The organism is Streptomyces sp. NPDC043746 (assembly GCF_056436485.1).
Map to the genome: position 1 here is coordinate 42,878 of NZ_JBWKCM010000022.1, position 51,012 is coordinate 93,889.

Consider the following 51,012-nt stretch of genomic DNA (forward strand, 5'->3'; position numbering starts at 1 on the left):
CCAGACGCTCGCGGCCGGCGGCAACATCCTATTCACCCACCACTCCAACCCCCCCCCCCCCCCCCCCCCCCCCCCCCCCCCCCCCCCCCCCCCCCCCCCCCCGGCGATCGGGAGTGGCGCGGAGTGCGCCGTGCGGCGGCGCGGGAGGTCAGCTCTTGTCGGCGGCTTCGGGAGCGGAGTCCTTCTTCCGCAGCGGGTCGCCGTCGTCGGCGCGGGCCTGCGGCGTGTCCTTCTTCAGCGGGTCCCCGTCCGTGGCGTCAGGGGTGTCCGCTTCCTCGGCGCCGTCCTTCTTCTCGACGGACTCGGCAGCGCTCTCCGGCCTCTCCGGTTCGACGATCTCCTCGCGGCCCGGGCGGAGCCTGGCGGAGATCACGATGTAGGTGACGGCGAGGACGAAGACGATGATCGCGGTCCACACGTTCAGGCGCAGACCCAGGACGTGGTGGGCCTCGTCGACCCGCATGTACTCGATCCAGCCGCGACCGGCGCAGTAGGCCGCGACGTACAGGGCGAAGGCCCGTCCGTGGCCGAGCTTGAAGCGGCGGTCGGCCCAGACGACCAGGAGCGCGACGCCGATGCACCACAGCGACTCGTAGAGGAAGGTCGGGTGGTACGTCCCGGCGACCCGGTTCGGGCCCTCGCTGATCTCCAGAGCCCAGGGCAGGTCGGTCGGCCTGCCGTACAGCTCCTGGTTGAACCAGTTGCCCCAGCGGCCGATGGCCTGGGCGACGGCGATGCCGGGGGCCAGCGCGTCCGCCCAGGCGGGGAGCGGGATGCCACGGCGGCGGCAGCCGATCCAGGCGCCGACCGCGCCGAGCGCGATGGCGCCCCAGATGCCGAGGCCGCCTTCCCAGATCTTGAAGGCGTCGACCCAGTTCCGGCCTTCGCTGAAGTAGAGCTGGTAGTCGGTGATCACGTGGTAGAGCCGGCCGCCGACGAGGCCGAAGGGCACCGCCCAGACGGCGATGTCGGCGACGGTGCCGGCTTTGCCGCCACGGGCGACCCAGCGCTTGTTGCCGATCCAGACGGCGACGAAGACACCGATGATGATGCAGAACGCGTAGCCGCGCAGCGGGATCGGGCCTAGCTCGATCACGCCGGTCGACGGGCTGGGAATGGAGGCAAGGTTCATGACGGGGTCGACGCTACCTTGCCGGGCGGTGGGTACGGCAAGCCGCCCGGCAACGTCCTGGTAACGAGGGCACCGGCACGGGCCCGCCCGCCCGGTGCCCCGGGCGGGCCCCCGTCAGACCCCGGCGGACCCTGCCGACACCGCCGGATCCCAAGGGGCCCCGCCGGCCCCGGCAGGCTCTTCGGCACTCAGGAGGCGGGAGCGGCGGACGGGGTGGCGGTGCCGGGCTTCTTGCCCTTGTTGGCCTCCATGACCCACTTCTTCAGGTTCTCCACGGAGATCTGCTCGTCGCCCTTCTTCGGGAAGATCGACTCGCCGTTGAGGAGCGCGGTCGGGGTGCCCTGGAAGCCGCCCTCACGGAACGCGGTGTCGGACTTCTGGACCCAGCTGTCGTGGGTGCCCTCCTCCACGCAGCTGCGGAACTCCGGCGTGTCGAGCCCCTTCACCTCACCGGCCAGCTCGATCAGCCGGCTGTTCTTGGCGAAGGCGTCGTCGGGCTCGGGGGGCTGGTTGCGGAAGAGCACGTCGTGGTACGGGGCGAACTTGCCGACGTCCTGGGCGCAGGCGGCGGCGTTGGCGGCGCGCAGCGAGCCCTTGCCGCCCAGGTTGCCGTCGATGATCGTGGCCAGGTGGTAGTCCACCTTGAGCCGGCCCGCCTCGACCAGCTCCGTGATGGTGTCCCGGAAGGCGTTCTCGAACTGGGCGCAGACCGGGCAGCGGAAGTCCTCCCAGATCGTGAGCGTGGACGGGGCGTCGGGGGCACCGACGGGGAGGGTCAGGGAGGCCTCGCCGGTGGCTCCCGACGGGGTGATGGCGGGGCCGGAGGCGGTGTCGTCGCCGTCCTTGCCGACGTTGGCCGCGATCAGGCCGATCACGGCGGTCAGCGCCAGCACGCCGACCACGGCGGAGGAGACGATCAGCGTACGGCGGCGCTTCTCGCGGCCCTTGTCCCGCTCGCGCTGCTGGGCCAGGCGCTCACGCGCACTTCGGTTTCCCTCAGGAATCTTGTCGCTCACACCCGCAGCAACGAACCGGGGAGGCACCTGCGCGCCTCCCCGGTCCACAATCCACCCGTTCGGGTGATCCAGCGGCTCAGCGCTTTCGAACGCCTTCGGCCAGCTCGCCCGCGAGCGAGCGGACGGCGTCGAGACCGGCGGTCCCGTCGGGGGCGTCCAGGATGGCCTTGACGAAGGCCGAGCCGACGATCACGCCGTCCGCGAAGCCGGCGACCTCGGCGGCCTGCTCGGCGTTGGAGACCCCGAGGCCGACGCAGACCGGCAGATCGGTGGTGGCGCGGGTGCGCCCCACCAGCTCCTGGGCCTGGGCGCCGACGGAGGCGCGGGTTCCGGTGACGCCCATCAGGGAGGCGGCGTAGACGAAGCCGCTGCCGACCGCCGTGATGGCGGCGAGGCGGGCGTCCTGGCTGCTGGGGGCGACGACGAACACGGTGGCGAGGCCGTGCTTGTCGGCGTGCTCGCGCCACAGCGCGGACTCCTGGACCGGCAGGTCGGGCAGGATGCACCCGGCACCGCCCGCCTCGGCCAGCTCGGCGGTGAAGCGCTCGACTCCGTACCGGTCGATGGGGTTCCAGTACGTCATGACTAGGATCGGGACGCCGGTGGCCTCGTACGCCTCGCGGACCGTCCGCATCACGTCCGCGATCCGGACCCCGCCGCGCAGGGCGATGTCGTCGGCGGTCTGGATGACCGGCCCGTCGAGGACCGGGTCGCTGTGCGGAAGTCCGACCTCCACGACATCCGCGCCGCCCGCGACGACGGCCTTGACCGCCTCGATGCCTCCGTCCACGGTCGGGAAGCCGGCCGGGAGGTAGGCGATCAGCGCGGCCCGGCCCTCCGCCTTCGCGGCGGCCAGGGTGGTGCTCAACAGCTCGATGTTGCCGCTCACTTGGCGTCCCCCACGATCTCGGCGCGGTCGCTGTCCGCGTCCGCCTCCACGGCGGCGTCGGTGTCGTACAGCCCGAAGTAGCGGGCGGCGGTGTCCATGTCCTTGTCGCCCCGGCCGGACAGGTTGACCAGGATCAGCCCGTCCTTGCCCAGCTCCTTGCCGAGGTCCAGGGCTCCGGCGAGCGCGTGGGCGCTCTCGATGGCCGGGATGATCCCCTCGGTGCGCGAGAGCAGGCGCAGGGCCTGCATGGCGGCGTCGTCGGTGACCGCGCGGTACTCACCGCGCCCGATGTCCTTGAGGTAGGAGTGCTCCGGGCCGATGCCGGGGTAGTCCAGCCCGGCGGAGATGGAGTACGGCTCGGTGATCTGGCCCTCGTCGTCCTGGAGGACGTAGGAGCGCGATCCGTGCAGGATGCCCGGCTCCCCCGCCGTCAGGGTCGCCGCGTGCTCGCCGGTCTCCACACCGTGCCCGGCGGGCTCGCAGCCGACCAGGCGGACGTCGGCGTCCGGGATGAAGGCGTGGAAGAGGCCGATGGCGTTGGAGCCGCCGCCGACACAGGCGACCGCCGCGTCGGGGAGGCGGCCGGTGCGCTCCAGGAGCTGGCGGCGGGCCTCGACGCCGATGACCCGGTGGAAGTCGCGGACCATCGCCGGGAAGGGGTGCGGACCCGCGACCGTACCGAAGAGGTAGTGCGTGCGGTCCACGTTGGCGACCCAGTCGCGGAACGCCTCGTTGATGGCGTCCTTCAGCGTCCGCGAGCCGGACTTCACGGCGACGACCTCGGCGCCGAGCATCCGCATCCGGGCCACGTTCAGCGCCTGGCGCCGGGTGTCGATCTCGCCCATGTAGATGGTGCAGTCGAGGCCGAAGAGGGCGCAGGCGGTGGCGGTGGCGACCCCGTGCTGACCGGCCCCGGTCTCCGCGATGACCCGCGTCTTGCCCATGCGCTTGGTGAGGAGCGCCTGGCCCAGCACGTTGTTGATCTTGTGCGAGCCGGTGTGGTTCAGGTCCTCGCGCTTGAGGAAGACCCGGGCACCGCCCGCGTGCTCCGCGAAGCGCGGTACCTCGGTCAGCGCGCTGGGGCGCCCCGTGTAGTTGACCATCAGCTCGTTGAGCTCGGCGGCGAACTCCGGGTCGGACTTGGCCTTGTCGTACTCGACGGCGACCTCGTCCACGGCGGCGACGAGCGCCTCCGGGATGAACTTGCCGCCGTAGGCACCGAAATAGCCCTCGGCGCTGGGGGTCAGACCCTCGGGGTCCGGAACGAAGAACTCGGACGTCATGCGACGTACTCCTTGGCATGGCAACGGGTGGGTTCACCGTATGCGCGGAGCGGCGAGCGCCACCGGGACCGGCCTGCGGTCGCGGTGGTGCGGTCGTACGTACGAGTAAGTGGCGTGGTGCGGTACGTCGTCGGCCGGGGCTCGCCTACAGCGCGGACCCCGGGCGCCATCGCATCCCGTTGACCTGGCCGGGCTCGTCCCCGATCACGTACCGCACGCGCCGCCCGTGGACGCGCCGGGCAGGGGCGCGGCAGCCACGCGGCCTGCACCCGCGCGCCAGCGGGGCGTGCGGGTCCCGGGCCGGAGCCCCGGCGGGGCGCAGGCCCGGCCGGGTGCGGGGCACGGGACGGTCGGTCACGGCTCAGGGCCCCCGGTCAGCCGCGGCCGTGGCGGAGGGCCGGGTGGGCGCCCGCGGCGACCAGGTCCGCGACGGCGGCGCGCGGGTCGCGGCCGGTGACCAGGGACTCCCCGACGAGGACGGCGTCGGCGCCGGCGTTGGCGTACGCGATCAGGTCGTGCGGGCCCCGGACGCCGGACTCGGCGACCTTGACGATGTGGTCGGGGATCTCGGGGCCGACGCGCTCGAAGGTGGAGCGGTCGACCTTGAGGTCCTTCAGGTTGCGCGCGTTGACCCCGATGATCTTGGCTCCGGCGTCCACGGCGCGCTCCACCTCCTCCTCGTCGTGCACCTCGACGAGCGGGGTGAGCCCGATGGACTCGGCGCGCTCGATGAGGGAGACCAGGGCCTGCTGGTCGAGGGCCGCGACGATCAGCAGGACGAGGTCGGCGCCGTAGGCCCGGGCCTCCCACAGCTGGTACGAGGTGACGATGAAGTCCTTGCGCAGGACCGGGATGTCGACTTTGGCGCGGACGGCCTCCAGGTCCGCGAGCGAACCGCCGAAGCGGCGCTCCTCGGTGAGGACCGAGATGACGGACGCGCCGCCCGCCTCGTAGTCCGCGGCGAGGCCGGCGGGGTCCGCGATGGCGGCCAGGGCCCCCTTGGACGGGGACGAGCGCTTGACCTCGCAGATGACGGTGACGCCCTCGCCGCGCAGGGCGGCGACTCCGTCCTTGGCCTGGGGAGCACGGGCCGCGCGCTCCTTCAGCTCGTCGAGGCTGACGCGCGCCTGCCGCTCCGCGAGGTCGGCGCGAACGCCGTCGATGATCTCGTCGAGCACACTCACGCGAGCGGCCCCCTTCCGGGACGGTTGACGGTGAACAGGATCAGCCACACCGATGGTATCCGCAGGAGGCCCCGGGGCCCGCATCCGGCCACGCCGCGTCCCACTACCTGGGCATTCAGGGGGCCAGGGCCGAGCCGAAGGGCAGATTCCGGACGACGGTGAAGATCAGCAGCACGGCTCCGATCCCCCACCACCAGGCGGGTGCCAACCGGATCCGCAGGGGCTGCCCGCGCCAGGCCCGGACCAGCCAGAGCACCCAGAGCGCGGCGAAGAGGAAGTAGCCGGCGGTGGCGACCGCGTTGGCCGAGAAGGCGGCCCCGAGATCGCCGTGGATGAAGGCGTGGGCACTGCGGAGGCCGCCGCAGCCGGGGCAGAAGGTGCTGGTCAGCTTGAGCAGCGGGCAGACGGGGTAGTGGCCGGGCTCGTTGGGGTCGACGGTCCCGACGTACGCGAAGGCACCGGCGACGGCGGCGAGGATGCCGAGAGGGGTGGCGAGGCCCTTCCACCCCGTCCGGGGCCCCTCCCGGTCCGTTCGGGGCCCTTTCACGCCCGGACGGGCTAGTTGCGGGCGGGCCGTGTCCGGAGTCGGGCAGACGGTCAGGGGCATGGTCCGGGGACCGGCACCCTGAGGCGCGGCTTCCGGAGTCGGGTCCGGGCCCGGGGGCTCGGGGGCGGCGGAGGGGGTGGGCGAGGCGTTCACCCGGTGATTGTCGCCGCTCATACGGAAAGGCGCAGCCCCACCGGGACTGCGCCTTGCTGCGTGTCGGCCGCGCGGACGGGCCGGCGGGGTGTCAGTGGGAGACCTGGGCCTCTCCGGCGCGGGCGCGGGCCTCCGCCAGTTCGGCGGACTCCTTCGGCATGCCGAGGCCGGCGAGCTTCATGGCGTAACCGACGATGCCGCCGCCGAAGATGACGGCGATACCGGCCCAGAAGCCGAGCGGGTTGGCCGCGACCATGAAGACGCCTGCGACGCAGAAGCCGATGAAGGAGATGATGACACCGGTCCAGGCGGCCGGGGTGTGTCCGTGGCTGCTGCCCGCCATGAGTTGCTCCTTGTTGGTGTTGCGCTGTGGGTTCGCGGTGTGTGTCGCTGTAGCTGCCGCTCGGAGGACGGCTCGCCTCCATTGTCCCGCACGGGGGCACAGGAGGTGAGCGGGGGGTCACCCGTCGGGTGTGTCCGACCGGTGTCCGGCCGGTGCCCGGCCCGTCGGGTCCTCGCCCCGGTCCAGCGCCTTCCACAGCTCCTCAGGCCGGTCCGGGTCCGGGTCGGTGCGGGGGGCCCTGCGGGGACGTGGGGTGCCGTCGCGTTCGTAGCGGCCGGACATCGTGGGCCAGCGGTCCCCGTAGCGCAGGGCGAGGAGCCCGGCGAGCAGGATCAGCAGGCCGCCGGCAGCGGTGACGTAGGGCCAGGCGGTGTGGGTGAGGGCGTTGATGGTGGCGGCCGTGTCACCCGTGGTGCGGGCGGCCTGCTCGTCGAGGGCCGTGCTGTCGGACGCGCCCGCCCAGGCGCTGACCGTGGCGCCGAGGCCGCTGAGGGCGAGGAGGACGGCCACCGTGCGGCGGCCGACGCCCCGGACGGCGAAGACGGCGAGGAGGGCGGCCAGGCCGACCACGGCCAGGGCGGCCGGGGCGCCGGTGACGTCCCGCCCGTCGGCGGTCAGCGGCAGGGCACCCCCACCGGTGGCCGCCAGGCCCTCGGCCCAGGTCCGGCCGGAGGCCAGCAGGACGACGGTCGCGCCCGCCGCGCCCAGGAGCAGCCCGGCCGCGAGCGACCGTCGGCCGCTTCCGCCGCCCGGGGAGGCGGACGCGACACCGGGAGCCGAGGCGGTCGCGGCGTCCGTGTCCGAGGCCGTTTCCGCGTCCGTGCCGGGAGCGGCCGCCGCTTCGGGCACGGCTGCGGGTTCCGCGTCCGGCGCGGGCGCGGAGGGCGCCTCGGACTCGGGGTCGGCGGTGACGGCGCGGGGCTGGGGTACGGGGGCGGCACTCACGTCATCCACTATCCCTCACGGCCTCACCGGCCGTGGAGCCGGTTGGCGGTATGGACGGCGCGGAGCACGGCGGCGGCCTTGTTGCGGCACTCGTTGTCCTCCGCGACCGGGTCGGAGTCCGCGACGACCCCCGCTCCGGCCTGCACATACGCGGTGCCGTCGCGGAGCAGGGCGGTGCGGATGGCGATGGCGGTGTCGGAGTCCCCGGCGAAGTCGAGGTAGCCGACGCAGCCTCCGTACAGTCCGCGGCGGCTCGGCTCCAGCTCCTCGATGATCTGCATGGCCCGGGGCTTGGGGGCGCCGGAGAGGGTGCCCGCGGGGAAGCAGGCGGTGAGGACGTCGAAGGCGGTGCGGTCCTCGGTGACGCGGCCGGTGACGGTGGAGACGATGTGCATGACGTGTGAGTACCGCTCGATGGACATGAAGTCGACGACCTCCACGCTGCCCGGCTCGCAGACCCGGCCCAGGTCGTTGCGGCCGAGGTCGACGAGCATCAGGTGCTCGGCGCGCTCCTTGGGGTCCGCGAGCAGCTCCTCCGCGAGCGCCTGGTCCTCCTGCGGGGTGGCGCCCCGGTGCCGGGTCCCGGCGATCGGGTGGACCATCGCCCGGCCGCCCTCGACCTTGACCAGGGCCTCGGGGCTGGAGCCGACGACGTCGAACCCGTCGAAGCGGAAGAGGTACATGTACGGGGAGGGGTTGGTGGCCCGCAGCACCCGGTAGACGTCCAGGGCACTCGCCGTGCACGGGGTCTCGAAGCGCTGCGAGGGCACGACCTGGAAGGCCTCGCCGGCCCGGATGCGCTCCTTGATGTCCTCCACGGCCTCCTGGTAGGACGCGCCGCCCCAGAGCGCGGTGTACGGGGGCAGCTCGGAGGGGGGCAGGACGGCGGGGGCGTTCTCGACCGGGCGGCGCAGGTCCCGCTCCATCGCGTCGAGCCGGGCGACGGCGTCCGCGTACGCCTCGTCGACGCCGGTCGAGAGGTCGTTGTGGTTGATCGCGTTGGCGATCAGCTGGACCGTGCCGTTCTGGTGGTCGAGCACGGCGAGGTCCGAGGTGAGGAGCATGGTCAGCTCGGGCAGCTTCAGGTCGTCGCCGCCGTACTCACCGATCTTCTCCAGGCGGCGCACGACGTCGTAGCCGAGGTAGCCGACCATGCCGCCGGTGAACGGGGGCAGCCCCGCGTCCTCGACCAGGTCGCGCGGGGTGTGCAGGGTCTCGACGGTGGCGCGCAGGGCCTCCAGCGGGTCGCCGTCGACGGGGACGCCGACGGGCGGGGTGCCGAGCCAGTGGGCCGCGCCGTCGCGGGCGGTGAGGGTGGCGGCGCTGCGTACGCCGATGAAGGAGTAGCGCGACCAGGTGCGGCCGTTCTCCGCGGACTCCAGCAGGAAGGTGCCGGGGCGCTCGGCGGCGAGCTTGCGGTAGAGGCCGACCGGGGTGTCGCCGTCCGCGAGGAGGCGGCGGCTGACGGGGACGACGCGCCGGTCGACGGCCAGTTTGCGGAAGGTGTCGAGATCCATGGCCGGACCTTAGCTGTCGAGGGGGGTGAGGACGTCGGCGTCGAAGCAGGTGCGGTCGCCGGTGTGGCAGGCGGCGCCGGTCTGGTCGACCTTGACCAGCACGGTGTCGGCGTCGCAGTCCAGGGCGACGGACTTCACCCGCTGGATGTGGCCGGAGGTGTCGCCCTTGACCCAGTACTCCTGGCGGCTGCGCGACCAGTAGGTGCAGCGGCCCGTGGTGAGGGTGCGGTGCAGCGCCTCGTCGTCCATCCAGCCGAGCATCAGCACCTCGCCGGTGTCGTACTGCTGGGCGATGGCCGGGACCAGACCGTCGGCGCCGCGCTTGAGGCGCGCGGCGATGGCGGGGTCGAGGCGGCTGGTGGGCGGCGTGGGGCCGGGCGTGCTGGTCATGGGCCCATTGTGCCGTGGTGGCGGGGGCTCTCCGGGCGGACGTCCACTGGGCGGACCCCGGTCGACGGCCGTACGCTGGCGGGCATGTCGACCCATGCGAAGCGTGAACGTCTCCTGCTGGCCGATCTGTTGGAGGCGGCCGGTCCCGGGGCCCCGACCCTGTGCGAGGGCTGGAAGACCCGTGACCTCGCCGCCCATGTGGTGGTCCGGGAGCGCCGGGCGGACGCGGCGGGCGGGCTGGTGATCGGCGCGCTGAAGAGCCGGCTGGAGCGGGTGCAGGCGGAGTTCGCGGCGAAGCCGTACGAGGAGCTGATCCAGCTGATCCGGACGGGGCCGCCCCGGTTCTCCCCGATGTCCCTCAAGCAGATCGACGAGGCGGCGAACACGGTGGAGTTCTTCATCCACGCGGAGGACGTGCGCCGGGCCCAGCCGGACTGGTCACGGCGCGAGCTGGACCCGGTCTTCGCGGATGTCCTCTGGTCGCACACCGAGAAGAGCGCCCGGCTGCTGGGCCGCCGCTCCCCGGTGGGGCTGGTGCTGCGCCGCCCGGACGGCCGCACGGCGGTGGCCCACAAGGGCGCCCCGGTGGTGACGGTGACCGGGGAGCCCTCGGAGCTGCTGCTGTTCGCGTTCGGCCGGCAGGACGCGGCGGATGTGCAGGTGGAGGGCGAGAAGGAGGCGGTGGACCGGCTGCACCGCTCGGAGCTGGGGATGTAGGGCTTGCCTCACGTTCCCAGGAGCCGCCGGGCGGCCAGGGCGAGGGAGACCTCGACGGCGTCCCGGGGGCGGGTGAGGCAGCGGCCCGTGAGCTGTTCGAAGCGGCGGAGCCGGTTGAGGACGGTGTTGCGGTGGCAGTAGAGCCGCGCGCTCGCCCGCTGGGCCGAGCCGTCCGCGTCGAGCCAGGCCGTCAGGGTCTCCAGGATGACGTCCCGGTCCGAGGGGTCGAGCCGCTCCAGGGGCCCGAGCACCCGGGCGGCGAGGGCGGAGCCGAGGGCCGGGGAGGAGACGACCAGGGCGTCCGGGAGGTGCTCGTCGAGCACGACCGTGCCCCCGGAGAGCGGACAGGCCCGCAGCGCGGTCTCCGCCAGCCGCCGGGCGTCCCCGAGCGCGGCCAGCCCGTCGACGGCGGAGCCGATCCCCGCCCGGGTCCCGTCCGGGGCGTCCAGGGCGGCGGCGACGGCGTGCAGCTCGCCCGGGGCGCCGGTGAGCCGGAGGATGGCGAACTCGGCGTCGGGGCCGGTGTGCCAGAGGGGGGCGGTGGGGGCCGTGCCGGGGAGCGGGGGTGTCCCCGGGCGGGCGTCCGGTCCCGCGTGCGGGAGGGGGGCGGCGCCGGGGAGCCCAGGGGGTCCGTCCGGCTCCTTCGGAGCGGTGTCCGGCAGGGCGGACGGCAGGCTCAGCGCCGGCCGGGCCCCCGGCCGCGGCCCCGGAGCCGGACCCGACTGCGGCTGCTGGGGGCCGCCGCGCCGTACGGAAGCCACCGCGAGCACCGCGTACCGCCCCTGTTCCGGCAGGCCCAGCATGGCCGCCGCGTCGCTGAGGTCCGCGATCCGGGCACTCCCGTCGAGCAGCGCCGCGATCACCAGCCGCTGCCGGTTCTCCCGCTGCCAGGTCAGCCGGCGCTCGGCCTGCCGGTAGGCGTCCGCGACGATGCCGCAGTGCTCGTCGACGAAGTTCCACACATCGGTGGCGACATGGACGAGCAGCCGTACGTCGTCGGGGTCGCGGCGGGCCGTCTCCTCCACCAGGTCCTGCCAGACCATCGCGCCGCCCATGCGGAAGGCGTGGAGGACCGCGTCGAGGGGGACGCCCTGTCCGGCGCGGATCTCACCGATCCAGCGGGAGGTGCGGTGGGCGGCGTCGCGGAACTCCTTGGGCTGGAGCAGCGAGCCGACGTTGTGGCGCAGGGAGTGGTGGACCTCCTGCCAGACCTCGGACCTGTCGGCGTCGATGGCCGCCCGGTAGCCGGGCTCCTGTTCGTACAGGGCCTCCACGAGCCGGTCGGTGAGGGCCGGGAGCGAGGCCACGAGGACCCGGGCGGCCCGGTGCAGCACCTCGACGGCTTCGCGGTCGGCCAGGGAACGGAAGCGCTGGGGCAACGGCGTCGCGTGGTGCGTGCCGTGCAGCGCCGCGAACCGCGGACGGACGAGCTGGGGCATGGCGGCCTCCACCGGAGATCGGCCGGCCGCGCGAACGGCCGGCTCGGAGCACCCGGCCCGGCGGGGCGCGGGCGCGGCCGGGCGATCCTGACGCCCGCAGAATGGCATACCGCCCGGTCGGTACCTAGGGGTCTGCGCGGAACTTGTCATCACGGTCTCGCAACCACCGGTCCACCCGCCGGTCACGGGCTCTGCGGGCCGAGCAGCCGGGCCAGTTCGGTTCGGGAGCGGATGGAGAGGGCGGCGAAGACGTTGCGGAGGTGGTGGTCGACCGTGCGCGGGCTGAGCGAGAGCCGGAGGGCGACCTCGCGGTTGGTGGCCCCTTCGGCGACGCACCGGGCGATGCGCTGCTGCTGCGGGGTGAGCGCGGCGAGCACCCCGTCGCCGCCCGTGTCCCGTGCCGCCCCGAGGACCGGCTCCCCCGCCGCCCGCAACTCCCCGCCCGCCCGCTCGGCCCAGGCGCGGGCCGAGCAGCGCTGGAAGGCGACGAGGGCGTCGCGCAGCGGGGTGCGGGCCTCGCGGGTACGCCGACGGCGGCGCAGCCACTGCCCGTACAGGAGCAGGGTGCGGGCCCGCTCGAAGTCGCCGCCCGCCCGTTCGTGGTGGGCCAGGGCCTCCCCGTACCGGGCGTCGGCCTCCTCGGCGGGGGCCAGCAGGGCGCGGCAGCGGGCGAGCTGGGCGGGGGCCTGGGGATCGGCGGTCCGATCAGCCCATCCGGCGAACTCGTCCACGACGGGGAGGAGTTCACCACCCCGCCCACCGAGGGTGACGGCCTCGACGTAACAGGGCACGGCGAGCATCCGGGCGGCGAAGTGGCCCTGCCGGGGCCCGGGGCGTACGAGCGGACCGAGCCGGGCGGCGGCCTCCTCGGGCCGTCCGGCGGCCAGGTCGGCGCGGGCCCGGGCCCAGGTGGCGAGGGTCGCGGGCTGGGTGAGCCCGTGCGGTACGGCACCGGCCAGCGCGGCCTCGCAGTGGGCGGCACAGGCCTCGGCGGGCCCTTCCACGGAGGCGGCGAGGGCCAGGACGGCGTGGAGGGGGACGGAGCTGTTGGGCTGCCCGGTCCGCCGGGCGGCGTGCAGCCCCTCCAGGGCATGGGCCCGGGCCGCCGCGTGCAGCCCGGCCCGCAGCTCGGCGTAGGCGAGGTGCTCCAGAGCCTGCGGCAGCAACGCCTCAGGCCCCCGGGTCCGTACGGCCCCGAGCGCCCGCGCCCCGATACGGCAGGCGGCGGCCACCTCCCCGAGGACGAGCGCGGCGACCCCGGCCCGGAGGAGACCGGCGGGGTCGCCGGTACCGTCCAGGTCGAGGCACCGCCGGAGCAGGGCGTGGCCCTCGGCGGTCCGCCCGGCGAGCACGGCGCACATCCCCGCCCGGTAGGAGGCGAAGGCGTCGCCGTACGGGACGGGGTCGACGCGCCCCATGGCCTCCAGGTACCCGACCGCGTCCCCCCGCACCCAGGCGGCCTCGGCGGCCCCGAGGAGCGCGCCGATCGCCCGGCCGGGATCGAGCGGCCCGAGCAGCGCGGCGGCGGCGAGCAGAGCTTCGTACGCGTCGACGGCGGGGCCGGTACGCAGGGCGAGGAGGCCGTGGACGTAGGGAACGAGGGCGGTCCCCGGGCCGGCCGCGGTGGGGGCGTGGGGGTGGACGGGAGCGGGTGCCCGGTCGGGAATGGGGCCCGGGGCCTGGTAGGGCGCCAGACGGCCGGCCCCCGGTCCCGACGCGGGCATCCGAGCGGGGGCGCGGTCGGGCGCGGGCGTCTGGTCGAGGGGAGGCGTCGATGCCCGGTCCGGCGCGGGGCGGCCGGGTGCCGGTTCCCGGCCGGGCTCGGCGGTCGGGCGCGGGCCGCCTGCGGGCCCACCTCCGTGGGCGCGTGCCGGCACCCGGACTGACGCCGGGCGGCCGGGCTCGGGAGCGCGCCCTCCCCCTCTCGTCGCAGGCGCGGGGGCGTGGGCGGGCTGCGATTCCGTCGGGGCGGCGATGCGGGCCAGGAGGGCGCGGGCCCGGTCCGGCGTGCCTGCGAGGGCTGCCTGTTCCGCGGCGACGGCGAGGCGGGCCGTACGCAGAAGCGGGTCGGAGGTGAGCGTGGCGGCACGGGCCAGGGCCGAGGCGCGTTCGGCGTGCGGGTACGGGGCGGTGGCCGCCGCCTCCAGCCGGGCGGCCAGCGCCTCGTCGGGGCCCGGCGCGGCACAGGCCCGCTGGACGAGGGCGGCGAGCGGGGCGGCGCGGCCGACGGCCCGAGAGGAGGCCGGGCGGGTATCGGCCCCCGCCGGTCGGGCGGCCGTCCCCGCCGGGCACGCATCCGTCCCCGCCGGGCGCGCATCCGGTGTCCCCGTGCGGTCCGCCGTCTCCTCCAGCAGGGCTGCGAGCAGTTCGTGGGCGGCGCGGCGGCGGGAAGGGGGCGCGTGGTGCAGGAGGGCACGGGCGGCCAGTGGCGGGGTGACATGGGCGCGGCTGCCTGAGCGTTGGAGCAGGCCCCCGGTCGCGGACGGGCCGAACAGGGCCTCGTCCAGGAAGTCCCGGGGCAGCCCCGCCCGGGTGCCGGCGCGCAGGAGGAGCAGCGCGTCCGCGCCCGTGCCGGCGGGCTCGTGTTCCTGGGCGGCGGCCGCCAGCAGGAGCAGGACGCGGGTGTGCGCCGGGAGCGCGTTCAGGCGGTACGCGTATGCCTGAAGCACGCCCTCGGCGCCGGGCAGCGGACAGGGCAGCGGGGCGCGGCCGGTGAGCTGGTCGGGGGTGAGGCGGTGGGTGAGCCCGGTGAGCAGGCCGGGGTTGCCCGCCGCCTCCCGGAGCAGCTCGGCGCGGACGACCGGGTCGAGTACCCCCGTACCGGTGTACGGGTCCGTTGCGGCTCCGGCAGGCCGGTCCAGGATTGCGGCCGACGCCAGCCGGTCCAGGAGGGCCGCCGACGCCTCCTCGTCCAGGGGACCGAGGCGGAGGGCGGGCAGCCCGGGGAGGGCGGGGCCGTCGTCGGTGGCGATCAGGAGCGTGATCGGGCTGCCCGCGCCGAGGCGGCGGGCCGTCTGGCCGAGGGCGGCGCGGCATGCCGGGTCCCAGGCGTGTGCGTCGTCCGCGCAGACCAGCAGCGGCCGTCCGGCGGCCCGTTCACGGAGCCGGGCGAGCAGGGCGTCGGGGGTCGGTGGATCGGTCCCGGCGGACGGGACCGCGAGGGCGTGCGGGCCGTCCGCGTACAGCACCGGGCCGTACGGGCGGTGGGCGGCGGCCGCCTCGCGCAGCAGGGCCGTACGGCCGAGGCCGGGGGGCGCCGCCAGCACCAGCGCACCGCCGTCGCCCTGTCGCAGCCGGGCCGACATGCCGTACAGGACGGCCAGTTCACCGCTGCGGCCGTACAGCCGGAGCGGACTGTGCACGGTCGTCGATGAGGTCACGTCGGCACGGTAGGGGCGGGGCAGCCGGGCGCGGAAGGTGCGCGTCCCGCCGCCCCGCCAGGGCGGTGCGGGCTCCCAGCCCGGCGGCTCCGGCGCTGTGCGCGGGCACAGTGCCGAAGCCGCCGGGGACGGTCTACGACGTGTGCGGGCAGGTGCCCCGGTACTCCGCGATGGTGAGGCTCGGGCTCGGGATCGGGCAGAGGAACTGCTCGTAGCGGGTGTCGTTGTCGATGAAGCGCTTCAGCCACGAAATGCTGTACTTCGCGATCGTGGTGTTGGAGGTGTTCGGTGTGAAGTGCGAGGCGCCCCGCAGCTCCAGGTACGCCTTGTCCAGCGAGTCGGGCAGCGACGCGTAGAACGGCTTCGAGTGGGTGGCGACCGGGGCGACCGAGTCGCCGTCCGCCCCCACCACCAGGGTGGGCGTGCGCAGTTCGGGCCAGGTCTTGTCGGTGTTCCAGCCGGTCAGCGGGATCGCCGCCTTCAGGGACGTACGGCTCTTGGCGGCTTCGAGGGAGCCACCGCCGCCCATCGAGTGGCCCATCACGCCGAGCCGGGTCGCGTCGACCCGGGTCCGTACCGAGCTGCGCTGGGTCAGGTAGTCGAGCGCGGCCAGGAGTTGGCGGCCCCGGCTGTCGGGCTGGTCGAGCGTGGTGTTGGTGTCGATGGTGAAGACCACGAAGCCCTGCGAGGCCAGGCGCGGGCCGAGCCAGGCGATGGAGGACTGGTAGGCGGTGAAGCCGGGCGAGATGACGACCGCGCCGAAGGTGCCGTCGGCGGTGGAGGTCGGGTAGTAGATGGTGCCGCCGCCGAAGCCGCTCGCGACGAGCGAGGGGACGGAGGTCTGGGAGGTGGCGTACGGGCCGCGGCTCGCCTCGATGGAGGCGTTGGTGGGGGCGGGGCCGCGCTCGTGGGGGTTGGCGGCGGCGGACGCCTGGGCACCGGGTGCCAGGGCCGTCAGCAGGAGGCCTGCGGTGGCCGCGGCGGAGGCCAGCAGGCCCGTCAGCGTACGGGAGCGGCTCGGGCGCGGGGGGTGCTGGCGTGAGGGGAGGAGGTGCTGCTGCACGGTGGGGGTCCTCTCGGTGGTGGCGGAACCACACCACGCGAGCCCCACGAGCCCGTCGTCCGGGGGCTGTCGGGGCGCACCGCGTGGCTGCCGACGCCGTTTCGTCGGCGGTCGCCACTCTCACGCCGCACCCCGTGCACGCGCATCGGCGGTATCACCGGTTCCCCGGGCACCGCTCGGCTGCCGCATCGGTGCCTGCCGGGCCTCTCACCGCAAAGGCGCTGATAACGCCCCGCCGACCGCCGTCCAGGGCGGGACGGGCCGCCTTGACGACGTCGTGGGCGTCGGCCCCGTGCACCGCCGACCTGTGCACGGGGCCCCGAGTGAAAGAGGTGCGGGCTGACCGGTCATACCGCCGAACGGCGTCAGCGGACCGGGTGGCCCGCCTCCCGCAGCGCGTCCTTGACCTCGGAGATCCGCAGGTCGCCGAAGTGGAACACCGACGCGGCCAGCACCGCGTCCGCGCCCGCCTCGACGGCGGGGGCGAAGTCGGCGAGGCGGCCCGCGCCGCCGGAGGCGATGACGGGGACGGTGACGTGCTTGCGCACCGCCTCGATCATCTCGGTGTCGTAGCCGTCCTTCGTGCCGTCCGCGTCCATCGAGTTGAGCAGGATCTCGCCCGCGCCCAGCTCGGCGGCGCGGTGGGCCCACTCGACGGCGTCGATGCCGGTGCCCCTGCGGCCGCCGTGGGTGGTGACCTCGAAGGTGCCCTCCGGGGTGCGGCGGGCGTCGACCGAGAGCACCAGGACCTGGCGGCCGAAGCGTTCGGCGATCTCCCGGATGAGGTCGGGGCGGGCGATGGCGGCGGTGTTGACGCCGACCTTGTCCGCCCCGGCGCGCAGCAGCTTGTCCACGTCGTCGGGGGTGCGGACGCCGCCGCCCACCGTGAGCGGGATGAAGACCTGCTCTGCCGTGCGGCGGACCACGTCGTACGTCGTCTCGCGGTCGCCGCTGGAGGCGGTGATGTCGAGGAAGGTGAGCTCGTCGGCGCCCTCGGCGTCGTACAGCTTGGCCATCTCGACGGGGTCGCCCGCGTCCCGCAGGTTCTGGAAGTTGACGCCCTTGACGACCCGGCCGTTGTCGACGTCCAGGCAGGGGATGACCCGTACGGCCAGGGTCACTTCGCACCTCCTCGGTAGGCCTCGACCTCGACCTCGACGACCAGGCTCGGGTCCACGAACCCGGACACGATGATCATCGTGGCGGCGGGGCGTACGGCGTCGAACAGCTCCTTGTGGGCGCGGCCGATGTCGTCCACGTCCCGGGCGTGGGTGATGTACATCCGGGTGCGGACGACGTCCTCGCGGCCCAGGCCCACCTGCTCCAGGGCCGCGAAGGCGACGCCGAATGCGGTGACCGCCTGCTCGTACGGGGAGCCCGCGGAGATCTGGCCGTTCACCACGGAGGTGCAGCCGGCCACCAGGACGAGGCCGCCCGGGAGTTCGACCGCGCGGGAGTAGCCGAACTTCTCCTCCCAGGGGGCGCCGGTGGAGATCCGGCGCACACCGGTGGCAGAGGAGGCGGGGACGGAAGCGGCGTCCGTCATACGGCGACCGCCTTCAGCGCCTCTTCCAGCGTGAACGCCTTCGCGTACAGCGCCTTGCCCACGATCGCGCCCTCGACGCCTTCGGGGACGAGGAGGGAGATCGCCCGGAGGTCGTCCAGGGACGAGACCCCGCCGGAGGCGACGACCGGGCGGTCGGTGACGGCGCAGACGTCCCGCAGGAGGCCCAGGTTGGGGCCCTGGAGGGTGCCGTCCTTGGCGATGTCGGTGACGACGTACCGCGCGCAGCCCTCGGCGTCGAGGCGGGCCAGCGTCTCGTAGAGGTCGCCGCCGTCGCGGGTCCAGCCCCGGCCGCGCAGGGTGGTGCCCCGGACGTCGAGACCGACGGCGATCTTGTCGCCGTGCTCCGCGATGACCTTGGCGACCCACTCCGGGGACTCCAGGGCGGCGGTGCCGAGGTTGACCCGGCGGCAGCCTGTGGCGAGGGCGGCCTCCAGCGAGGCGTCGTCGCGGATGCCGCCGGACAGCTCGACCTTGATGTCCATGGCGCCGGTGACCTCGGCGATCACGTCCCGGTTGTCCCCGGTGCCGAAGGCGGCGTCCAGGTCGACGAGGTGCAGCCACTCGGCCCCGGCGGACTGCCAGGCGAGGGCGGCCTCCAGCGGGGAGCCGTAGGAGGTCTCGGAGCCGGACTCGCCGTGGACGAGGCGGACGGCCTGGCCGTCACGGACGTCGACGGCAGGGAGCAGTTCAAGCTTCGGCATTACAGCGTCTCGATCCAGTTGGTCAGCAGCTGGGCGCCGGCATCGCCGGACTTCTCGGGGTGGAACTGGGTGGCCCACAGCGCGCCGTTCTCCACGGCGGCCACGAACCGTTCGCCGTGCGTGGCCCAGGTGACCTTGGGAGCACGGATCTTGGCGTTGGTGACTTCGAGGGACCAGTCGTGCGCCGCGTAGGAGTGCACGAAGTAGAAGCGGGCCTCGGGGTCCAGGCCCGCGAAGAGCCGGGAGTCCTCGGGGGCCTGGACCGTGTTCCACCCCATGTGCGGGACGACGTCGGCCTTCAGGGGGCCGACCGTACCGGGCCATTCGTCCAGGCCCTCGGTCTCCACGCCGTGCTCGATCCCCTTCTCGAAGAGGATCTGCATCCCGACGCAGATCCCCATCACGGGGCGGCCGCCGGAGAGCCGGCGGCCGACGACCCAGTCGCCACGGGCCCGCTTCAGCCCCTCCATGCAGGCGGAGAAGGCGCCGACGCCGGGGACGAGCAGGCCGTCGGCGGCCATCGCGCGGTCGTAGTCGCGGGTGATCTCGACGTCCGCGCCGACGTGGGCTAGGGCGCGCTCGGCGGAGCGGACGTTGCCGAAGCCGTAGTCGAAGACGACGACCTTCTTCTTGTTCTCACTCATGACGTATCCGCTCCTAGTCCCACAGGCCCTGGATCCGCAGGATGCCCGCCACCAGGCACATCACGGAGCCGATGGACAGCAGCACGATGACGCCCTTGGGCATCCCCTGCTTCGAGAAGGAGTAGACGCCCCCGGCCAGGAAGAGGCCGACGACGATCAGGAGGGTGCTGAGGCCGGTCACAGGGCGCCCTTCGTGGAGGGCAGGATGCCGGCGGCGCGCGGGTCGCGCTCGGAGGCGTACCGCAGGGCGCGGGCGAGCGCCTTGAACTGGCACTCCACGATGTGGTGGGCGTTGCGCCCGTACGGGACGTGGATGTGCAGGGCCACCTGGGCCTGGGCGACGAAGGACTCGAAGATGTGCCGGGTCATCGTCGTGTCGTAGGCCCCGATCATCGGGGCCATGTTCTCCGGCTCGGTGTGCACCAGGTAGGGGCGGCCGGAGAGGTCGACGGTGACCTGGGCGAGCGACTCGTCCAGGGGGACGGTGCAGTTGCCGAAGCGGTAGATGCCGACCTTGTCGCCGAGGGCCTGCCTGAAGGCGGCGCCGAGCGCGAGGGCGGTGTCCTCGATGGTGTGGTGGGTGTCGATGTGCAGGTCGCCCTCGGTCTTGACGGTGAGGTCGAAGAGGCCGTGGCGGCCGAGCTGGTCGAGCATGTGGTCGTAGAAGCCGACCCCGGTGGCGACGTCGACCTTTCCGCTGCCGTCGAGGTCGATCTCGACCAGCACGGACGTTTCCTTGGTGGTGCGTTCCACGCGGCCTACGCGGGGGCTCATGCGTCGTGCTCCTTCTTGAGTTCGCGTACCGCATCGAGGAACGCGTCGTTCTCGGCCGGGGTTCCTGCGGTGACCCGCAGCCAGCCCGGTACGCCGTTGTCCCGGACCAGGACGCCCCGGTCGAGGATCCGCTGCCAGACGGCGTGGCTGTCGTCGAAGCGGCCGAACTGGACGAAGTTGGCGTCCGAATCGGTGACCTCGTAGCCGATGGCCCGCAGCTCGGCCACCAGCCGGTCGCGCTCGCTCTTGAGCTGCGCGACGTACCCCAGCAGCGTATCGGTGTGCTCCAGGGCGGCGAGCGCGGTGGCCTGGGTGACGGAGGAGAGGTGGTACGGCAGCCGCACCAGCTGGACGGCGTCGACCACGGCCGGGTCGGCGGCGAGGTAGCCCAGGCGCAGCCCGGCCGCGCCGAACGCCTTGGACATGGTCCGCGAGACGATCAGGTTGCGGCGGCCCTCGATCAGCGGGAGCAGCGAGGGGCGGTGGCTGAACTCGCCGTACGCCTCGTCGACGACGACGATCGAAGGACCGGCGGCCTGCGCGGCGTCGTAGAGGGCGAGGACCGTCTCGGCGTCGACGGCGGTGCCGGTGGGGTTGTTGGGCGAGGTGATGAAGACGACCTCGGGGCGGTGCTCGGCGACGGCGGCGCGAGCGGCCTCCACATCGATGGTGAAGTCCGCCGAGCGCGGTCCGGAGATCCAGCCGGTGCCGGTGCCCCGCGAGATCAGCGCGTGCATCGAGTACGAGGGTTCGAAGCCGATCGCGGTGCGGCCGGGCCCGCCGAAGGTCTGGAGCAGCTGCTGGAGCACCTCGTTGGAGCCGTTGGCGGCCCACACGTTGGCAGCCGTCACCTCGTGCCCGGCGGTCCGCGTGAGATAGCGGGCCAGCTCGGTGCGCAGCTCGACGGCGTCCCGGTCGGGGTAGCGGTTGAGGTCGCGGGCGGCCTCGCGGACCCGCTCCGCGATGCGGTCGACCAGGGCCTCGGGGAGCGGGTACGGGTTCTCGTTGGTGTTGAGGCGTACGGGGACGTCGAGCTGGGGCGCCCCGTACGGGGACTTGCCCCGCAGCTCGTCCCGGATGGGGAGCCCGTCCCAGGGGTTGCGGGGGGAGGTGCTGCCGTTCGTCACTGCTGGGGGACCTTCCATCCGAACCTTGCCTTGAGCGCGGCGCCGTGGGCGGGGAGGTCCTCCGCCTCGGCGAGGGTCACCACATGGTGGGTGACCTCGGCGAGCGCGTCGCGGCTGTAGTCGACGATGTGGATGCCGCGCAGGAAGGACTGCACGGAGAGGCCCGAGGAGTGGCAGGCGCAGCCGCCGGTGGGCAGGACGTGGTTGGAGCCGGCGCAGTAGTCGCCCAGCGAGACGGGGGCCCAGGGGCCGACGAAGATCGCTCCGGCGTTGCGGACCCGGTCGGCCACGGCGGCGGCGTCGGCGGTCTGGATCTCCAGGTGCTCGGCACCGTACGCGTCGACGACCTTGAGGCCGTCCTCCACCGAGGAGACCAGGACGATCGCGGACTGGCGGCCGGCCAGCGCGGGCTCGACGCGGTCCTTGACGTGCTTGGTGGCGGCGACCTGGGGGACCAGCTCCGCGGCGGTGGCGGCGGCCAGCTCCTCGGAGTCGGTGACCAGGACGGCGGCGGCCATCGGGTCGTGCTCGGCCTGGCTGATCAGGTCGGCGGCGACGTGCACCGGGTCGGCGGTGGCGTCGGCGAGGATCGCGATCTCGGTGGGCCCGGCCTCGGCGTCGATGCCGATACGGCCCTTGAGGAGGCGCTTGGCGGCGGCCACGTAGATGTTGCCGGGGCCGGTGACCAGGTTGACCGGGGCGCAGTCCTCGGTGCCGTACGCGAACATCGCGACGGCCTGGGCGCCGCCCGCCGCGTACACCTCGTCGACGCCGAGCAGGGCGCAGGCGGCGAGGATCGTGGGGTGCGGGAGGCCGTCGAAGTCCTTCTGCGGCGGGGAGGCGACGGCGACGCCCTCGACACCCGCCTCCTGGGCCGGGACGACGTTCATCACGACGGAGGAGGGGTAGACCGAGCGGCCGCCGGGGACGTAGAGCCCGACGCGCTCGACGGGGACCCACTTCTCGGTGACGGTGCCGCCGGGGACGACCTGGGTGGTGTGCGTGGTGCGGCGCTGCTCGCGGTGGACGAGGCGGGCGCGGCGGATCGACTCCTCCAGCGCTGCGCGGACGGCCGGGTCCAGTTCCTCCAGGGCCCTGGTCAGCGCCTGGGCGGGCACCCGGACCGTCGAGATCCGGACACCGTCGAACTTCTCCCCCCACTCGATCACTGCCGCGGAGCCACGATGGCGTACGTCCTCGCAGATGGGCCGCACCGTCTCCAGGGCGGCTTCCACGTCGAACTCGGCACGGGGCAGCAGGTCGCGCAGGGCCGCACCCTCGGGGAGGGTGTCGCCGCGCAGATCGATTCGAGAGATCACACGGCAATTCTCGCAGACCGCTCCGGACGCCCGGTCGCCCGTATCACTGGCTGATACATGCCGTGGCCGCACCCGGCCGCGTGGGGCCCGGTCCCGGCGGTATCCGGCCATGCCCGCTGTCACTGCTGACCGAGAGCTTTCACGTCGTCACGCAGAGGGAATGACACCACTACAGCATGGGCGCACGGAGGGAGCGGCCGTGACCGAGCCGCACGAAGGCGACATCCCGGACGGCCTCAGCGCAGCGGAGCTGGGCATGTGGCAGTCCTTCCGCAACGGGACCACCTATGACTTACGCACCTACGACCCCGCCCGCAACGATCCGTTCGCCCGGCACGCCTGGGGTCCCGAGCGGAGTGTCGGCGCGCGGACGGTGGCGCGGCTGCTGCTGAGCGGACCCCCGGCGCGGCCGGGCCGGGTGGCGGCGCTGAAGCTCCGCGGGGTGCGGATCACCGGGAAGCTGGATCTCGCGGGCGGGCGGGTATCGCCGTACGTGGAGCTGACGGGGTGCCGGTTCGAGCAGGAGGTGGTGCTGCCGGAGTGCCACTTCACGACGTTGCGGATGGTGGGGTGCCTGCTGCCCCGACTGGAGGCGGCGCGGCTGCACACGGAGGGCGATCTGCATCTGCCGCGCTGCCGGATCGACCGGGGCATCCGGCTCACGGACGCGCAGATCGGCACGGATCTGCTGATCAACCAGGTGAGCCTGGGGCCCGACCGGCACGGCCGGGCCTTCGTCGGCGACGGCATGTCGGTGGCCCAGGACCTCCAGGCCGAAATGGTCGAGACGCATGGCGAGCTGAGCCTGCGCGGGGCGAAGGTGGGCGGCTCGCTGAGCCTGCGCGGCAGTCGGCTGCGGGCGGCGGAGGACCGGCGCGCGCTCAACGCGCCCCAGCTGACGGTGGAGCGCACGCTCTACATGACCGAGGCGTGGGTGAGCATCGAGACGGGGAACCAGGGCACGACTCCCCCGTACGGCGTGGTCTACGCCCCGACCCCGGCGCGTGGAACCCGGTCGCAGATCTTCGAGTGCAAGGGCGGGGTGCGGCTGGACGACGGGCGGTTCGGGGACGCGGTGGACCTTCACAAGGCCCGGTTCGCGATGACCCGGCAGGAGGAGCTGTCCCTGCGCCGGATCGTCACGCCGGAGCTGCGGTTCAACGCGGAGCGCCCGGAGGAGGGGCGGGTCGTGCTGAACGGGGCGAAGGTGGTGACGCTGGTCGACCTGTCCACCAGCTGGCCGGGACCTGGCGGGCTGGCGATGGGCGGTTTCGTCTACGAGAACCTCGTTCCCTACGGCCACTTCCCGCTCTCGCGGCGGCTGGAGTGGGTGTCGGCGGCGACCCCGGAGTACGTCCCCGAGCCGTACGAGCGCCTCGCGACGGTGCTGCGCAGCAGCGGCGAGGACGCGGACGCCCGGGAGGTGCTGCTGGCCAAGCAGCGGCGCCGCCGGGAGACGCTGCCGTCGGCCGCGAAGGCGTGGGGGTTCCTCCAGGACTGGACGGTGGCGTACGGGTACCGGCCGGGCCGGGCGGCGGTCTGGATGGCGGTCCTGTGGGCGGCGGGGACGGCGGCGTTCTCCCGGTACGACCCGGCGCCGATCAAGGACGACGAGTCACCGCTGTGGAACCCGGCGCTCTACGCGCTGGACCTCCTGATCCCGGTGATCAACCTCGGCCAGGAGGGCTACTGGCGGATGGAGGGCGGCTGGCAGTGGGCGGCGGCCGGGCTGGTACTGGTGGGGTGGATACTGGCCACGACGGTGGCCACCGGGGCCTCACGGCTGCTGCGCAGGAGCTGACCGAGGGGTCGGCGTGAACCGGGCCGGGGCGGCCGGGACCGGGGTGCCCGAGGGGTTCGAAACGGCGGCGCCCACGGCACCGCGGTGACGTCCGGGTCACATTCCGGCCACTCCACCCCCTTTCCTTTGCCTTTTCTTGACCCGCCTCGGTACAACCCATCCACTCGGCACAGAAGCTTCACAGTGCCCCCCTGGCGCGGCTCTCACCAGCGCTTTTCAATGGTCTGCACCATGGCCTTCCTTCGCGCTCTCATCAGCACCGCGCGGATGCTCCGGCACAGCCCTCCGCTGTCGGCCGGACTGCCCGCGGATGACGCCGTGCTGCTCGACGCCCCCGACGAGCGGCTCTCCCCGGCGCTGGTGGCGGCCGCCCTCGGCGACCACGAACCGGCCGCCGAACTCCTCGCCACCACGCGGGACGCCGCCGACTGGGAGAACCGCGACCGCTATCTGGGTCGGCTCACCACCTTCGCCCGCCACCGGGACGGCTGGCTCACCGACTGGCTGGCCGCTGCCCCGCGCGACCCCGACGCCCTGCTGGTCAAAGCGGAGCTGGCGGTGCGGCGCGCCTGGGAGTCGCCCGCCCGCGCCGAGCGGCTCCACGAGGTCGGCCCGCTGATCACCGCCGCCGCCGAGGCGGACCCGCGCGATCCGGTGCCCTGGCGGCTCGCCCTGGACCATGCCCGGGGCAGCCACGCCACGCACACCGCCTTCGAATCGCTGTGGGAGCAGGCGGTACGGCGCTCCGCGCACCACTACGGCTGCCATGTGGCGGCGCTCCGCTATCTCTCCGCCGCCTGGTACGGCTCGCACCGCGAGTGCTTCGACTTCGCCGAGGGGGCCGCCGAGGACGCCCTGCCCGACTCCCTGGTGCAGGCCCTCCCGGTGCGGGCGGCCTTCGCCCTGCTCCTGGACACCCAGGCGCTCGGCCGGGCCACCTCCGTACTGGAGGAGCGGATCGACGCGGCGGCGGACACCGCCATCCGGCTGTCGGCCGCCTACCGGCCCGGCGACCCCTGGCCCGCCGAGGTCCGCAACCTCCTCACCTACGTGCTCCTCGCCCGAGGCCGCTGGGCCGAGGCACTCGACCAGTTCACGCTGATCGGGCAGCACGCGACGTCGTTCCCCTGGTCCTCCGTCTCCGACGACGCCCTGGGCCGGTTCCTCGACGCGCGGGACGGCGCACGGCTCCAGGTGGCCTCCGCGACCCCCTTGCGCGGGCGGGCCGGCCGAGGACGGCCGCGCGGCCATTACGCTTGAGCGTTGTGACCACCGCCCGCCTTCCCCTTTTCCCGCTCAACGTGGTGCTGTTCCCCGGCCTCGTCCTGCCGCTCAACGTCTTCGAGGAGCGGTATCGCGCCATGATGCGGGAGCTGCTCAAGAGCGACGAGGACGAACCTCGCCGCTTCGTCGTGGTCGCCGTCCGCGACGGCCGCGAGACCGCCGTGACGGGCACCGGCATGCCGGATCCCGTCGCCTCCCCGCCCCCCGCCGAGCGCGCCCCCTCCGACGGCTTCGGCCCCGATCCGATCCAGACCTTCCACCGGGTCGGCTGTGTGGCCGACGCGGCGACCATCCGCGAGCGCGCGGACGGCAGCTTCGAGGTCCTGGCCACCGGCACCACCCGGGTGCGGCTGCTCTCCGTCGACACGAGCGGCCCGTACCTGACCGCCGAGGTCGAGGAGGTGGCCGAGGAGCCGCCCGCGGAGGGCGAGGCCGACGAGGCAGGTGCGCTCGCGGAGGGCGTCCTGCGGGCGTTCCGCGCCTACCAGAAGCGGCTGGCCGGGGCGAGCGAACGCTCGCTCTCCACCGGCTCCGACCTGCCCGACGACCCGTCCGTCGTCTCCTACCTGGTCGCGGCGGCCACCGTCCTGGACACCCCCACCAAACAGCGCCTCCTCCAGGCCCCGGACACCGCGACCCGGCTGCGCGAGGAGCTGGCGCTGCTGCGGCGGGAGACCGCGGTCATCCGCCACCTGCCGTCGCTGCCCGCAGCCGACCTGACCCGCGCCCCGACGCACCCCAACTGAACAAGGAATCACCACCGGTGGCGAAGAAGCCGAAAAGACAGTCGGGCGGCACCCCCGCCACGGTCGCCCTGACCGCGGCGGGCACCGCCTTCACGGTCCACGCCTACGACCACGACCCCGCCTCCCCCTCCTACGGCGAGGAGGCCGCCGAGGCCCTGGGCGTCTCCCCCGACCGGGTCTTCAAAACCCTGGTCGCCGACGTCGACGGCGAACTGACGGTCGCGGTCGTCCCGGTCGCCGGCTCCCTGGACCTCAAGGCCCTGGCCGCCGCGGTGGGCGGTAAGCGCGCCACGATGGCGGACCCGGCGGCGGCGGAGCGCACCACGGGCTACGTCCGCGGCGGCATCTCCCCCCTGGGCCAGCGCAAACGCCTCCGCACGGTCCTGGACGCCTCGGCCCGCGCCCACGCCACGATCTGCGTGTCGGCGGGGCGGCGAGGGCTGGAGGTGGAGCTGTCGGCGGAGGACTTGGCGGGGCTGACGGGGGCGGTGTTCGCGGAGATCGGCCGGGCCTGAAACTCCGGCCCGCCCGGCGCTGGAGGGCGTCTTCCAGCCCCGCTGTCGCTTGAGGCGCGGGGCAGCGCCCCGGTTTCGGCAAGGGGCGGGCAGGGGAACAGCCGCCGCGGACGCCCCCACCCGCGCCGCTACGACGCCCCCGAGCCCCCCGCCGGAGCCCCGGGCCCAGGCTCGGGCCCGGCAGTCGGCTTCGGGGCCGCCGGGTCCTCCCCCGGCCCCCCGTAGTACGAGGCCCACCCCTCCCCCGCCCACTCCGGCTCAGGTTCCCGCGGCCCGAACGCGGCCGTCAGCAGCAGATGCAGGCCGAGCGCCACGAACGGCCACACCAGCACCGCCACCACCACCGCATGCAGCTCCAGCGGCGCGTCGAAGACGACCCCCTTGCCGACCTCCTGCGCCCGGGCCACCACGTCGGAGGACGGCCCCAGCCAGCCCCCCACCCGCCAGGCGACCAGCGAGCCCAGCACCCCGCCCAGCGCGAGACCCGCCACCACGAGGGTGCCACCGCGCCGCAGCCGCCAGAAGACCGCCGCCGCCGAGAGCACACCGAACCCGGCCGCCAGCAGGACAAACGTTCCGTCGGCCCCGATCGCCTCTTCGCCCTCGCTGTTCTCCAGGAACACGGCACTGCCGTCGGAGACCAGCGGAACCCGGGGTGCGAGCCACAGCCACAACAGTCCGAGCGCGACACCGGCGAGCGCCGCGAGCGCGACGACCACCGCGGCCTGACGAAGCTCCGTCGCCGTGTCCGGGTCGTCGGGCGAACCGTGGGCGAGCGCGTCGGTCGCGGGCGCGGGATGGGAGCCCGAGGGCGGGGTCTGCCACGGATCGTGGGGGTTCGGCCGGTGAGGCGGCGTCAGAGGTGCGGTCACCGTGCCATCGTGCCAGGCCACCCTGTGCGGCGCCTCACCGGATGCCGCACGCGTACAGCAGGTGCGCCCGCACATCCCACGGACGGACCGCCCCCTACCGGACGGCCGCCCGCCGGTACGCCCACGTGGCCACCGCCAGCGACAGCACCCCCACCGCCGCGCAGATCGCGAGGAAGAAGCCGATCAGCCCCCAGTCCGGAGCCGCGTCGAAGGAGCGGGCCAGCGCCTCCACGCCGTACGTGGAGGGCAGCAGGTCGCGTGCCCAGCTCACCGGCCCCGGCAGCCGGTCGGCCGGCAGGACCCCCAGGAGCAGGGCGGCGGACATCCCCAGCTGCCCCAGCAGCGTCGCCAGCTCGGGGCGCGGGGCCAGCAGCCCGAGGGCCGCGCCAAGACCGGCCAGCGCGGCACCGGAGAGCGGGATGACGGCGACCAGGACCCACAGATGGGTCATCGGGAGCTGGAAGAGCACACTGCCGGTGATCGCCGTGAAGACCGTGCCGGGCACGGTGAACGAGGCGTACGCGGCCGCCGCCCCCAGCACCACCGCGGCCGGCGGCACCGGCAGGGTGGCGTAGTGGTCGAGCCCGCCGCCCGCCCGGAGCTGGCCGAAGTACTGGGCGAGGAGGTTGAGCGCGACGAACGCCACCACCAGCACACTGGAGCCGGCGACCACCGCACGCGCCTCGGCTCCGCCGTCCACGACCCCCCTCATCAGGACCATGATCCCGACGGACTGGAAGGTGGCCACGAAGAGCAGCGGGATCCGGGCGACCCGCGCCCGGGAGAGCTGGGCCCGGTAGACGGCGGCCAGCGAGGGCAGCAGCCGGGCCCGGGGGGCGAGCGGGGCGGGCACGGTCCGCCCGGCGGAGTCGGGGCCGAAGGGACGGGGCCGGGAACGGACGCGCGAGGGTGTGGTCCGGGCCGGAACGATGCTGGTCACCTGAGGCCGCTCCCCCTACACCCGTCCAGTACAGGCACCGCGCCCACCACGTCCCGTCCGTACGGCACGTCACGTACGTCGCGTACGTACGGCGTCCGCGCGGCGTTCAGCACCCGCGCCCCGCGTCCATGGATCCTCACGCCTTCACCAGCCCCTTGGTCGCATTGGCCGCGTCTCCCCCGAGCGCCAGGTACACATCTTCCAGGCTGGGGGTGGCCAGGGTGAAATCGTCGAGCGCGGCGAAGGCCGCGCCGCCCGTCACCGCGGCGACCGCGGCCCGGGCCTCGTCGGGGCCGAGCCGCAGCACCCAGCGCCGCCCGGACTCCTGGGCCAGCGGGCGCAGCGCCGCGACCTCGGGAACCTCCAGCGGGGCCCGCTCGCGCCACATCAGCTCGACGCGGACCTCGCCCGCCACCGTCTCCTTGAGCCCGGAGGGGGTGTCGCAGGCGATGACCCGGCCGCGCTCCAGGACGGCGACCCGGTCGAGGACGGTCTCGGCCTCGATGACGTTGTGGGTGACCAGCAGGACGGTGGCGCCGCGCTCGGCCCGGCGGCGGTCGACGGCGGCCCAGACGGCCCGCCGGGCCACCGGGTCCATCCCGGTCGTGGGCTCGTCCAGGACCAGCACGGGCCGCTCTCCGACGAGCGCGGCGGCGAAGCAGGCGAGCCGGCGCTGACCGCCGGAGAGCTTCTTGAGCGGCCGCCCCGCCAGCTCGGTGAGGCCGAGCTCTTCCAGCACGGCGTCGCGTTCGGCACGCGCCTCGCGGACCTGGAGCCCGCGCAGCCGTCCGGTGGTCTCGGCGGCCAGGGAGACCGTCAGCTCGTCCAGGGCGGTGGACTCCTGCCCCAGGTAGCCGATCAGCCGGGAGGCCCGCTCGGGGTGGCGCACGAGATCGTGGCCGAGGACCTCGACCGAGCCGGAGTCGGGGCGCATCAGTCCGGTGAGCTGGCGGACCAGGGTGGACTTGCCGGCGCCGTTGGGGCCGAGCAGCCCGAAGATCTCGCCGCGCTCGACATCGAGGCTGATCCCGTCGGTGGCCCGCACCTCGGGGGTGGCGGGGGTGCCACGGCGGCCCCGGGCGGCGGGATAGGTCTTGACGAGGTCACGCACCGCGCACACGGTGCCGGTGTCGCTCTGCGCCTGTGCTGTGCCCGTACTCACGAGGTACGAGGGTACGGGGTCACATGCCCCGGTTCGCGTCCGGGGCCCCACGCGTCGCACGGGCCGCGCGCCCGCCTGCCCGCGACCTCCGTACACCCCTGCTCGCGGTCTCCGTACGCCCCTGCTCACAGCCCCGCTCGCCCTCCCCGTACGCGGACACGGTCCGGCTACTCGCCCGCCGGCACGTGCTCCGCCGCCGCGCGCACGTCGATCTCGCGCCAGAACCCCGCCCTGATCGCGTAGCGGTCGTGCTCGTCGATCTGGTCGTCCTTGTGGGCGAGGAGCCCGAAGCGGGCCGCGTACCGCAGGAGTTCGCCGTCGATGCGGTGCGGGATGCGCGGGTACATGGTGGACAGCTTCTGGAGGTGGACGGTCTCCGGGAGGCGCTCCATCCAGCGGCGGGCGAAGACCTGGCCCACCTCGAAGGGGTCGCCGCCCACGGTCGTGATGTCCTCCTCCCGGTCCGCCCAGCGCTGCTCGGCGCTGGTGAGCTGGGCGAGGGTGGGCAGGGACGCGGTCTCGGCGGGTTCGCCGAGGGGGCCCCCGCGCTCGACCCACCCCTTGTCGGAGGACCAGCGCAGGGTGGCGTTGGCGGGCTGGGCCGACCGGTCGGGGTGGGCGTTGTGGGCGCGGAGCGCGGCCAGGTCCTTGGGGGTGGGGACGGCCTTGTGGCCGGGGGCGGGCGGGGCCGGGGCGGGGCCGGACTCCGCGGGCTCGGCCGATCCGGTGCGGGCGGCGGCGGCCTGGGCGGCCTCGGAGGCCCGCTCGGCGGAGGCGGCGAGAGCGGCCTCGGGCAGCGGTGCGGAGAGGATGGCGGCGATCTCGGGGCGCGGGGCGGGCGGCGGGGCGCAGCTGAGGCCGGTGTCCTTGGCACGGACGGCCTTGGTGATCCAGGCACGGTCGAGGACCCGTCGCTCGTCGGCCTCCGCGACCAGGTCCTCGGACTGGTTGTAGTCGCCGTCGGCGGCCTGGACGGCCCAGAGGTGGACGGCCACACCGTGCTCCTTGGCGGACATGAGCCCGGGCAGCAGATCGCCGTCCCCGGTCACCAGGACCACGTCGGAACAGGCCCGGTTCCTGGCCAGCTCGGTCAGCTCGGCGTGCATGGCGGCGTCCACGCCCTTCTGCGCCCAGCGCCCGTCGCTGCGGGTCAGGGCTCCCAGCCGTACGGTCACACGGGGCATCACCCGGAGCCTGCGGTGCTCCGGCTGGGGCACCCGGTCGGGGGCCCCGTCGAACCAGTAGATCCGCAGCAGCGGCTGCTGGGTGTCGGCCTCGGCGCGCTCGCGCAGCCCGAGGATGAGGGCCGCGTGGTCGACGGTGATGCGGGACCGCGCGGGCTCCCCGGCCAGCAGACTCGCGGCTGCGCCCAGCAAGTAGCCGGCGTCCACCAGGACGACGCAACGGTCCACGCGTTCCACCCTCTTCCAGGAGTTCGGGAACGGTTCAGCGGCGCCCGCCCCTCGGTGACCGGGTCCGCTTACCCAGGGTTTCCTTCGAGTCTGCCCGACTGCGCAGGGGTTGACGGCCGGAACTGGATCATCGGCGTGGCGAATCGTGAAAGTGCTGGAGGACGTCTCGGGGCGGGCGGCGGGAAGCGGCCCACCGCGCATACCACTACGCACGGTAATGATCCAACATGCACGGTTTATGGGGCTATGTGAGGCTGACAGCGGTCCTGGACAGCCAGGATTCCCCACAGGAGGCATTCACCATGGCCAAGAACAAGAACCGCAAGCAGGGCAGCCAGCACGATCGCGCGTCCGCCTCGGAGCGCAGTGCCGAGCAGGCGAAGTCGACGGCCTACGAGTCGCAGACCCAGTCGCAGACCCAGGCCCAGGGCAGCCCGTCCGACGTGGCGCGCAAGCACCAGCGGCGCTTCGGCCACAACTGAGGCGCACGGCTGAGGCGCACCACTGACGCGCACATCCGGGGCGCCCGCCCGAGGCGCGCCCCCGATGCGTCGGCCGCTCGCGGTCGTGAGTACGAGAGGGGCGTCCCGCACCGGCGGGACGCCCCTCTCGTTCGTACGCGATGGCGAAGGCGCGGCTCAGCCGGCCAGGCAGGACGGGCCGAGCAGCACCTTCAGGTCACCGAAGAGGGCCGGGTCGGGCTTGACCCGGTGGCGGTCGAGCCGGAGCACGGTGGTCTTGCGGGGGCCCTGGAGCTTGATGCGTACCTCGGTGTCGCCCCGGTGGTGGCTGAGCACCTCGCCGAGACGGGTGACCATGGGCGGGGTGATCTTCACCGTGGGGATGGTGAGGACGACCGGTGCGTTGGTCCCGGCGTTGGAGATGTCGGGGACCTGCATCTCCATGGCGACCAGCCGGGGCACGTCCTCGCGCTTGTCGAGCCGTCCCTTGACGAAGACGACGGTGTCCTCGACGAGCTGGGTGGAGACCAGCTGGTAGGTGGCGGGGAAGAACATGCACTCGATGGAGCCCGCCAGGTCCTCCACGGTGGCGATGGCCCAGGCGTTGCCCTGCTTGGTCATCTTGCGCTGGAGGCCGGAGATGATGCCGCCGACGGTGACGACGGAGCCGTCCGCGTAGTCCCCGCCGGTGAGCTGGGAGATCGAGGCGTCGGCCTTGTCGGAGAGGACGTGCTCCAGTCCGAAGAGCGGGTGGTCGGAGACGTACAGGCCGAGCATCTCCCGCTCCTGGGCGAGCAGGTAGGACTTCTCCCACTCGACGTCGGAGAACTCCACGTCGAGCCCGAACCCCGGCTCGTCGCTCGTCTCCTCCCCGCCGCCGAAGAGGTCGAACTGCCCCTCGGCCTCCTTGCGCTTGACCTGCACCACGTTGTCGATCATCGGCTCGTGGTGGGCGACGAGCCCCTTGCGGGTGTGGCCCATCTCGTCGAAGGCGCCGGCCTTGATCAGCGACTCGACGGTCCGCTTGTTGCAGACGACCGCCTCGACCTTGTCCAGGAAGTCGGGGAAGGAGCTGTACTTCCCCTTGGCCTTGCGGCAGCGGATGATCGAGTCCACGACGTTCTGGCCGACGTTGCGGACGGCGGTCAGGCCGAAGAGGATCACGTCGTCGCCCTGGGCCGCGAAGTTGGAGAGCGACTCGTTGACGTTGGGCGGGAGCACCTTGATGCCCATGCGGCGGCACTCGTTGAGGTAGACCGCGGACTTGTCCTTGTCGTCCTTGACCGAGGTCAGCAGCGCGGCCATGTACTCGGCGGGGTAGTTCGCCTTGAGGTAGGCCGTCCAGTAGGTGACCAGGCCGTACGCCGAGGAGTGCGCCTTGTTGAACGCGTACCCCGCGAACGGCACCAGGACGTCCCACAGCGCCTTGATCGCCTCGTCGGAGAAGCCCTTCTCCTTGGCGCCCTTCTCGAAGAGGACGAAGTTCTTCGCCAGCTCCTCGGGCTTCTTCTTGCCCATCACGCGGCGCAGGATGTCGGCCTCGCCGAGGGAGTACCCGGCGACGATCTGGGCGGCCTTCTGGACCTGCTCCTGGTAGACGATCAGGCCGTAGGTGAGGCCGAGGACCTCCTTGAGGGGCTCCTCCAGCTCCGGGTGGATCGGGGTGATCTCCTGGCGGCCGTTCTTGCGCTCCGCGTAGTTCGTGTGCGAGTTCATCCCCATCGGGCCCGGCCGGTAGAGGGCCGAGACGGCGGAGATGTCCTCGAAGTTGTCGGGCTGCATCTGGCGGAGCAGGGAGCGCATCGGCCCGCCGTCGAACTGGAAGACGCCGAGCGTGTCACCGCGGCAGAGCAGTTCGTAGGTCTTGGGGTCGTCCAGCGGGAGGGAGAGCATCTCCAGGTCGATGCCCTTGTTGGACTTCACCATCTTGATGGCGTCGTCCATGATCGTCAGGTTGCGCAGGCCGAGGAAGTCCATCTTCAGCAGGCCGAGCGACTCGCACTGCGGGTAGTCCCACTGCGTGATGGTGACGCCGTCGGTGTGCCGGACCCAGACCGGGGCGTGGTCGACGATCGGTTCGCTGGACATGATGACGCCGGCGGCGTGGACGCCCATCTGGCGGACCAGGCCCTCGACGCCCTTGGCGGTGTCGATGACCTTCTTGACGTCCGGCTCGTTCTCGTACATCCCCCGGATCTCGCCCGCCTCGCTGTAGCGCGGGTGCTTGGGGTTGGTGATGCCGTCGAGGTCGATGCCCTTGCCGAGGACGTCGGCGGGCATGGCCTTGGTGAGGCGGTCGCCCATGGCGTACGGGTAGCCCAGCACGCGGGCCGAGTCCTTGATGGCGTTCTTCGCCTTGATCTTGCCGTAGGTGCCGATCATGGCGACCTTGTCGGCGCCGTACTTCTCGGTCACGTACCGGATCACCTCGACGCGCCGGCGCTCGTCGAAGTCGATGTCGACATCGGGCATCGAGACGCGCTCGGGGTTGAGGAACCGCTCGAAGATCAGCCCGTGCTCGATCGGGTCGAGGTCGGTGATGCCCATCGCGTACGCCACGATCGACCCGGCCGCCGACCCACGGCCGGGGCCGACCGCGATGCCGTTGTTCTTGGCCCACATGATGAAGTCGGCGACGACCAGGAAGTACCCCGGGAACCCCATCTGGATGATGATGTCCATCTCGTACTCGACCTGCTTCTGCCGGTCCTCGGGAACGCCCGCCGGGAAGCGGCGCTTCATCCCGTTGCGGACCTCCTCCTGGAACCAGGTGATCTCCGTGAAGCCGTCCGGGATCTCGAACTTCGGCATGAGGTTCTTCGCCTCGAACATGCCGGCGGTGTCGATCTGCTGGGCGACCAGGAGGGTGTTGGCACACCCTTCCTGCCAGGCGTCGGAGGAGTCGATGGCGTACATCTCGTCCGTCGTCTTCAGGTAGTAGCCGGTGCCGTCGAAGCGGAAGCGGTCCGGGTCGGAGAGGTTCTTGCCGGTCTGGATGCAGAGCAGGGCGTCGTGGGCGGTGGCCTCGTGCGCGTACGTGTAGTGGGAGTCGTTGGTGACCAGCGGCGGGATGTTCAGCTTCCTGCCGATCTCCAGCAGCCCGTCACGGACCCGGCGCTCGATCTCGATGCCGTGGTCCATCAGCTCCAGGAAGTACCTGCCCTCTCCGAAGATGTCCTTGTAGTCGGAGGCCGCCTGGACCGCCTCGTCGAACTGTCCGAGCCGCAGCCGGGTCTGGACCTCGCCGGAGGGGCAGCCGGTGGAGGCGATGAGCCCCTCGGACCACTGGGAGATGGTCTCCTTGTCCATCCGGGGCCACTTCTGGAGCCAGCCCTCGGCGTACGCGTCCGAGGAGAGCCGGAAGAGGTTGTGCAGCCCGGTCTTGTTCGCCGCCCAGATCGTCTTGTGGGTGTAACCACCGGAACCGGACACGTCGTCGCGCTTCTGGTGCGGCTGCCCCCACTGCACCTTGCGCTTGTGCTTGCGCGACTCGGGGGCCACGTACGCCTCGATGCCGATGATCGGCGTGACGTTCGCCTTCTTGGCCGAGTGGAAGAAGTCGTAGGCCCCGTGCAGGTTGCCGTGGTCGGTCATCGCGATGTGCGTCATGCCCATCTCGTTGGCCGCCTCGAACATGTCCTTGAGCCGCGCCGCACCGTCCAGCAGCGAGTACTGGGTGTGCACGTGCAGGTGCGTGAAGGGCGGCTTGGTCACGGCGTCGGGCCTCCGGGAAGTCGGGCGATGACGGACGGGGGGACAGCGTGGAAGTCTACGACGTGGCGGAGTCGAACGGCGGGCACTCCCGGCTCTCCCCGGGCGTTGGAGAGGGCAGGGCGCGTGTCCGTTTTGTCATGCACTCAGTCACGCGGACCGGGGTCCGGGGCAGGCACGCCAACGACAGCAGGAGGCAGCAAGCGATGTCGGAAACGCAGACCGGCGCGGCGCGGCGCGGGGAGCAGATCCTCGCCGTTCTCGACACCGCCTTCGGGGAGCTGCTGGCCGCCGATCCGGCCGCCTTCCGGGTCAAGTACCGCAAGATGGCGGGCTCGGCCTTCGCCTTCTACCGGGGCACGGCCTGCCTGTTCTACACCGACCTGGAGCGTGAGCAGCGCGGCGGCCCGTATCTGGACGAGCGCACCGGCCGGGTCTGGATCCACGGCGATCTGCACGCGGAGAACTTCGGCACCTCCATGGACGCCAACGGCCGCCTCGTCTTCAACGTCAACGACTTCGACGAGGCGTACGTGGGCCCCTTCACCTGGGACCTGAAGCGGTTCGCCGCCTCCCTGGCCCTGATCGGCTACGCCAAGGCCCTGGCCGACGAGCAGATCACCGACCTGGTCCGGATCTTCGCCGCGGCCTACCGCGAGCGCGTCCACGCGCTGGCGACGGGCGCGAAGAACGACGAGGTGCCGCCCTTCACCCTGGACACGGCCCAGGGCCCGCTGCTGGACGCGCTGCGGGCCGCCCGCTCGCTGACGCGGTTCTCGCTGCTGGACTCGATGACGGTGATCCGGGACTTCGAGCGCCGGTTCGCGGACGGCGGCGGTGCGATCGACCTGGACGCCGCCACGCGCTACAAGGTGCTGGCCGCCTTCGACGGCTATCTGGAGACGCTGCCTGAGTCGAGCCTGGCCCGCCCCGACTCCTACCGGGTCAAGGACGTGGTGGGCCGCCGGGGCATCGGCATCGGATCGGCCGGGCTCCCCTCGTACAACATCCTCCTGGAGGGCAACAGCGACGCCCTGGAGAACGACGTGGTGATCTACCTCAAGCAGGCGCAGGTCCCGGCGGTCTCCCGGCACATCACGGACGCCGCCGTGCGGGACTACTTCCAGCACGAGGGGCACCGCACGGTGATCTCCCAGCGCGCGCTCCAGGCCCACGCGGACCCGTGGCTGGGCTGGACCGAGCTGGACGGCGCCGGACAGCTGGTCGCCGAGGTCTCGCCGTACGCGGTCGATCTGGACTGGTCGGAGATCGACGAGGTGGACGAGATCGCGGCGGTCGTGGCGGATCTGGGCCGGGCCACGGCCACGATGCACGCGGCGGCGGACGACGAGAGCGGCCACTCGCTGGTGCCGTTCTCCACGGAGCGGGCGATCGACGCGGCCATCGCGGCCGACGAGGAGGGGTTCGGGGAGCTGCTGGTCGACTTCGCCCACAGCTACGGGGCGCGGGCCCGGGCGGACCACCAGATCTTCGTGGACCTCTTCCGCAACGGCCTGATCCCGGGGCTGTAGCGGTCCGGGGCCGCAGGGGCCCCGGCAGCGCACGTGCGGGCGGGGCCGTGCGCTGCCGGGGGCGTGACCTCCTGGGGCTGTGACTCTCAGCGCCTTTTAAGCTCCGCTCACCTCACCCCATGACACACTTTCCGGCGATGGACATCTCAGGGACGCAGTTCAGGGGGGCGCGCGCGGCGCTTTTCGCCGCGCTCGTCGTCACCCTGTCCACGGCATCCCATGTGCTGCTCTCCGGGGCGCCGCTGCCGCTGGTCGCGGTCGGGCTGCTCGCCGCCGCCGTCTTCGCCCTGGCGTACGCGCTGGCCGGCCGGGAGCGCGGCTTCGGCGCCATCGCGGGGCTGCTCGTCCCGCTGGAGCTGGCGGCCGACACCTTCTTCACCGCCGGACAGCACCTCTGCTACGGGGCTGCCGGCGGCCCCATCGCGGGCCCGCTGCGCTCGGTGGGCCTCGACGTGCTCTGCGGGGGCGGCGAGGTCGGTGCGACCGGGGCCAGGCTCGCGGGGGTCGGCGCGGTGGGCACCCCGCTCGCCGGGGTGACCGGTGCGGGCGACCGCGCGGCGGCCCTGCTGGCGCAGCCCGGCCCCGCCGTGCCATGGCTGCTGCTCACCGCCCATGTGGCCGTCGGGCTGCTCGCCGCCGCCTGGCTGCGGCGCGGCGAGGCGGCGCTGGCGGGGCTGCTGCGCACGGCGGCCCTGGTGGCGTTCCGCCCGCTGCTCACCGCGGTCGCCGTGGTGCGCGGGATCGTCCGGACCGCCTCCCGGCTCCCCGGGGCGACCGGGCGCGTGCACACGCCCTCCCCGGCCCGCTTCCTCGTGCACTCCGTGGGACGCAGGGGCCCGCCGCTCACCGCGCAGGCCGCCGCCTGAGGGCGGGCCTGCCGACGCCGAGCAGCACCCTTCCACTCCCCACGTACGCATGGAGACATCATCATGAGCAAGCGCAACACCCAGGCGAACAAGGCAGCGGCCCGTGAGCGGCTGCGCGCCGAGCGCGAGGCCCAGGCCAAGAAGGACAAGACGCGCAAGCAGCTCGTCGTGGCCCTCTCGGTGGTCGCGGCCATCGCCGTCGTCGGCGGCATCAGCTACGGCGTGATGCAGTTGAACAAGCCGTCCGCCTGGGAGGCCGCCGCCGACGCGAAGAACGTCAGCGTGCCGAAGAACGCCTCCGGCGAGAACGGCACCGAGGTGGTGATCGGCAAGGCCGACGCGAAGAAGACCCTGGAGCTGTACGAGGACTCCCGCTGCCCGGTCTGCGCCACGTTCGAGCAGGGTGTGGGCGAGACGCTTCACAAGGACGTCGAGGCGGGCAAGTACAAGGTCAAGTACGTCGGCGCGACGTTCATCGACAACACCGACAACGGTGAGGGCTCCAAGAACGCCCTGAGCGCGCTCGGCGCCGCGCTGAACGTGAGCCCCGAGGCGTTCATGGAGTACAAGGCCGCGCTGTACTCGGCGGAGTTCCACCCGGAGGAGCGCGACGACAAGTTCGCCAAGGACAGCTATCTGATCAAGGTCGCGGACTCGGTGGACGCGCTGAAGGGCAACAAGGCCTTCCAGAAGGACGTCGAGGACGGCACGTACGACGCCTGGGCGATGAAGATGTCCGAGGCGTTCAACAAGAGCGGTGTGCAGGGCACGCCGACGCTGAAGATGGACGGTGAGAAGGTCACCAGCGAGGGCAGCGACAACGCCCCGATGACGGCCACCGACTTCACCGCCGCGGTGGACAAGGCCCTGAAGGGCTGACGCCTCTCCGGGGCGCCCGGGCGGCCCCCGGCTGCCCGGCGGTGCCCGGCTGCCCGGCGGTCCCCGGCTGCCCTGCGGTCCCCGGCTGCCCTGCGGTCCCGGGCGGCCGAGCGGTCCCCGACCGGCGGGCCACCCCCCCGGCGACGGCTTCCCGACGGGCGGGCGAACTTCCTCTGTTCGCTCGCCCGTTCGCCGTACGCACCAGTAGGGTGATGGTCCGTGACCAGTCGACACGTTCCCTCGCCGAGCCGCCGTACCGTCGTCCGGGCCGCCGCCGCGACCGCCGCCGCCGTCCCCGTGCTCGCCACCGCGACCGCCGCCCCCGCCGCCTCGGCCGCGACCACCGGCGGGCCGGAGTCCGCCGCTCATGCCCCCGCCTTCCTCCACGGCGTCGCCTCCGGTGACCCGCTGCCCGACGGGGTCCTGCTGTGGACCCGGGTCACTCCCGAGCCCGGCGCGGAGCCCGGTTCGGGGCGCGGGGCCGAGACCCCGGTGCGCTGGGAGGTCGCGGAGGACCGGGAGTTCACCGCGATAGCCGCGAGCGGTACGACGCTCGCCGCCGCCCCCTCCGACCACACCGTGAAGGCCGACGTCCGCGGACTGCGCCCGGCCACGACGTACTACTTCCGCTTCACGGTGAGCGGCCAGGGTCCCGAGGGCGGCGAAGTCCGCTCCCCCACCGGCCGCACCCGCACCGCGCCCGCCGTCGGGGCGAGCGTGGCGGGGGTGCGCTTCGGGGTGGTGTCCTGCGCCAACTGGGAGGCCGGCTGGTTCTCCGCGTACCGCCATCTCGCCGCCCGCGCCGATCTGGACGCGGTGGTGCACCTGGGCGACTACCTGTACGAGTACGGGATCGGCGAGTACCCCACCCAGGGCGCGCCCTTGCGGGAGCACCGCCCCGCCCACGAGATCCTGGACCTGGCCGACTACCGCACCCGGCACGGGAACTACAAGACCGACGCCGACCTCCAGGCGCTGCACGCCGCCCATCCGATGATCGCGATCTGGGACGACCACGAGGTCGCCAACGACGCCTGGTCGGGCGGGGCGCAGAACCACACCCCGGGCACCGAGGGCGACTGGGCGGAGCGGGTGGCGGCGGCCAAGCAGGCGTACTTCGAGTGGATGCCGGTCCGCGCCTCCACCGAGGGGACGGTCTACCGGCGGTTGCGGTTCGGGCGGCTGGCCGATCTGCACCTGCTGGACCTGCGGAGCTTCCGTTCCCAGCAGGCGTCCATCGGCAGCGGTGCGGTGGACGACCCGGAGCGGACGATCACCGGCCGGGCGCAGCTGGACTGGCTGAAGGCGGGGCTCGCCGGGTCGGACGCGGCGTGGAAGCTGGTCGGTACGTCGGTGATGGTCTCCCCGGTCGCCTTCGGGGCGCTCCCCGCGCATCTGCTGAAGCCGCTCGCCGGGCTGCTGGGGCTGCCGAAGGAGGGGCTCGCGGTCAACGTCGACCAGTGGGACGGCTACACCGACGACCGCAGGGAGCTGATCGCGCATCTGCGGGAGCGCGGGGTCACCGACACGGTCTTCCTGACCGGTGACATCCACATGGCCTGGGCCAACGAGGTGCCGGTGCGGGCGGCGACGTATCCGCTGTCGCCCTCGGCGGCGACGGAGTTCGTGGTCACGTCGGTGACCTCGGACAATCTGGACGACATCCTGCGGGTCGCGCCGCAGACCGTCTCGAAGGTCGCCGCGACGGCCGTCCGGACCGCCAACCGCCATGTGAAGTGGGTGGACATGGACTCGCACGGCTACGGCGTCCTGGACGTCACCGCCGAGCGCGCGCAGATGGACTACTACGTGCTCTCCGACAAGAAGGACAAGGAGGCCGCCTCCACCTGGGCGCGCTCCTACCGGACCCGGCGGGGCACCCAGAAGGTGGAGCGGGCGGACCGCCCGGTCCGCTGAAGCTAGAGCGTGGCCAGGAAGCCGAGCGCGACCTTCCAGGTCTGCTCGGCGGCCGCCTGGTCGTAGTCGTGGAGATCGGGGTCGGTGAAGAGGTGGCCGGCCCCGGGGTAGCGGTAGATCTCCACGTCGGCGCCGGTGCGCTGCATCCGGAGGTACCAGCTGTTGAGCCAGTCGTGGGACTCGAAGGGGTCCGGGTCCGCCACATGCAGCTGGACCGGCAGCTCCTCCACCGTCGCGTTCTCCGCGATGTCCGAGGTGCCGTGGAAGAGCAGCAGCCCGCGCGCCTTCGCGTCACCGAGCGCCAGCGTCTGGGCGGTTGCCGCGCCGAGGGAGAAGCCCGCGTAGACGAGCCCCTGGTCGGAGTAGGGAGCGGCGGCCAGCACGGCGCGCTTGAGCAGCTCCTCCTTGCCGACCTCCTCCTTGAAGGCCATGCCTTCCTCCACCGTGGCGAAGGTGTGCCCCTCGAACAGATCGGGCACGCGCACCTCGTGGCCGGCGTCCCGCAGACGGGCGGCCGCGGCGTGCACGGCGGGCGTGAGCCCGTAGGTCGAGTGGAAAAGCATGATGTTCATGAGGCCCATGGTGCCAGGTGTGCCCCAAGGCTTGGAGGATCGAAGCGATGGAGAACGTGCTGCGCCCGCTGATCGTCATCGGCGGTGCCGTGGTGATCACGCTGCTGGTCGGCTGGGCGGTCGACCGGCTGCTGCGCCGGGCCGACAGCCGCCACCGCGAGACCCCGCTCTGGGGGCTGCTGCGGCGCTGCCGGCCGCCGTTGCAGGTGGTGCTCATCACGGCGATACTGCGCGGCGGCTACCGGCAGTCGGGGATCGCCTGGGTGTGGGAGCACCGGGTCGGGATCGGCCAGGCCCTCTCGCTGGTGCTGATCGGTGCCACGGCGTGGCTGGTGGTCCGGGTGGCGGCGACGGTTGTCGAGTCCAGCTACGCACGCTACGCCACGGCCACCCGCGATCCGGCCCGGGTGCGCCGGGTCCGTACGCAGGTGACGCTGATCCAGCGGGTCGTCATAGCGGTGGTGACGGTCGTCGCCATCGCCGCGATGCTGCTGACGCTCCCGCCGATGCGGGCGGTCGGCACGTCGATGCTGGCCTCGGCCGGTGTGGTCGGCATCGTCGCCGGTGTGGCCGCGCAGTCGACGCTCGGCAACCTCTTCGCGGGGCTCCAGATCGCCTTCGGGGACATGGTCCGGATCGGTGACACCGTGGTGGTGGACGGCGAGTGGGGCACGGTCGAGGAGATCACGCTGACGTTCCTGGCGGTACGGACGTGGGACGAGCGGCGGATCACGATGCCGGTCTCGTACTTCACGAGCAAGCCGTTCGAGAACTGGTCGCGCGGCGGGGTCCAGATGACCGGCACGGTCTTCTTCCACCTGGACCACGCGGCACCGGTGGCCGCGATGCGCGAGAAGCTGCGGGACATCCTCGGTGACATCGCCGCGTGGGACGGCCGCGACTGGTCCCTCGCGGTCACCGACACGACCCCGACCACGATCCAGGTGCGGGCGGTGGTGACGGCGAAGGACGCGGACGACATCTGGACCGTACGGTGCGCGGTGCGCGAGCAGTTGGTGGGCTGGCTGCGGGACCACCACCCGTACGCGCTGCCGCGGGTGGCCACCTCCCCGGGCGCGCTGCCGCCGGGCGAGCAGTGGGCGGAGCTGACGGGCGCCGGCCCGCGGCCCTCCCGCAACGGCACCGGCACCGCCCGCGACCTGGACGACGGCTCCAAGGCACCACGGACGGGACGCGGCTGAGGGGGCGTGTCCGAGGTGGGACCCGGGAGCCCGTACTCCCCGAGCCACGCGCCCCTGCGACACACACCCCGAGCCACGCGCCTCTCCGGCGTACGCCCCGGGCCCAGCCGGGCCCGCTCCCCGACGTCCGCGGCTCAGCGCAGCGAGCGGAAGTCCAGCTGGCGCAGCACGCGGTCCACGACCTCCGGGTCGGAGCCGGGTTCGTTGCGGGCGGAGAGCACCTCGTGGCGGGCGGCCGACATCATCTCGCGCTGGATACGGCTGACCGCCTTGAAGCGCTCGGCGCGCTGGGCGTACGCCTCGCGCCGCTCCTCGTCGACGATCTCCGGGTTGATCCGCGCCCCGATGTCGTACGCGGCCTTCTGGAGCCGCTCCACGACCTCGTCCGGGAACTCCTCGACCTCCTGGATCTCCTTGAGCCGGTGCTTGGCGGCCTGGGCGGCGCGCAGGGCGAGGTCCCGTTCCAGGGCCTCCTCGGCGGCGGCGTCGGCGCGCACCCGGAGCTTGCGGACCAGCCGGGGCAGGGTGAGCCCCTGGAAGACGAGGGTGGCCATGATCACGCAGAAGGCGATGAAGATGGTCTCGTCGCGGCCGGGGAAGGGCGCTCCGTCATCGGTCTCCAGCGGGATGGCGAGCGCCAGCGCGACGGAGGCCACCCCGCGCATCCCGGCCCACCACATGACGACGGTCTCCCGCCAGCTGGTCGGGATCTCCTCGCTGACGTCCCGCCGGGTGTGCAGCTTCTTGGCGAGCCAGGTGGCGGGGAGCAGCCAGGCCAGCCGGACGCCGACGACGACCACGACGATCGCGAGCCCCCAGCCCAGCATCTGGAGTTCGCGCCCGCCGGAAGTGCCGAAGACGGCGTGCAGCTCCAGGCCGATCAGTCCGAAGGCCACGCCGGTGACCAGGGTGTCGACGATCTCCCAGAAGGTACGTCCGGTGAGCCGGCCCAGCACGTCGTCGGCGTCGGCCGTGCGCTCGGCCAGGTAGAGGGCGACGGTCAGGACGGCGAGCACGCCGGAGCCCTCCAGTTCCTCCGCCAGGACGTAGGCGACGAAGGGCACGAGGAGGCTCAGCCCGACCTGGAGGGTGGCGTCACCGAGCATCCCCATGAGCTTGATGGTGAGCCAGCCGAGCACGAGGCCGACGGCGATCGCGACCGCGGCGGAGAGGAGCAGCAGCCCGAAGGCCTCGGGCACCGAGAAGGTGCCGCTCACCGCCGCCGCGATGGCCACGTGGTACAGCACGATGGCCGTGACGTCGTTGAAGAGCCCCTCGCCCTCCAGGATCGACACGAGCCGCCGCGGCAGCCCGACCGAGCCCGCGACGGCGGTCGCGGCGACCGGGTCGGGCGGGGCGACCAGCGCGCCCAGGGCGACCGCGGCGGCGATGGGCAGCCCGGGGACGATCGCGTTGGCGACGGCGGCGACGGCGGCCGTGGTGACGAAGACCAGGGCGACGGCCAGCAGGAAGATCGGCCGTTTGTTGGCGGCGAACTGCCGCCAGGAGGTGCGCTGGACCGAGGCGTAGAGCAGCGGCGGCAGCAGGGCGGGGAGGATGATCTCGGGCGGGATGTCGACGTTCGGCACGAAGGGCGCGAACGCCATCGCGACTCCGGCCAGCGTCATCAGGACCGGTGCGGGCAGCCCCAGCCGGGCGCCGAGGGGCACCGTGACCACGGCTCCGAGCAGCAGCAGGAGCAGCAGGGTCATCTGATCCATGGGAGGTGCCTTCCGGAGCATACGATTCCGGTCCGCTCACCGTGTCCCCCAGGACACCCCCCGGGGTGAACGGCCGCCAGGACGCCCGGCCGGATCACCGGCCGGGCGGACCCCCACCCTGCCACGCGGTGCGCGCCGGGGAGCCGAGACCCCCCGGCGAACGGTCAGCGGCCCTGGTGGAGTTCCCGGCGCATCGCCCGGTGCGCGATGCCCGCGTCCGGGAACTCGGGGCCGTACGCCACATAGCCGAGGCGCTCGTAGAAGCCGAGGGCGTGGGTCTGGGCGTGCAGGTCGACGGCGGTCAGGCCGAGCCGGTCCGCCTCCTCCTCGATGGCCCGCACGAGGGCGGCGCCGACGCCGAGACCGCGCGCCTGCCGGGTGACCGCGAGCCGGCCGAGGGAGCCGACGGTGAGGTCCCCGCCGGTCTTGGGCGCAGCGACCTCGCCGTGCAGCAGCCGCCCCGTGCCGAGGGCGGCGCCGTCGGCCGCGACGGCCAGGACGTGGACGGCGGTGGCGTCGTAGGCGTCGTACTCGATCTCCTCGGGCACGTCCTGCTCACCGACGAAGACCTCCTTGCGCACCTGGAAGCAGGCGGCGAGGTCGCTCTCCTCGACGGCCCTGCGGGTGGTGTACGCGACGGGGGCGCCGGCGGTCACTGGCTCTCCGCGGAGATGGTGTCCAGGGCGTGCTGGAGGTCGGCCGGGTAGTCGCTGGAGAACTCCACCCAGGAGCCGTCGCCCGGGTGCTCGAAGCCCAGGCGGACCGCGTGGAGCCACTGCCGGGTCAGCCCGAGCCGCTTGGCCAGGGTCGGGTCGGCACCGTACGTCAGATCGCCGACGCAGGGGTGGCGGTGGGCGGACATGTGGACCCGGATCTGGTGGGTGCGGCCGGTCTCCAGCTTGATGTCCAGGAGGCTGGCGGCGCGGTAGGCCTCGATCAGGTCGTAGTGGGTCACCGACGGCTTGCCCTCGGCGGTGACGGCCCACTTGTAGTCGTGGTTGGGGTGGCGCCCGATGGGGGCGTCGATGGTGCCGCTCATCGGGTCCGGGTGGCCCTGGACGAGCGCGTGGTACTTCTTGTCGACGACCCGGTCGCGGAACTGGGCCTTCAGCAGGGTGTAGGCACGCTCGGACTTGGCGACGACCATCAGGCCGGAGGTGCCGACGTCGAGGCGGTGCACGATGCCCTGGCGCTCGGCGGCGCCGGAGGTCGAGATCCGGTACCCGGCGGCGGCGAGACCGCCGATGACGGTGGTGCCGGTCCAGCCGGGGCTGGGGTGGGCCGCCACGCCGACCGGCTTGACGATGACCACGATGTCCTCGTCGTCGTGGACGATCTCCATGCCCTCGACGGGCTCGGCGACGATCTGGACGGGGGCGGGCGCCCCCGGCATCTCGACCTCCAGCCAGGCGCCGCCGTGCACACGCTCGGACTTGCCGGCCACCGAACCGTCCACCTGGACCTTCCCGGCGGCGGCCAGCTCGGCGGCCTTGGTGCGGGAGAAACCGAACATACGGGCGATGGCGGCGTCGACGCGCTCGCCTTCCAGGCCGTCCGGTACGGGCAGGGTGCGGATCTCGGGGTGCGTACTCACCAGTCGAGTATGCCTTGCGCGCCACGCTGCCCGTACAACGCGGTCAGTCCTTGTGGACGGTCCCGTCGGGGTCCAGCCCCTTGAAGGAAAGGATCACGATGAGGATGCCGCCGCAGACGATGGCGGAGTCCGCGAGGTTGAACACGGCGAAGTGCTTGGGGGCGATGAAGTCGACCACCGCCCCTTCGAACACCCCGGGCGCCCGGAAGATCCGGTCGGTGAGGTTGCCGAGCGCACCGCCCAGGAGCAGCCCCAGGGCGATGGCCCACGGCAGGCTGTAGAGCTTCCGGGCCAGCCGGATGACCACCAGGATCACCCCGGCCGCGATGATCGTGAAGATCACCGTGAACGCCTCGCCGAACCCGAACGCGGCCCCCGGGTTGCGCAGCGCCCGGAACTGCAGCCAGTCACCGATGATGTCGATCGGCGGCTGGTGCTCCAGCCTGGCGACCACGATCAGCTTGGAGACCAGGTCCAGCAGATAGGCGACGATCGCGACGCCGACGAGCGCCAGGATCTTGCGCTTGCCCACGCCCGCGTTCACGGCGGCGTCGGCGGCCGTGGAGCCGCCTTCCTCCGTGTGCTCGGTCTCGGGATCTTCCGGCGTACCGATGATGCGCTCCGCCTCTGCCACGTGAGTCCCTCAACCTAGGTGCCTGACTGAGGAGAGGGTACGACACACCTGTGCGGGTCAGCCTCGCCGCTCCTGCTTCTGTTTGTCCTCGACACAGAGGGTGGCGCGGGGAAATGCCTGCATCCGTGCCTTGCCGATCGGTTTGCCGCAGATCTCGCAGAGTCCGTACGTCCCCGCCTCCAGCCGCGCGAGGGCCCGCTCGGTCTGCTCCAGCATCTCCTGGGCGTTGGCGGCGAGCGCCAACTCGTGCTCGCGGGTGATGTTCTTGGTGCCGGTGTCGGCCTCGTCGTCACCGGCACCGTCACCGGAGTCCCGCATCAGGCCGGCGAGCGCGGCGCCCGAGGTCTCCAGCTCGTCGCGAAGCCGCGCGATCTCGCCGGACAGCAGCGTCCGGGCCTCGGTGACCTCCTCGGGCGTCCAGGGGTCCTCCCCGGGCCGTACCGCCAGTTCGCCGGGGGCGGCTGCCGCGGCGGCCCCCCGGGCCGGCGGCACGACGGCCGTCTCGTCCGGACCGGCCTGGGGACTCGCGCTCTTCTTGGCTACCACCGTGTGGGCTCCCGTCTCCTCGGCGGCCGCAGCCGCCCCCGTGGCCGGTTGTCCGGCCGTCTTCGAAGCCTTCTTGGCCGCGCTCTTCTTCGCGGCGCTCCTGGTCGTGCTCTTCTTGGCGGCGGTCTTCTTCGCCGCCGCCTTCTTCGCGGGCGCTTTCTTCGCGGCGGCCCTCGTGGCCGCCGTCTTCTTCGCAGGCGCCTTCTTCACGGGCACGTCCCCGGCATCCGCGCCCTCCGCGGACGGGGCATCGGCCGGTGGCTTCCCGTCGGCCCTCTGCCCGGCCGCGGTCTCTTCCGCCGTCTTCTTCGCCACCATGGCCGCGGCCCCTTCACATATCGTGATCTTGCACGCGAATCGTGCTGGGACGATAAATCGACCCCAGCCCCGCGGCAACGGGGCACGCCGCCCGTTCCGCCCCTCCCCGTGCCCGGTCGTGGCGCGCCTGCATCCGTTGTTCCCAGCTCCCCGCCCGGTAATCCGCCCCAGGGGCACCACGGAGCGCCCCCGCATCCCCGCGCAGAACTCCGTACGCCCCGACTCGCCATTCGGGTCACGCCCGGGGCCCGGGCAAAACCGGTCGGCCGTCGGCCGTCGGGGCCGTACACTGGGCGCAGCGAGAGGCGTGGATGGGACGAGTAGCGTCGTACGCAGCCGAGAGCGACCCGGGGACGGTGGGAGCCCGGGGGCGAGCGCGTCGTGAAGATCACCCCGGAGCCGCCGGAAGAAAGCCCCGGTCCAGGGCTCACCCCTGGGCCCCGGCCACTAGACCCGGCATCGCGACCCCAATGAGGGGGCCTCGGGCTCACGCCCCGGGCCAAGGAGGGTGGTACCGCGGGAGCCCCGTCGCTCTCGTCCCTCCGACGGAAGTGGAAGACGTCCGCCGGAGGAAGCCCGCACATGACATCGCCGCAGTACCGCCAGGTGCCCGCCCAGGTCGACCTGCCCGCGCTGGAGCACGCCGTGCTCGACTTCTGGCGCGAGAACAAGGTCTTCGCCAAGAGCCTCGACCAGTCCGAGGGCCGCCCGGAGTGGGTCTTCTACGAGGGCCCGCCCACCGCCAACGGCATGCCCGGCGCCCACCACATCGAGGCCCGCGTCTTCAAGGACGTCTTCCCCCGCTTCCGCACCATGCAGGGGTACCACGTGGGCCGGAAGGCCGGCTGGGACTGCCATGGCCTGCCGGTCGAACTCGCCGTGGAGAAGGAGCTGGGCTTCAACGGCAAGAAGGACATCGAGGCGTTCGGCATCGCCGAGTTCAACGCCAGGTGCCGTGAGTCGGTGACCCGGCACACCGACGCCTTCGCCGAGCTCACGACCCGCATGGGCTACTGGGTCGACCTGGACGACGCCTACCGCACGATGGACCCGGAGTACGTGGACTCCGTCTGGTGGTCGCTGAAGGAGATCTTCAACAAGGACCTCCTGGTCCAGGACCACCGCGTCGCCCCCTGGTGCCCGCGCTGCGGCACGGGCCTCTCCGACCACGAGCTGGCCCAGGGGTACGAGACGGTCGTCGACCCGTCCGTCTTCGTCCGCTTCCCCCTCACCTCCGGTCCGCTGGCCGGCGAGGCGGCCCTCCTGGTCTGGACGACGACCCCCTGGACCCTGGTCTCCAACACGGCGGTCGCCGCGCACCCCGAGGTCCGGTACGTCGTCGCGACGAACGGCGGGGAGAGGCTCGTCGTCGCCGAACCGCTGCTGGAGAAGGCGCTCGGCGAGGGCTGGGAGGTGACCGGCCAGTCGTTCACCGGCGCCGAGATGGAGCGCTGGACCTACGAACGCCCCTTCGCGCTCGTCGACTTCCCGGCGGAAGCCCACTACGTGGTCAACGCCGAGTACGTCACGACCGAGGACGGTACGGGTCTGGTCCACCAGTCCCCCGCGTTCGGCGCCGACGACCTCGTGGTCTGCCGCTCCTACGGCCTCCCGGTGGTCAACCCGGTCCGCCCCGACGGCACCTTCGAGGAGGACCTCCCCCTGGTGGGCGGCGTCTTCTTCAAGAAAGCCGACGAGGCGCTCACCGCGGACCTGGACGCCCGCGGCAAGCTCTTCCGCCATGTCCCGTACGAGCACAGCTACCCGCACTGCTGGCGCTGCCACACCGCGCTGCTCTACTACGCACAGCCGTCCTGGTACATCCGTACGACGGCCGTCAAGGACCGTCTCCTCCAGGAGAACGAGAAGACCAACTGGTTCCCCGACTCGGTCAAGAACGGCCGCTTCGGCGACTGGCTGACCAACAACGTCGACTGGGCGCTCTCCCGCAACCGCTACTGGGGCACGCCCCTGCCGATCTGGCGCTGCGAGGACAACCACCTGACCTGCGTGGGCTCGCGCGCGGAGCTGACGGAGCTGACGGGCCGGGACCAGTCGTCCCTGGACCCCCACCGCCCCTTCATCGACGAGATCACCTTCACCTGCACGCAGGAGAACTGCCGGCTGGAGGCGTACCGCGTCCCGGAGGTCATCGACGCCTGGTACGACTCGGGTTCGATGCCGTTCGCGCAGTGGGGCTACCCGTACAAGAACAAGGAGGTCTTCGAGAGCCGCTACCCGGCGCAGTTCATCTCGGAGGCCATCGACCAGACCCGCGGCTGGTTCTACACGCTGATGGCGGTCGGCACGCTGGTCTTCGACAAGTCGTCCTACGAGAACGTGGTCTGCCTGGGCCACATCCTCGCCGAGGACGGCCGCAAGATGTCCAAGCACCTGGGCAACATCCTCCAGCCGATCCCGCTGATGGACCAGCACGGGGCGGACGCGGTGCGGTGGTTCATGGCGGCGGGCGGCTCCCCGTGGGCGGCGCGCCGGGTGGGCCACGGCACGATCCAGGAGGTCGTCCGCAAGACGCTCCTGACGTACTGGAACACGGTGGCGTTCCAGGCCCTGTACGCCCGGACCTCGGGCTGGGCCCCCTCCGAGGCCGACCCGGCCCCCGCGGACCGCACGGTCCTGGACCGCTGGCTGCTGAGCGAACTCAACACGCTGGTCGACCAGATGACGGTCGCGATGGAGGGGTACGACACCCAGCGCGCCGGCAAGCTGCTCTCGGCGTTCGTGGACGACCTCTCCAACTGGTACGTACGCCGCTCGCGCCGCCGCTTCTGGCAGGGCGACAAGGCGGCCCTGCGCACGCTGCACGAGGTGGTCGAGACGGTCACCCGGCTGATGGCGCCGCTGGTCCCGTTCATCACGGAGCGGGTCTGGCAGGACCTGGTCACGCCGGTGACGCCGGAGGCCCCGGAGTCGGTGCACCTCTCGTCCTGGCCGAAGCCGGACGCCACGGTGATCGACCCGACCCTCTCGACCCAGATGGCGCTGGTGCGCCGACTGGTGGAGCTGGGCCGGGCGACGCGGGCGGAGTCGGGCGTGAAGACGCGCCAGCCGCTGTCGCGCGCGCTGGTGGCGGCGAGCGGTTTCGACGCCCTCTCCCCCGAACTGCGGGCGCAGATCACGGAGGAGCTGAACGTCACCTCGCTCGCCACGCTCTCGGAGGTCGGCGGCTCGCTGGTCGACACCACGGCGAAGGCCAACTTCCGGGCGCTGGGCAAGCGGTTCGGCAAGGGGGTCCAGGCGGTGGCCAAGGCGGTGGCCGAGACGGACGCGGCAGCGCTCTCCCTCGCCCTGCGCGAGGGCACGGCGACGGTCGAGGTGGAGGGCGAGCGGATCACCCTCTCCCCCGACGAGGTGATCATCACGGAGACTCCGCGCGAGGGCTGGTCGGTCGCCTCCGACGCGGGCGCGACGGTCGCCCTGGACCTGGAGATCACTCCGGAGCTGCGCCGCGCGGGCCTGGCCCGTGACGCGATCCGCCTGATCCAGGAGGCCCGCAAGAACAGCGGCCTGGACGTGGCGGACCGCATCGCCGTCCGCTGGACCACCACGTCCGAGGCCACCCGGGAGGCCCTCGCGGAGCACGCCCCCCTGATCTCGGACGAGGTCCTCGCGGTGGACTACGCGGAGGGTGTGGCGGACGACACGTACGGCGCCCCCTTCGAGGACGAGGGCCTGTCCCTCACGTTCCGCCTCCGCAAGCAGTAACCCGTACGTCTGGGGCCCGGCCGGACACGTTCCGGCCGGGCCCTTCCGCGTACCCGGCCGGGGCGGAGCCCCACCTCCCCAGCCCGCCCGGCACCTGAGGGCAAAGCGGGCCCAGGGGCAGCACCCCCACCTCCCCAGCCCGCCCGGCACCTGAGGGCAAAGCGGGCCCGGGGGCAGCACCCCCACCTCCCCAGCCCCTCCGGCGCTTGAGGAGCGGGGTCCGGGGCAGCGCCCCGGTTTCGGGAAGGGGCGGGTAGGGGAACAGCCCGCCGCAGGCGCCCCACCCCCATGCCGCTCCCGCACCGGCACCGGCACTGGCACCGGCAGGGCCACCCACGCAAAAGGGCCGGGGCCCGGGGGGGAAACCCGGGGGCCGGGCCTGACCGCCGACGGGTCCGCGCGCGCGTCCAGCGAGCGTGCCCCGCTCCGTTTTTTGTCCTGTTGATCAAGAAGCCCCGCATCTTCGAAGGG

The 51,012-nt window shown here is 73.0% G+C and carries 45 protein-coding genes; 12 read left to right on the top strand and 33 right to left on the bottom strand.

The window, feature by feature from the left end; translation table 11 throughout:
* Positions 1 to 148 precede the first annotated feature (148 nt).
* The 11 genes from lgt to hisI all read right to left on the bottom strand — a co-directional run bounded on the left by lgt (position 149) and on the right by hisI (position 9,399).
* Complete coding sequence (gene lgt / locus AC0682_RS22495) at positions 149 to 1,132, bottom strand: prolipoprotein diacylglyceryl transferase (protein ID WP_478534823.1); 984 nt, start codon at positions 1,130 to 1,132, stop codon at positions 149 to 151.
* A 188-nt stretch (positions 1,133 to 1,320) separates the two neighbouring features.
* A complete protein-coding gene (locus tag AC0682_RS22500) occupies positions 1,321 to 2,148 on the bottom strand; it encodes a DsbA family protein (protein ID WP_254812779.1) in 828 nt (275 codons plus the stop codon).
* Positions 2,149 to 2,224: 76 nt separating this feature from the next.
* Positions 2,225 to 3,037 carry a tryptophan synthase subunit alpha gene (gene trpA / locus AC0682_RS22505; protein ID WP_478534824.1) on the bottom strand — a complete coding sequence of 271 codons (813 nt, stop codon included), beginning with the start codon at positions 3,035 to 3,037 and terminating at the stop codon, positions 2,225 to 2,227.
* Positions 3,034 to 4,320, bottom strand: a complete 1,287-nt coding sequence (gene trpB, locus AC0682_RS22510) for a tryptophan synthase subunit beta (protein WP_254812777.1) — start codon at positions 4,318 to 4,320, stop codon at positions 3,034 to 3,036. The genes trpA and trpB overlap by 4 nt, the downstream gene beginning before the upstream one ends.
* 145 nt (positions 4,321 to 4,465) lie before the next feature.
* Entirely contained in the window at positions 4,466 to 4,678 is a 213-nt protein-coding gene (gene trpM, locus AC0682_RS22515) for a tryptophan biosynthesis modulator TrpM (protein WP_031122030.1), read from the bottom strand.
* Positions 4,679 to 4,694: 16 nt separating this feature from the next.
* Positions 4,695 to 5,504 carry an indole-3-glycerol phosphate synthase TrpC gene (gene trpC, locus AC0682_RS22520; protein ID WP_254812776.1) on the bottom strand — a complete coding sequence of 270 codons (810 nt, stop codon included), beginning with the start codon at positions 5,502 to 5,504 and terminating at the stop codon, positions 4,695 to 4,697.
* A gap of 115 nt (positions 5,505 to 5,619) precedes the next feature.
* A complete protein-coding gene (locus AC0682_RS22525) occupies positions 5,620 to 6,204 on the bottom strand; it encodes a DUF2752 domain-containing protein (protein WP_478534866.1) in 585 nt (194 codons plus the stop codon).
* Positions 6,205 to 6,295: 91 nt separating this feature from the next.
* Positions 6,296 to 6,547: an HGxxPAAW family protein gene (locus AC0682_RS22530; protein WP_478534825.1), complete on the bottom strand. Its 252-nt coding sequence runs from the start codon at positions 6,545 to 6,547 to the stop codon at positions 6,296 to 6,298.
* A gap of 117 nt (positions 6,548 to 6,664) precedes the next feature.
* Complete coding sequence (locus tag AC0682_RS22535; RefSeq protein ID WP_478534826.1) at positions 6,665 to 7,492, bottom strand: TIGR02234 family membrane protein; 828 nt, start codon at positions 7,490 to 7,492, stop codon at positions 6,665 to 6,667.
* A 23-nt stretch (positions 7,493 to 7,515) separates the two neighbouring features.
* Complete coding sequence (locus AC0682_RS22540) at positions 7,516 to 9,009, bottom strand: anthranilate synthase component I (RefSeq protein ID WP_478534827.1); 1,494 nt, start codon at positions 9,007 to 9,009, stop codon at positions 7,516 to 7,518.
* Positions 9,010 to 9,018: 9 nt separating this feature from the next.
* Positions 9,019 to 9,399: a phosphoribosyl-AMP cyclohydrolase gene (gene hisI, locus AC0682_RS22545; RefSeq protein ID WP_478534828.1), complete on the bottom strand. Its 381-nt coding sequence runs from the start codon at positions 9,397 to 9,399 to the stop codon at positions 9,019 to 9,021.
* 84 nt (positions 9,400 to 9,483) lie between these two features.
* Here hisI and AC0682_RS22550 point away from each other — a divergent pair, with 84 nt between their 5' ends.
* Positions 9,484 to 10,116: a TIGR03085 family metal-binding protein gene (locus AC0682_RS22550; RefSeq protein ID WP_478534829.1), complete on the top strand. Its 633-nt coding sequence runs from the start codon at positions 9,484 to 9,486 to the stop codon at positions 10,114 to 10,116.
* Positions 10,117 to 10,124: 8 nt separating this feature from the next.
* Here AC0682_RS22550 and AC0682_RS22555 read toward each other — a convergent pair whose 3' ends face one another.
* From AC0682_RS22555 to hisD, 11 genes are all read right to left on the bottom strand, one after another.
* A complete protein-coding gene (locus tag AC0682_RS22555; RefSeq protein WP_478534830.1) occupies positions 10,125 to 11,555 on the bottom strand; it encodes a PucR family transcriptional regulator in 1,431 nt (476 codons plus the stop codon).
* Between the two features lie 182 nt (positions 11,556 to 11,737).
* Complete coding sequence (locus AC0682_RS22560; RefSeq protein ID WP_478534867.1) at positions 11,738 to 14,917, bottom strand: LuxR C-terminal-related transcriptional regulator; 3,180 nt, start codon at positions 14,915 to 14,917, stop codon at positions 11,738 to 11,740.
* 151 nt (positions 14,918 to 15,068) lie between these two features.
* Entirely contained in the window at positions 15,069 to 15,998 is a 930-nt protein-coding gene (gene bdeA / locus AC0682_RS22565; RefSeq protein ID WP_478534831.1) for a bis(hydroxyethyl) terephthalate hydrolase, read from the bottom strand.
* A gap of 365 nt (positions 15,999 to 16,363) precedes the next feature.
* Entirely contained in the window at positions 16,364 to 17,119 is a 756-nt protein-coding gene (hisF, locus tag AC0682_RS22570) for an imidazole glycerol phosphate synthase subunit HisF (RefSeq protein WP_478534832.1), read from the bottom strand.
* Positions 17,116 to 17,544 carry a RidA family protein gene (locus AC0682_RS22575; RefSeq protein ID WP_254812774.1) on the bottom strand — a complete coding sequence of 143 codons (429 nt, stop codon included), beginning with the start codon at positions 17,542 to 17,544 and terminating at the stop codon, positions 17,116 to 17,118. The genes hisF and AC0682_RS22575 overlap by 4 nt, the downstream gene beginning before the upstream one ends.
* Positions 17,541 to 18,266 (bottom strand): bifunctional 1-(5-phosphoribosyl)-5-((5-phosphoribosylamino)methylideneamino)imidazole-4-carboxamide isomerase/phosphoribosylanthranilate isomerase PriA, encoded by a 726-nt coding sequence (priA, locus tag AC0682_RS22580; protein ID WP_019761380.1) that lies wholly within the window; start codon positions 18,264 to 18,266, stop codon positions 17,541 to 17,543. The genes AC0682_RS22575 and priA overlap by 4 nt, the downstream gene beginning before the upstream one ends.
* Entirely contained in the window at positions 18,266 to 18,910 is a 645-nt protein-coding gene (gene hisH, locus AC0682_RS22585) for an imidazole glycerol phosphate synthase subunit HisH (RefSeq protein ID WP_254812773.1), read from the bottom strand. The genes priA and hisH overlap by 1 nt, the downstream gene beginning before the upstream one ends.
* A gap of 13 nt (positions 18,911 to 18,923) precedes the next feature.
* Positions 18,924 to 19,091 (bottom strand): hypothetical protein, encoded by a 168-nt coding sequence (locus tag AC0682_RS22590; protein WP_018486598.1) that lies wholly within the window; start codon positions 19,089 to 19,091, stop codon positions 18,924 to 18,926.
* A complete protein-coding gene (gene hisB, locus AC0682_RS22595; RefSeq protein ID WP_254812772.1) occupies positions 19,088 to 19,684 on the bottom strand; it encodes an imidazoleglycerol-phosphate dehydratase HisB in 597 nt (198 codons plus the stop codon). The genes AC0682_RS22590 and hisB overlap by 4 nt, the downstream gene beginning before the upstream one ends.
* Positions 19,681 to 20,811: a histidinol-phosphate transaminase gene (locus AC0682_RS22600; protein WP_478534833.1), complete on the bottom strand. Its 1,131-nt coding sequence runs from the start codon at positions 20,809 to 20,811 to the stop codon at positions 19,681 to 19,683. The genes hisB and AC0682_RS22600 overlap by 4 nt, the downstream gene beginning before the upstream one ends.
* Complete coding sequence (hisD, locus tag AC0682_RS22605; RefSeq protein WP_478534834.1) at positions 20,808 to 22,130, bottom strand: histidinol dehydrogenase; 1,323 nt, start codon at positions 22,128 to 22,130, stop codon at positions 20,808 to 20,810. The genes AC0682_RS22600 and hisD overlap by 4 nt, the downstream gene beginning before the upstream one ends.
* A gap of 199 nt (positions 22,131 to 22,329) precedes the next feature.
* Here hisD and AC0682_RS22610 point away from each other — a divergent pair, with 199 nt between their 5' ends.
* The 4 genes from AC0682_RS22610 (at position 22,330) to ybaK (ending at position 26,476) form a co-directional block, all read left to right on the top strand.
* A complete protein-coding gene (locus tag AC0682_RS22610) occupies positions 22,330 to 23,931 on the top strand; it encodes an oxidoreductase (RefSeq protein WP_478534835.1) in 1,602 nt (533 codons plus the stop codon).
* Between the two features lie 219 nt (positions 23,932 to 24,150).
* Positions 24,151 to 25,191, top strand: coding sequence for a hypothetical protein (locus AC0682_RS22615; protein ID WP_478534836.1), 1,041 nt, complete (start codon positions 24,151 to 24,153; stop codon positions 25,189 to 25,191).
* A 5-nt stretch (positions 25,192 to 25,196) separates the two neighbouring features.
* Positions 25,197 to 25,961: an LON peptidase substrate-binding domain-containing protein gene (locus tag AC0682_RS22620; protein ID WP_478534837.1), complete on the top strand. Its 765-nt coding sequence runs from the start codon at positions 25,197 to 25,199 to the stop codon at positions 25,959 to 25,961.
* A 17-nt stretch (positions 25,962 to 25,978) separates the two neighbouring features.
* Positions 25,979 to 26,476 carry a Cys-tRNA(Pro) deacylase gene (gene ybaK, locus AC0682_RS22625; protein WP_478534838.1) on the top strand — a complete coding sequence of 166 codons (498 nt, stop codon included), beginning with the start codon at positions 25,979 to 25,981 and terminating at the stop codon, positions 26,474 to 26,476.
* 128 nt (positions 26,477 to 26,604) lie between these two features.
* Here ybaK and AC0682_RS22630 read toward each other — a convergent pair whose 3' ends face one another.
* The 4 genes from AC0682_RS22630 to AC0682_RS22645 form a co-directional block, all read right to left on the bottom strand.
* Entirely contained in the window at positions 26,605 to 27,369 is a 765-nt protein-coding gene (locus tag AC0682_RS22630) for an ABC transporter permease (RefSeq protein WP_478534839.1), read from the bottom strand.
* Positions 27,370 to 27,442: 73 nt separating this feature from the next.
* The gene (locus tag AC0682_RS22635; protein ID WP_478534840.1) at positions 27,443 to 28,288 is read right to left on the bottom strand and encodes an ABC transporter permease; all 846 of its coding nucleotides are present in this window, start codon (positions 28,286 to 28,288) and stop codon (positions 27,443 to 27,445) included.
* 136 nt (positions 28,289 to 28,424) lie between these two features.
* The gene (locus tag AC0682_RS22640) at positions 28,425 to 29,408 is read right to left on the bottom strand and encodes an ABC transporter ATP-binding protein (RefSeq protein WP_478534868.1); all 984 of its coding nucleotides are present in this window, start codon (positions 29,406 to 29,408) and stop codon (positions 28,425 to 28,427) included.
* Between the two features lie 209 nt (positions 29,409 to 29,617).
* Positions 29,618 to 30,871, bottom strand: a complete 1,254-nt coding sequence (locus tag AC0682_RS22645; RefSeq protein WP_478534841.1) for an NYN domain-containing protein — start codon at positions 30,869 to 30,871, stop codon at positions 29,618 to 29,620.
* 293 nt (positions 30,872 to 31,164) lie between these two features.
* On the opposite strand from AC0682_RS22645, the gene AC0682_RS22650 reads away from it, so the two are divergent.
* Complete coding sequence (locus tag AC0682_RS22650; protein WP_128838397.1) at positions 31,165 to 31,344, top strand: hypothetical protein; 180 nt, start codon at positions 31,165 to 31,167, stop codon at positions 31,342 to 31,344.
* A 156-nt stretch (positions 31,345 to 31,500) separates the two neighbouring features.
* Here the strand turns inward: AC0682_RS22650 and dnaE are convergent, their stop codons facing one another.
* Positions 31,501 to 35,037, bottom strand: a complete 3,537-nt coding sequence (gene dnaE, locus AC0682_RS22655; RefSeq protein WP_478534842.1) for a DNA polymerase III subunit alpha — start codon at positions 35,035 to 35,037, stop codon at positions 31,501 to 31,503.
* Between the two features lie 203 nt (positions 35,038 to 35,240).
* Here dnaE and AC0682_RS22660 point away from each other — a divergent pair, with 203 nt between their 5' ends.
* The 4 genes from AC0682_RS22660 to AC0682_RS22675 all read left to right on the top strand — a co-directional run bounded on the left by AC0682_RS22660 (position 35,241) and on the right by AC0682_RS22675 (position 40,228).
* On the top strand, positions 35,241 to 36,566 hold the full coding sequence (locus AC0682_RS22660) for a DUF2252 domain-containing protein (protein WP_478534843.1): 1,326 nt from the start codon (positions 35,241 to 35,243) through the stop codon (positions 36,564 to 36,566).
* Positions 36,567 to 36,703: 137 nt separating this feature from the next.
* On the top strand, positions 36,704 to 37,432 hold the full coding sequence (locus tag AC0682_RS22665) for a hypothetical protein (protein ID WP_478534844.1): 729 nt from the start codon (positions 36,704 to 36,706) through the stop codon (positions 37,430 to 37,432).
* A 63-nt stretch (positions 37,433 to 37,495) separates the two neighbouring features.
* Entirely contained in the window at positions 37,496 to 38,311 is an 816-nt protein-coding gene (locus tag AC0682_RS22670) for a DsbA family protein (RefSeq protein ID WP_478534845.1), read from the top strand.
* Between the two features lie 219 nt (positions 38,312 to 38,530).
* Complete coding sequence (locus AC0682_RS22675) at positions 38,531 to 40,228, top strand: alkaline phosphatase D family protein (protein WP_478534846.1); 1,698 nt, start codon at positions 38,531 to 38,533, stop codon at positions 40,226 to 40,228.
* Positions 40,229 to 40,230: 2 nt separating this feature from the next.
* Here the strand turns inward: AC0682_RS22675 and AC0682_RS22680 are convergent, their stop codons facing one another.
* On the bottom strand, positions 40,231 to 40,809 hold the full coding sequence (locus AC0682_RS22680; protein ID WP_254812766.1) for a dienelactone hydrolase family protein: 579 nt from the start codon (positions 40,807 to 40,809) through the stop codon (positions 40,231 to 40,233).
* Positions 40,810 to 40,847: 38 nt separating this feature from the next.
* On the opposite strand from AC0682_RS22680, the gene AC0682_RS22685 reads away from it, so the two are divergent.
* Positions 40,848 to 42,002 carry a mechanosensitive ion channel family protein gene (locus AC0682_RS22685; protein ID WP_254812765.1) on the top strand — a complete coding sequence of 385 codons (1,155 nt, stop codon included), beginning with the start codon at positions 40,848 to 40,850 and terminating at the stop codon, positions 42,000 to 42,002.
* A gap of 134 nt (positions 42,003 to 42,136) precedes the next feature.
* Here the strand turns inward: AC0682_RS22685 and AC0682_RS22690 are convergent, their stop codons facing one another.
* The 5 genes from AC0682_RS22690 to AC0682_RS22710 form a co-directional block, all read right to left on the bottom strand.
* Positions 42,137 to 43,723: a Na+/H+ antiporter gene (locus tag AC0682_RS22690; protein ID WP_478534847.1), complete on the bottom strand. Its 1,587-nt coding sequence runs from the start codon at positions 43,721 to 43,723 to the stop codon at positions 42,137 to 42,139.
* 164 nt (positions 43,724 to 43,887) lie between these two features.
* Positions 43,888 to 44,379: a GNAT family N-acetyltransferase gene (locus tag AC0682_RS22695; protein ID WP_478534848.1), complete on the bottom strand. Its 492-nt coding sequence runs from the start codon at positions 44,377 to 44,379 to the stop codon at positions 43,888 to 43,890.
* Positions 44,376 to 45,317 (bottom strand): RluA family pseudouridine synthase, encoded by a 942-nt coding sequence (locus tag AC0682_RS22700; protein ID WP_478534849.1) that lies wholly within the window; start codon positions 45,315 to 45,317, stop codon positions 44,376 to 44,378. Before AC0682_RS22700 ends, AC0682_RS22695 begins: the two co-directional genes overlap by 4 nt.
* Positions 45,318 to 45,360: 43 nt before the next feature.
* Positions 45,361 to 45,951, bottom strand: coding sequence for a signal peptidase II (gene lspA / locus AC0682_RS22705; RefSeq protein WP_254812762.1), 591 nt, complete (start codon positions 45,949 to 45,951; stop codon positions 45,361 to 45,363).
* Positions 45,952 to 46,008: 57 nt separating this feature from the next.
* Positions 46,009 to 46,815 (bottom strand): TraR/DksA family transcriptional regulator, encoded by an 807-nt coding sequence (locus AC0682_RS22710; protein ID WP_478534850.1) that lies wholly within the window; start codon positions 46,813 to 46,815, stop codon positions 46,009 to 46,011.
* Positions 46,816 to 47,397: 582 nt separating this feature from the next.
* Here AC0682_RS22710 and ileS point away from each other — a divergent pair.
* Positions 47,398 to 50,541, top strand: a complete 3,144-nt coding sequence (gene ileS / locus AC0682_RS22715; RefSeq protein WP_478534851.1) for an isoleucine--tRNA ligase — start codon at positions 47,398 to 47,400, stop codon at positions 50,539 to 50,541.
* Positions 50,542 to 51,012 lie beyond the last annotated feature (471 nt).

What these genes read in the sequence shown, in the direction of transcription:
- ileS (WP_478534851.1), top strand. Translation starts at nt 47,398, where the DNA reads ATGACATCGCCGCAGTACCGCCAGGTGCCCGCCCAGGTCGACCTGCCC.
- AC0682_RS22555 (WP_478534830.1), bottom strand. Translation starts at nt 11,555, where the DNA reads ATGCCCCAGCTCGTCCGTCCGCGGTTCGCGGCGCTGCACGGCACGCAC.
- AC0682_RS22540 (WP_478534827.1), bottom strand. Translation starts at nt 9,009, where the DNA reads ATGGATCTCGACACCTTCCGCAAACTGGCCGTCGACCGGCGCGTCGTC.
- AC0682_RS22530 (WP_478534825.1), bottom strand. Translation starts at nt 6,547, where the DNA reads ATGGCGGGCAGCAGCCACGGACACACCCCGGCCGCCTGGACCGGTGTC.
- AC0682_RS22690 (WP_478534847.1), bottom strand. Translation starts at nt 43,723, where the DNA reads ATGGATCAGATGACCCTGCTGCTCCTGCTGCTGCTCGGAGCCGTGGTC.
- trpB (WP_254812777.1), bottom strand. Translation starts at nt 4,320, where the DNA reads ATGACGTCCGAGTTCTTCGTTCCGGACCCCGAGGGTCTGACCCCCAGC.
- hisB (WP_254812772.1), bottom strand. Translation starts at nt 19,684, where the DNA reads ATGAGCCCCCGCGTAGGCCGCGTGGAACGCACCACCAAGGAAACGTCC.
- hisI (WP_478534828.1), bottom strand. Translation starts at nt 9,399, where the DNA reads ATGACCAGCACGCCCGGCCCCACGCCGCCCACCAGCCGCCTCGACCCC.
- lgt (WP_478534823.1), bottom strand. Translation starts at nt 1,132, where the DNA reads ATGAACCTTGCCTCCATTCCCAGCCCGTCGACCGGCGTGATCGAGCTA.
- AC0682_RS22650 (WP_128838397.1), top strand. Translation starts at nt 31,165, where the DNA reads ATGGCCAAGAACAAGAACCGCAAGCAGGGCAGCCAGCACGATCGCGCG.
- AC0682_RS22670 (WP_478534845.1), top strand. Translation starts at nt 37,496, where the DNA reads ATGAGCAAGCGCAACACCCAGGCGAACAAGGCAGCGGCCCGTGAGCGG.
- AC0682_RS22710 (WP_478534850.1), bottom strand. Translation starts at nt 46,815, where the DNA reads ATGGTGGCGAAGAAGACGGCGGAAGAGACCGCGGCCGGGCAGAGGGCC.
- AC0682_RS22665 (WP_478534844.1), top strand. Translation starts at nt 36,704, where the DNA reads ATGGACATCTCAGGGACGCAGTTCAGGGGGGCGCGCGCGGCGCTTTTC.
- AC0682_RS22615 (WP_478534836.1), top strand. Translation starts at nt 24,151, where the DNA reads ATGGTCTGCACCATGGCCTTCCTTCGCGCTCTCATCAGCACCGCGCGG.
- priA (WP_019761380.1), bottom strand. Translation starts at nt 18,266, where the DNA reads ATGCCGAAGCTTGAACTGCTCCCTGCCGTCGACGTCCGTGACGGCCAG.
- AC0682_RS22575 (WP_254812774.1), bottom strand. Translation starts at nt 17,544, where the DNA reads ATGACGGACGCCGCTTCCGTCCCCGCCTCCTCTGCCACCGGTGTGCGC.
- AC0682_RS22550 (WP_478534829.1), top strand. Translation starts at nt 9,484, where the DNA reads ATGTCGACCCATGCGAAGCGTGAACGTCTCCTGCTGGCCGATCTGTTG.
- AC0682_RS22685 (WP_254812765.1), top strand. Translation starts at nt 40,848, where the DNA reads ATGGAGAACGTGCTGCGCCCGCTGATCGTCATCGGCGGTGCCGTGGTG.
- AC0682_RS22660 (WP_478534843.1), top strand. Translation starts at nt 35,241, where the DNA reads ATGTCGGAAACGCAGACCGGCGCGGCGCGGCGCGGGGAGCAGATCCTC.
- hisH (WP_254812773.1), bottom strand. Translation starts at nt 18,910, where the DNA reads ATGAGTGAGAACAAGAAGAAGGTCGTCGTCTTCGACTACGGCTTCGGC.
- AC0682_RS22680 (WP_254812766.1), bottom strand. Translation starts at nt 40,809, where the DNA reads ATGGGCCTCATGAACATCATGCTTTTCCACTCGACCTACGGGCTCACG.